At 69.4% G+C, this 56872-nt stretch carries 52 protein-coding genes and 2 tRNA genes (2 of these 54 only partly in view); 26 read left to right on the top strand and 28 right to left on the bottom strand.

What is annotated here, in order from left to right; translation table 11 throughout:
* Window positions 1-718: the 3' portion of a phosphotransferase gene (locus tag ACFVUT_RS23690; RefSeq protein WP_389651021.1), read on the top strand. 275 nt of this gene lie to the left of the window's left edge; the window shows 718 of its 993 coding nt (coding positions 276-993); the start codon falls outside the window, past its left edge; the stop codon is at window positions 716-718.
* A 37-nt stretch (window positions 719-755) separates the two neighbouring features.
* Here the strand turns inward: ACFVUT_RS23690 and ACFVUT_RS23685 are convergent, their stop codons facing one another.
* Window positions 756-2384, bottom strand: coding sequence for a protein kinase (locus ACFVUT_RS23685; protein WP_389650481.1), 1629 nt, complete (start codon window positions 2382-2384; stop codon window positions 756-758).
* A 293-nt stretch (window positions 2385-2677) separates the two neighbouring features.
* Here ACFVUT_RS23685 and ACFVUT_RS23680 point away from each other — a divergent pair, with 293 nt between their 5' ends.
* Complete coding sequence (locus ACFVUT_RS23680) at window positions 2678-4327, top strand: protein kinase (protein WP_389650484.1); 1650 nt, start codon at window positions 2678-2680, stop codon at window positions 4325-4327.
* 254 nt (window positions 4328-4581) lie between these two features.
* Here ACFVUT_RS23680 and ACFVUT_RS23675 read toward each other — a convergent pair whose 3' ends face one another.
* On the bottom strand, window positions 4582-4968 hold the full coding sequence (locus ACFVUT_RS23675) for a hypothetical protein (protein WP_389650487.1): 387 nt from the start codon (window positions 4966-4968) through the stop codon (window positions 4582-4584).
* A 184-nt stretch (window positions 4969-5152) separates the two neighbouring features.
* Here ACFVUT_RS23675 and ACFVUT_RS23670 point away from each other — a divergent pair, with 184 nt between their 5' ends.
* The 5 genes from ACFVUT_RS23670 to ACFVUT_RS23650 all read left to right on the top strand — a co-directional run bounded on the left by ACFVUT_RS23670 (window position 5153) and on the right by ACFVUT_RS23650 (window position 10662).
* Window positions 5153-5326 (top strand): hypothetical protein, encoded by a 174-nt coding sequence (locus ACFVUT_RS23670; protein ID WP_389650490.1) that lies wholly within the window; start codon window positions 5153-5155, stop codon window positions 5324-5326.
* Between the two features lie 121 nt (window positions 5327-5447).
* Complete coding sequence (locus ACFVUT_RS23665) at window positions 5448-6074, top strand: PadR family transcriptional regulator (RefSeq protein ID WP_389650493.1); 627 nt, start codon at window positions 5448-5450, stop codon at window positions 6072-6074.
* 306 nt (window positions 6075-6380) lie between these two features.
* Window positions 6381-7160 (top strand): ABC transporter ATP-binding protein, encoded by a 780-nt coding sequence (locus ACFVUT_RS23660; protein WP_389650496.1) that lies wholly within the window; start codon window positions 6381-6383, stop codon window positions 7158-7160.
* On the top strand, window positions 7157-9994 hold the full coding sequence (locus ACFVUT_RS23655; RefSeq protein ID WP_389650499.1) for an FtsX-like permease family protein: 2838 nt from the start codon (window positions 7157-7159) through the stop codon (window positions 9992-9994). Before ACFVUT_RS23660 ends, ACFVUT_RS23655 begins: the two co-directional genes overlap by 4 nt.
* Before the next feature lie 119 nt (window positions 9995-10113).
* A complete protein-coding gene (locus ACFVUT_RS23650; protein WP_389650502.1) occupies window positions 10114-10662 on the top strand; it encodes a bacterial proteasome activator family protein in 549 nt (182 codons plus the stop codon).
* 331 nt (window positions 10663-10993) lie between these two features.
* On the opposite strand, the gene ACFVUT_RS23645 is transcribed toward ACFVUT_RS23650, so the two are convergent.
* The 7 genes from ACFVUT_RS23645 to pdhA form a co-directional block, all read right to left on the bottom strand.
* Window positions 10994-11980: an NAD(P)H-quinone oxidoreductase gene (locus tag ACFVUT_RS23645; protein WP_389650505.1), complete on the bottom strand. Its 987-nt coding sequence runs from the start codon at window positions 11978-11980 to the stop codon at window positions 10994-10996.
* Between the two features lie 202 nt (window positions 11981-12182).
* Window positions 12183-13319: a potassium channel family protein gene (locus tag ACFVUT_RS23640; protein WP_389650508.1), complete on the bottom strand. Its 1137-nt coding sequence runs from the start codon at window positions 13317-13319 to the stop codon at window positions 12183-12185.
* Window positions 13277-14881 carry a molybdopterin molybdotransferase MoeA gene (locus ACFVUT_RS23635; protein WP_389650511.1) on the bottom strand — a complete coding sequence of 535 codons (1605 nt, stop codon included), beginning with the start codon at window positions 14879-14881 and terminating at the stop codon, window positions 13277-13279. Before ACFVUT_RS23635 ends, ACFVUT_RS23640 begins: the two co-directional genes overlap by 43 nt.
* Window positions 14882-15258: 377 nt before the next feature.
* Window positions 15259-16107 carry an NTP transferase domain-containing protein gene (locus ACFVUT_RS23630; RefSeq protein ID WP_389650514.1) on the bottom strand — a complete coding sequence of 283 codons (849 nt, stop codon included), beginning with the start codon at window positions 16105-16107 and terminating at the stop codon, window positions 15259-15261.
* Window positions 16108-16209: 102 nt separating this feature from the next.
* The gene (locus ACFVUT_RS23625; protein WP_389650516.1) at window positions 16210-17775 is read right to left on the bottom strand and encodes a dihydrolipoamide acetyltransferase family protein; all 1566 of its coding nucleotides are present in this window, start codon (window positions 17773-17775) and stop codon (window positions 16210-16212) included.
* Window positions 17775-18806, bottom strand: a complete 1032-nt coding sequence (locus ACFVUT_RS23620; RefSeq protein ID WP_389650519.1) for an alpha-ketoacid dehydrogenase subunit beta — start codon at window positions 18804-18806, stop codon at window positions 17775-17777. The genes ACFVUT_RS23625 and ACFVUT_RS23620 overlap by 1 nt, the downstream gene beginning before the upstream one ends.
* The gene (gene pdhA / locus ACFVUT_RS23615) at window positions 18803-19966 is read right to left on the bottom strand and encodes a pyruvate dehydrogenase (acetyl-transferring) E1 component subunit alpha (RefSeq protein WP_389650522.1); all 1164 of its coding nucleotides are present in this window, start codon (window positions 19964-19966) and stop codon (window positions 18803-18805) included. The genes ACFVUT_RS23620 and pdhA overlap by 4 nt, the downstream gene beginning before the upstream one ends.
* A gap of 265 nt (window positions 19967-20231) precedes the next feature.
* On the opposite strand from pdhA, the gene ACFVUT_RS23610 reads away from it, so the two are divergent.
* Complete coding sequence (locus ACFVUT_RS23610; protein ID WP_389651024.1) at window positions 20232-20738, top strand: Lrp/AsnC family transcriptional regulator; 507 nt, start codon at window positions 20232-20234, stop codon at window positions 20736-20738.
* 168 nt (window positions 20739-20906) lie between these two features.
* On the opposite strand, the gene ACFVUT_RS23605 is transcribed toward ACFVUT_RS23610, so the two are convergent.
* Entirely contained in the window at window positions 20907-21500 is a 594-nt protein-coding gene (locus tag ACFVUT_RS23605; RefSeq protein ID WP_389650525.1) for a TetR/AcrR family transcriptional regulator, read from the bottom strand.
* Between the two features lie 123 nt (window positions 21501-21623).
* On the opposite strand from ACFVUT_RS23605, the gene paaN reads away from it, so the two are divergent.
* Window positions 21624-23324, top strand: a complete 1701-nt coding sequence (gene paaN / locus ACFVUT_RS23600) for a phenylacetic acid degradation protein PaaN (protein WP_389650528.1) — start codon at window positions 21624-21626, stop codon at window positions 23322-23324.
* A 229-nt stretch (window positions 23325-23553) separates the two neighbouring features.
* Here paaN and ACFVUT_RS23595 read toward each other — a convergent pair whose 3' ends face one another.
* From ACFVUT_RS23595 to ACFVUT_RS23585, 3 genes are all read right to left on the bottom strand, one after another.
* Window positions 23554-24294 carry a TrmH family RNA methyltransferase gene (locus tag ACFVUT_RS23595; RefSeq protein WP_389651027.1) on the bottom strand — a complete coding sequence of 247 codons (741 nt, stop codon included), beginning with the start codon at window positions 24292-24294 and terminating at the stop codon, window positions 23554-23556.
* Between the two features lie 77 nt (window positions 24295-24371).
* Window positions 24372-25718, bottom strand: coding sequence for an HTTM domain-containing protein (locus ACFVUT_RS23590; protein ID WP_389650530.1), 1347 nt, complete (start codon window positions 25716-25718; stop codon window positions 24372-24374).
* The gene (locus tag ACFVUT_RS23585) at window positions 25715-26569 is read right to left on the bottom strand and encodes a DUF5819 family protein (protein WP_389651030.1); all 855 of its coding nucleotides are present in this window, start codon (window positions 26567-26569) and stop codon (window positions 25715-25717) included. Before ACFVUT_RS23585 ends, ACFVUT_RS23590 begins: the two co-directional genes overlap by 4 nt.
* Window positions 26570-26688: 119 nt before the next feature.
* Between ACFVUT_RS23585 and paaA the strand changes: the two genes are divergently transcribed.
* The 6 genes from paaA (at window position 26689) to ACFVUT_RS23555 (ending at window position 31604) form a co-directional block, all read left to right on the top strand.
* Window positions 26689-27693, top strand: coding sequence for a 1,2-phenylacetyl-CoA epoxidase subunit PaaA (gene paaA, locus ACFVUT_RS23580; RefSeq protein WP_389650532.1), 1005 nt, complete (start codon window positions 26689-26691; stop codon window positions 27691-27693).
* Window positions 27690-27980 carry a 1,2-phenylacetyl-CoA epoxidase subunit PaaB gene (gene paaB / locus ACFVUT_RS23575; protein ID WP_093548044.1) on the top strand — a complete coding sequence of 97 codons (291 nt, stop codon included), beginning with the start codon at window positions 27690-27692 and terminating at the stop codon, window positions 27978-27980. Before paaA ends, paaB begins: the two co-directional genes overlap by 4 nt.
* Complete coding sequence (gene paaC / locus ACFVUT_RS23570) at window positions 27977-28678, top strand: 1,2-phenylacetyl-CoA epoxidase subunit PaaC (protein ID WP_389650535.1); 702 nt, start codon at window positions 27977-27979, stop codon at window positions 28676-28678. The genes paaB and paaC overlap by 4 nt, the downstream gene beginning before the upstream one ends.
* The gene (gene paaD, locus ACFVUT_RS23565) at window positions 28672-29178 is read left to right on the top strand and encodes a 1,2-phenylacetyl-CoA epoxidase subunit PaaD (RefSeq protein WP_389650537.1); all 507 of its coding nucleotides are present in this window, start codon (window positions 28672-28674) and stop codon (window positions 29176-29178) included. The genes paaC and paaD overlap by 7 nt, the downstream gene beginning before the upstream one ends.
* Window positions 29179-30237 carry a 2Fe-2S iron-sulfur cluster-binding protein gene (locus ACFVUT_RS23560; RefSeq protein ID WP_389650540.1) on the top strand — a complete coding sequence of 353 codons (1059 nt, stop codon included), beginning with the start codon at window positions 29179-29181 and terminating at the stop codon, window positions 30235-30237.
* Between the two features lie 155 nt (window positions 30238-30392).
* Window positions 30393-31604 carry an acyl-CoA dehydrogenase family protein gene (locus ACFVUT_RS23555; RefSeq protein ID WP_389650543.1) on the top strand — a complete coding sequence of 404 codons (1212 nt, stop codon included), beginning with the start codon at window positions 30393-30395 and terminating at the stop codon, window positions 31602-31604.
* A gap of 115 nt (window positions 31605-31719) precedes the next feature.
* Here the strand turns inward: ACFVUT_RS23555 and ACFVUT_RS23550 are convergent, their stop codons facing one another.
* The 4 genes from ACFVUT_RS23550 to ACFVUT_RS23535 all read right to left on the bottom strand — a co-directional run bounded on the left by ACFVUT_RS23550 (window position 31720) and on the right by ACFVUT_RS23535 (window position 35973).
* Window positions 31720-32064: a rhodanese-like domain-containing protein gene (locus ACFVUT_RS23550; protein ID WP_389650546.1), complete on the bottom strand. Its 345-nt coding sequence runs from the start codon at window positions 32062-32064 to the stop codon at window positions 31720-31722.
* A gap of 46 nt (window positions 32065-32110) precedes the next feature.
* The gene (locus tag ACFVUT_RS23545) at window positions 32111-33097 is read right to left on the bottom strand and encodes a J domain-containing protein (RefSeq protein ID WP_389650549.1); all 987 of its coding nucleotides are present in this window, start codon (window positions 33095-33097) and stop codon (window positions 32111-32113) included.
* 58 nt (window positions 33098-33155) lie between these two features.
* Window positions 33156-34607, bottom strand: coding sequence for a DUF2252 domain-containing protein (locus ACFVUT_RS23540; RefSeq protein ID WP_389650552.1), 1452 nt, complete (start codon window positions 34605-34607; stop codon window positions 33156-33158).
* Between the two features lie 205 nt (window positions 34608-34812).
* The gene (locus tag ACFVUT_RS23535; protein WP_389650554.1) at window positions 34813-35973 is read right to left on the bottom strand and encodes a hypothetical protein; all 1161 of its coding nucleotides are present in this window, start codon (window positions 35971-35973) and stop codon (window positions 34813-34815) included.
* Window positions 35974-36064: 91 nt separating this feature from the next.
* Between ACFVUT_RS23535 and ACFVUT_RS23530 the strand changes: the two genes are divergently transcribed.
* The gene (locus tag ACFVUT_RS23530) at window positions 36065-36532 is read left to right on the top strand and encodes a MarR family winged helix-turn-helix transcriptional regulator (protein ID WP_389650556.1); all 468 of its coding nucleotides are present in this window, start codon (window positions 36065-36067) and stop codon (window positions 36530-36532) included.
* Window positions 36533-36778: 246 nt separating this feature from the next.
* On the opposite strand, the gene ACFVUT_RS23525 is transcribed toward ACFVUT_RS23530, so the two are convergent.
* Window positions 36779-36861: transfer RNA gene (locus ACFVUT_RS23525), tRNA-Leu, on the bottom strand.
* A 315-nt stretch (window positions 36862-37176) separates the two neighbouring features.
* Between ACFVUT_RS23525 and ACFVUT_RS23520 the strand changes: the two genes are divergently transcribed.
* The 6 genes from ACFVUT_RS23520 to pknB all read left to right on the top strand — a co-directional run bounded on the left by ACFVUT_RS23520 (window position 37177) and on the right by pknB (window position 45262).
* Window positions 37177-38070, top strand: coding sequence for an FhaA domain-containing protein (locus ACFVUT_RS23520; protein WP_389650559.1), 894 nt, complete (start codon window positions 37177-37179; stop codon window positions 38068-38070).
* A gap of 10 nt (window positions 38071-38080) precedes the next feature.
* On the top strand, window positions 38081-38596 hold the full coding sequence (locus ACFVUT_RS23515) for an FHA domain-containing protein (RefSeq protein WP_136326722.1): 516 nt from the start codon (window positions 38081-38083) through the stop codon (window positions 38594-38596).
* Between the two features lie 129 nt (window positions 38597-38725).
* Window positions 38726-40219 (top strand): PP2C family protein-serine/threonine phosphatase, encoded by a 1494-nt coding sequence (locus ACFVUT_RS23510; protein WP_389650562.1) that lies wholly within the window; start codon window positions 38726-38728, stop codon window positions 40217-40219.
* Window positions 40220-40242: 23 nt separating this feature from the next.
* On the top strand, window positions 40243-41655 hold the full coding sequence (locus ACFVUT_RS23505; RefSeq protein WP_389650564.1) for an FtsW/RodA/SpoVE family cell cycle protein: 1413 nt from the start codon (window positions 40243-40245) through the stop codon (window positions 41653-41655).
* Window positions 41652-43109: a peptidoglycan D,D-transpeptidase FtsI family protein gene (locus tag ACFVUT_RS23500; RefSeq protein WP_389650567.1), complete on the top strand. Its 1458-nt coding sequence runs from the start codon at window positions 41652-41654 to the stop codon at window positions 43107-43109. Before ACFVUT_RS23505 ends, ACFVUT_RS23500 begins: the two co-directional genes overlap by 4 nt.
* Before the next feature lie 167 nt (window positions 43110-43276).
* Complete coding sequence (pknB, locus tag ACFVUT_RS23495; protein WP_389650570.1) at window positions 43277-45262, top strand: Stk1 family PASTA domain-containing Ser/Thr kinase; 1986 nt, start codon at window positions 43277-43279, stop codon at window positions 45260-45262.
* 208 nt (window positions 45263-45470) lie between these two features.
* On the opposite strand, the gene ACFVUT_RS23490 is transcribed toward pknB, so the two are convergent.
* From ACFVUT_RS23490 to ACFVUT_RS23465, 6 genes are read right to left on the bottom strand one after another with little or no spacing between them, the layout of a single operon-like run.
* Complete coding sequence (locus ACFVUT_RS23490) at window positions 45471-46199, bottom strand: class E sortase (protein ID WP_389650573.1); 729 nt, start codon at window positions 46197-46199, stop codon at window positions 45471-45473.
* A gap of 27 nt (window positions 46200-46226) precedes the next feature.
* Window positions 46227-47651, bottom strand: coding sequence for a class E sortase (locus tag ACFVUT_RS23485; protein ID WP_389650576.1), 1425 nt, complete (start codon window positions 47649-47651; stop codon window positions 46227-46229).
* Window positions 47648-48286: an aminodeoxychorismate/anthranilate synthase component II gene (locus ACFVUT_RS23480; protein ID WP_389650579.1), complete on the bottom strand. Its 639-nt coding sequence runs from the start codon at window positions 48284-48286 to the stop codon at window positions 47648-47650. The genes ACFVUT_RS23485 and ACFVUT_RS23480 overlap by 4 nt, the downstream gene beginning before the upstream one ends.
* Entirely contained in the window at window positions 48283-48465 is a 183-nt protein-coding gene (locus tag ACFVUT_RS23475) for a hypothetical protein (RefSeq protein WP_389650582.1), read from the bottom strand. Before ACFVUT_RS23475 ends, ACFVUT_RS23480 begins: the two co-directional genes overlap by 4 nt.
* Window positions 48466-48521: 56 nt before the next feature.
* Window positions 48522-49253 (bottom strand): class E sortase, encoded by a 732-nt coding sequence (locus ACFVUT_RS23470; RefSeq protein WP_389650586.1) that lies wholly within the window; start codon window positions 49251-49253, stop codon window positions 48522-48524.
* A 26-nt stretch (window positions 49254-49279) separates the two neighbouring features.
* Window positions 49280-50047 carry a DUF881 domain-containing protein gene (locus tag ACFVUT_RS23465; RefSeq protein WP_389650589.1) on the bottom strand — a complete coding sequence of 256 codons (768 nt, stop codon included), beginning with the start codon at window positions 50045-50047 and terminating at the stop codon, window positions 49280-49282.
* A gap of 141 nt (window positions 50048-50188) precedes the next feature.
* Here ACFVUT_RS23465 and crgA point away from each other — a divergent pair, with 141 nt between their 5' ends.
* Window positions 50189-50443, top strand: a complete 255-nt coding sequence (crgA, locus tag ACFVUT_RS23460) for a cell division protein CrgA (RefSeq protein ID WP_389650592.1) — start codon at window positions 50189-50191, stop codon at window positions 50441-50443.
* Window positions 50444-50881: 438 nt separating this feature from the next.
* Here crgA and ACFVUT_RS23455 read toward each other — a convergent pair whose 3' ends face one another.
* Both ACFVUT_RS23455 and ACFVUT_RS23450 read right to left on the bottom strand, forming a co-directional pair.
* On the bottom strand, window positions 50882-51778 hold the full coding sequence (locus ACFVUT_RS23455; protein ID WP_389651033.1) for a rhomboid family intramembrane serine protease: 897 nt from the start codon (window positions 51776-51778) through the stop codon (window positions 50882-50884).
* A gap of 154 nt (window positions 51779-51932) precedes the next feature.
* Window positions 51933-52460, bottom strand: coding sequence for a peptidylprolyl isomerase (locus tag ACFVUT_RS23450; RefSeq protein ID WP_389650595.1), 528 nt, complete (start codon window positions 52458-52460; stop codon window positions 51933-51935).
* A gap of 408 nt (window positions 52461-52868) precedes the next feature.
* Between ACFVUT_RS23450 and ACFVUT_RS23445 the strand changes: the two genes are divergently transcribed.
* Window positions 52869-53603 carry a DUF5324 family protein gene (locus tag ACFVUT_RS23445; RefSeq protein ID WP_389650598.1) on the top strand — a complete coding sequence of 245 codons (735 nt, stop codon included), beginning with the start codon at window positions 52869-52871 and terminating at the stop codon, window positions 53601-53603.
* Window positions 53604-53949: 346 nt separating this feature from the next.
* Here ACFVUT_RS23445 and ACFVUT_RS23440 read toward each other — a convergent pair.
* Window positions 53950-54022 (bottom strand) — tRNA-Ala (locus ACFVUT_RS23440).
* 160 nt (window positions 54023-54182) lie between these two features.
* On the opposite strand from ACFVUT_RS23440, the gene ACFVUT_RS23435 reads away from it, so the two are divergent.
* The gene (locus ACFVUT_RS23435) at window positions 54183-54731 is read left to right on the top strand and encodes a DNA-binding protein (protein WP_389650601.1); all 549 of its coding nucleotides are present in this window, start codon (window positions 54183-54185) and stop codon (window positions 54729-54731) included.
* 220 nt (window positions 54732-54951) lie between these two features.
* A complete protein-coding gene (locus ACFVUT_RS23430; RefSeq protein ID WP_389650604.1) occupies window positions 54952-56277 on the top strand; it encodes a serine/threonine protein kinase in 1326 nt (441 codons plus the stop codon).
* A gap of 50 nt (window positions 56278-56327) precedes the next feature.
* Here the strand turns inward: ACFVUT_RS23430 and ACFVUT_RS23425 are convergent, their stop codons facing one another.
* A protein-coding gene (locus ACFVUT_RS23425; RefSeq protein ID WP_389650607.1) for a hypothetical protein crosses the window boundary here: on the bottom strand, window positions 56328-56872 show its end. Its footprint extends 832 nt past the window's final position; 545 of the gene's 1377 nt are visible here — the last part of the coding sequence; its start codon lies beyond the right edge, outside the window; the stop codon is at window positions 56328-56330.

Here is a 56872-nt window from a genome sequence, read left to right as displayed (position 1 = left end):
CTGGGTCGACGGACTGCACAGGGTCGGCGCCCAGCTCACCACCGCCCAGTCGCGGCGGCTCGGAGCGCTGCTCGGGGCCGTGCACACCGGGCTCGAACAGGTCATGGAGGCGGCCACGGGGCCCACGGGTCCGACGGTCGGCTGCCGCAGCCCCGACCCGGCCGACACCTTCGCGCTCATCGACGACCTGCTGGCAGCCGCGCGCGGACGCCACCCCCGGGACTCCTTCGACGAGCTGGCGGAGCACCGCCTCCTGGAACGGCGCACCCTGCTGGAACAGCACGCCGACCGCAGGCCGCCCACCCCCGACATCCCGGCCACCAGCTGGGTGCACGGCGACTTCCACCCGCTGAACGTCCTCTACCGGGGCACGGACCCGGTCGCGATCCTCGACTGGGACCGGCTGGGGATCCAGCCGCGCGCGGAGGAGGCGGTCCGGGCAGCGGCGATCTTCTTCGTACAGCCGGCCGGAAAGCTGGAGCTGGAGAAGGTGCGGGCGTACGCCGGGGCATACCGGCGGGCGGCCGGGGCGGGGGCGGCGGAACTGGCCGCCGCGGTGCACCGGGTGTGGTGGGAGCGGCTCAACGACTTCTGGATACTGCGCTGGCGGTACTGCCTGCACGACCGAAGGGCCGACCCGCAGTTCCCTGCGGTGTCGGCCCTGGCGGTCTGGTGGACGCGCGAGTACGAGGCGGTGCGCGAGGCGTTCACGGGGTGAGCCCACCCCGTGAACGACGCGCGGACGTGCTGCCGGTCTACGGGGTGGTGCTGCCCGCGGTGGTGCCGGCCACGGTGGTACCCGCAGCGGTTCCGGACGTGCCCGTGCCGCCCTCGGCCGTGCCACCGCCGTTGTCGGACGTACCCGTGCCGCCGTCGGCCGTGCCACCGCCACCGTTGTCGGACGTGCCCGTCCCACCGTCGGCCGTGCCACCGCCGCCGCTGTCGGACGTGCCGGTGCCGCCGTCGTTGCTGCCGCCCGTGGCGGGTGTGGAGGGCTCCGTCGGCGGGGACTCGTACGACTCGCTCGGGGTGGCCGACGGGGAGTACGACTGCTGCGGCGGCGAGTTCTGCTGGCTGCCGGAGGAGTTCCCCGGCGACTGGGTCTCCTGGCTCTGCTCGTCGCTCGGCGAGGACGAACTCTTCGACGGTTCCGGCGAGCTGGAGGTCGAGGCAGGCGGTGTCTTGTGCTGATTGCTGTTGTCGTTGGCCGCGTTGACGGCGATGGCGACACCCGCCCCGATCGCGATCAGTGCGAGCACGATGAACAGCCACAGCTTGCCGCGGCCGCCACCGCCGTGGTGTCCGCCCTCGTAGCCGCCGTCGTCGGGGTTCATCGGCGGCAGGATCGGACCCTGCGAGGTGTCCCCGTGCTGCGGGTGGCCCATCGCCATCGTGCCCCCGGCGACGCCCATGGCCGGAGTGTGCGCGCCCTCGTGCATCGCGACCGGGCCGGTGTTCCACGTACCCGTGTGGCCGCCCTGCATCTGAAGCATCTGCAAGCCGTACTGGACGAGGCCGCGCATCTCCTCGGCGCTCTGGAACCGGTCGTCCGGGTCCTTCGCGAGCGAGCGCATGACCAGCCCGTCCAGCTCCGGCGGCACCGCGCCGAGCACCTCGGACGGCGGGACCGGGATGTCCTGCACATGCTGATACACCACGGAGAGCGGCGTCTCCCCCGTGAACGGGGGCTGCAGTGCCAGGAGTTCGTACAGCAGGCAGCCGGTGGCGTAGAGGTCGGAGCGGTGGTCGACGGCCTTGCCGAGCGCCTGCTCGGGGGAGAGGTACTGCGGCGTGCCCATGACCATGCCGGTCTGCGTCATCGTCGACTGCGCGCCGTGCAACGCACGGGCGATGCCGAAGTCCATCACCTTCACCGCGCCCGAGTGCGTGATGATCACGTTGGCGGGCTTGATGTCACGGTGCACGATGCCGTGCTGGTGCGAGTACGCGAGGGCTTCCAGCACCCCCGAGACGATGATCAGTGCCTGTTCGGGCGGCGGCGCCTCGGCATTGAGCAGAAGGTCGCGGATGGTGCGGCCCTCGACGAGCTCCATCACGATGTACGGGACGGTCTGGCCGCCCACGACATCCTCGCCGGAGTCGTACACGGCGACGATCGCGTGGTGGTTGAGGCCCGCGACCGACTGGGCCTCGCGCGTGAACCGCGCCTTGGAGACCGGGTCCTCGGCAAGGTCGGAACGCAGGAGCTTCACCGCGACCGTACGTCCCAGCCGGACGTCCTCGGCGGCGAAGACCTCCGCCATGCCGCCCCGGCCGAGCCGGTGGGTCATCCGGTAACGGCCGTCACCGACGACACCGCCGATGCCCCAGGAGTCGGTGCCATCCGAGAATCCGCCGCCGTTTGCTTCGGAATCGGGTGCCATCAGTCCTCGCCGTCGTATCTGTACGCGCGTCCGCGGGTTCTCACGGTGTCTAGCTGCATTGCCACGTCACGCTACAGCCTCCGCCCGGCACACCGTCTTCGAGAGGGACCGGTCATCCAATCGGCCGGCGCGCCGTCCGCGCAAATTCCATGCGGTTCCTGTAACGCTTCCGAGACGCTTCTTGTGTGTAGGGTCACGGAACGGGCACCTGGCTTGACGTGTCGTACCCCTCGGGCAGACTTGGCCCGTCAAAGGGATCACGCGTCAGTCGCGCGCCGAGGGGGAAGCAAGTCATGAGCCAGGACGGCGCACACGGCGCTCAGGGTCGCTATGCGGGCGGTTCGATCGCCGGCGGCCGGTACCAGCTGCGCGACCTGCTCGGCGAAGGCGGGATGGCGTCCGTATATCTGGCCTACGACTCCGCGCTGGACCGCCAGGTCGCGATCAAGACGCTGCACACGGAGCTGGGTCGCGAGCAGTCCTTCCGCGAACGGTTCCGGCGCGAGGCACAGGCCGTCGCCAAACTGCAGCACACCAACATCGTCTCGGTCTTCGACACCGGCGAGGACGAGCTCGGTGGCGCGCTGATGCCGTACATCGTCATGGAGTACGTCGAGGGGCAGCCGCTCGGCTCCGTGCTCCAGGCGGACATCCAGAGCTACGGCGCGATGCCGGCCGACAAGGCACTCAAGGTGACGGCCGACGTGCTGGCCGCGCTGGACACCAGCCACGAGATGGGCCTGGTCCACCGCGACATCAAGCCCGGCAACGTGATGGTGACCAAGCGCGGTGTCGTGAAGGTCATGGACTTCGGCATCGCCCGCGCCATGCAGTCGGGCGTCACCTCCATGACGCAGACCGGCATGGTCGTCGGCACCCCGCAGTACCTCTCCCCCGAGCAGGCCCTGGGCCGCGGGGTGGACGCGCGCTCCGACCTGTACTCGGTCGGCATCATGCTCTTCCAGCTGCTGACCGGGCGCATCCCGTTCGACGCGGACTCGCCGCTCGCCATCGCGTACGCGCACGTCCAGGAGGAGCCGATCGCGCCCTCCACCATCAACCGGTCGATCACACCGGCGATGGACGCGCTCGTCGCCCGCGCGCTGAAGAAGAACCCGAACGAGCGCTTCCCCAGCGCCGCGGCGATGCAGGACGAGATCGCACGCGTGCTGCACGCGAGCGGGCAGACGGGCGCCCCGGCGATCGTGTCGGGCGGCGTCCCGTCGAACAGCGGCTCGGGCGTCGGCTCGGCGGTCTTCCCGCCGGTCGACCAGTCCACCCCGGCACCACAGAGCGTCCAGACGCCCTACCAGCCGGGCCCGTACCAGTCCGGCGCACAGCCGGGGCCGTACGGTACGCCGACCCCGGCGCCCGCACCGTCGTACGGCTATCCGCAGCAGGCGCCGACGTACCAGAGCCCGGCCGCGATGTCTCCGATGTCTCCGATGCAGCAGACCCCACCGCCGTACACGATCGCGCCGCAGTCGCACACCGGCTCCGGCGGAGACGGCTCCAAGCGGAACATGCCGGTGATCGTGGGATCGATCGTGGTCGCACTGATCGCCATCGGCGGGCTGATCACGGTCCTCTCACTGAAGGACGACTCGGGTTCGGGCGACAACAACACCGCGAACGAATCGCCGTCCGCGAGCGAACACAAGGATCCGGAGCGGAACCGGACGATGAAGACCGAGGCATGCACGGACGCCTTGGAGGACAACGACGACCCGAACAAGGTCGACGCGCCGAGCTTCATGTACAAGGACATCCTCTCCGCGAAGGCTTGCGCGGACGCGGCGGGCTGGACCATCAAGCAGATCAAGGTCCCGGGGAACGCCTACGCGGAGGACCAGATCATCGACCAGTTCCCCACGCCGGGGACGGCCGTGGCCAAGACCGGCGCCCACTTCGAGCTGCGCATAGCGACCGGCGACCCGGCCTGAGGTGACGGCGGGGCGGACCACGGGCGCACGGAAGACCGGTGGGTGCACGGAGTGACGGCTCGGTGAGACCCGTGCGCGTGCGGGCGGGTTCGTACGCGTGCGGGCGGGTTCGTACGCGTGCGGGCGGGTTCGTACGCGTGCGGGCGGGTTCGTACGCGTGCGGGCGGGTTCGTACGCGTGCGGGCAGCGCCTCCGAACATCCCGTATATCCGAAATGCTGGACATATCGTCACATGTGACGCTGACCTCATGGCTCAAGGACTTCTTCCCGCACGGTCCACGAGGTGCGTGGCCTGTCTCATATTGACGGCGGGCGCGGCGCTGGGAGGCACCACCGGCACAGCGCACGCGGACCGGCGGACCCCCGGCGGGACACCGGGCACGGTCAGTGCCCCGGCGACTCCGCCCACGACCGCGTCGGCCGGACCTTCCGACCCGCCTTCCACCCCCGGTGCCGAACCGTCGGACACGGGGTCGGCCACTCCTTCGGCCGAATCGTCGGCCACGCCGACAGATGCTCCCTCGGGCGGCAGCTCGGCCACTCCCCCGGACGACAGCTCGGCCGCCCCCGCACCCCCGGCGCCCCGTCCGCCGTCCTCCACGGCCTCCGGTTCCCCCTCGGCCTCGCCCTCCTCCAGCACCCCCTCCACTCCCTCCCCCGCGGACGACGAGGCACCTCCCGAAGCGCAGCCTCCGCTCGCCGGGCACGAGGCCGGGGAAGGGCGGCCTCGGCCGGGGCGCGAACTGCCGCCGCAGGAGCTCACACCCGATGACAGCGCGTTCGACGAGCCCGACGCGTGGCCCGCGGCAACCGATCCGGGACCGGTGATCGCCGTGACACCGGAGGCGAGCACGTCCCCCGAGCCCGGCCGACTCGCCCCCCAGGCCCTCGACGGACCGACCCGGGAGCGGGTGCAGCGGGTCTCGCTGGGCGCCGGAATCGCACTGATAGGACTGGGTCTGGGCTTCCTGGCGCTCCGCCTGCGCCGTCCGAACTGACCCAGACCCCGCCACCACCCCGCCACCACCCCGTCCACCGGCCCACACCGCGCACACACCCGCATCCACACCTGGGACAAGGGGCTTGCGTCCGGCAACATACTCGGTATACATACTCAGTATGTCGATCCGTCATGGGCTGCTGGCCCTGCTGGAGCGGGGGCCCAGATACGGCTCCCAACTCCGTACCGAATTCGAGTCGCGCACCGGCTCCACCTGGCCGCTCAACGTCGGCCAGGTCTACACGACGCTGAGCCGGCTGGAGCGCGACGGCCTGGTCGTGCAGGACGGCGAGGACGATCAGGGACACGCCCTCTACGCCATCACCGACGACGGCCGCACCGAACTGCGGAGCTGGTACGAAACGCCGGTCGACCGCAGCAGCCCGCCCCGCGACGAGCTGGCCATCAAGCTCGCCATGGCGGTCGGCGCGCCCGGCGTCGACATCCGGGCCGTCATCCAGTCCCAGCGCCACCACACCGTGAAGGCGATGCAGGACTACACCCGCCTCAAGGCGCAGGCCCTCGCCGACGTCCCGGCCAACCGAGACGAGGTCGCCTGGCTGCTCGTGGTGGAGCAGCTGATCTTCCAGGCGGAGGCCGAAGCCCGCTGGCTGGACCACTGCGAGTCCCGGCTGGTCCGCCTCGCCGAGGCCGCCTCCAGGGAGCCGGAGCCGGAGGTTCGTACGGCCGGCCGCGCCCCGGCCCGCACCCCGGCCCGCGCCTCCCGCCCACGCAGCGGGCGCTGACCAGGGACCGCCCGTCCGCAGACCGCTCATCAGCAGGCACCGGCGCCGATGGCCCACCACCGACTGCCGACCGCTTCGGCCACACCTGCCACCGACCACCTCGGCCGCATCTACCGCCGACCGCCTAGGCCGCATCTACCGCCGACCGCTTAGGCCGCACCGGCCTCGGCGTCAACGACCGCCGCAGCATCAACAGCCGCCCCATTCACCGCGACCGCCACAGTCTCAACGACCACCGCGGCATCAACGACCGCCCCGTCGAGTCGTCGGTCTCACACGATCCGTTCCAAGGGGGAACCTCCCGTCATGTCCTCGCGCGCACCCTCCCGTTCCGCGTCCTCGTCAGGTCCGCCGCTGCCGGTCGACGCTCCGGTGCTCGAACTCCGGGCACTCATCCGGACCCACGGCGTCGGCGTCGCCGAGGTACATGCCCTGCGCGGTATCAACCTCTCCGTGCACGCCGGTGAACTCGTCGCCGTGATGGGCCCCTCCGGCTCCGGCAAGTCCACGCTGCTGACCCTCGCCGGCGGCCTCGACACCCCGTCCGGCGGCCAGGTCGTCATCGAGGGCCAGGACATCGCCGGCCTCGGCCGCAAGGGCGTCGCCGCTCTGCGCCGTCGCAGCGTCGGCTACGTGTTCCAGGACTACAACCTGATACCGGCGCTCACCGCCGCCGAGAACATCGCCCTGCCGCGCGAGCTCGACGGGGTCTCCGTACGCAAGGCCCGCAAGGAGGCGCGGGCGGCGCTGGAGGAACTGGGCCTCCTGGAAACCGCCGACCGGTTCCCGGACGAGATGTCCGGCGGCCAGCAACAACGCGTCGCGATCGCCCGCGCGCTGGTGGGGGACCGGCGCCTGGTGCTCGCCGACGAACCGACCGGAGCACTCGACTCCGAGACCGGCGAGGCCGTGCTCGCGCTCCTGCGCAACCGATGTGACCAGGGTGCGGCCGCCGTGATGGTGACGCATGAGCCGCGGTACGCCGCCTGGGCGGACCGGGTCGTGTTCCTCCGGGACGGTTCGATCGTCGACCAGACGCTCTCCGCGGGCGCCGACTCGCTGCTGGCTGCCGAGGGAGCCAGGTGAGCGTCTTCACGGGCTGGCGCGCCTCCCTCCGCATGGCCAGGCGCGACGCGATGCGCGCCAAGGGCCGCAGCGCTCTGGTCGTCGCGATGATCGCCGTGCCGGTGCTCGGCGTCACGGCACTCGATGTGACGTACCACAGCGTGACGCCGACCACCGCCGAGCGACTGACCAGCGTGATGGGCTCCGCCGACGCGCTGTTCAGCGATGAGACGATGGGCCCGATCAATCAACTCCCCGACGGGGACGCGTACAGAGGCGTCGACGACGTACCGCCCGCGGAAGGCGGCAGCCCGGTCGACGTCAGCACGACGTTCCCCCGAGGTTCGCGGGCGATCAGCATCCAGTCCGTCCCGGTGAGCGTCACCACCCGGTACGGCGTCACGAACACCGATGTCGTCGAGATCCGGACGTCGGACGGACTGGCCCGCGGCAAGATCGACCTCGTCCGCGGCGCCCACCCGCACGGCAAGGGCGAAATGGCCGCCACCGAGCCGTTCCTGAAGGCGACCGGGCTGCACGTCGGGTCGACCACCACCGTGCGCAACTCCGGGCGGACCTACACGATCACCGGTGTGGTCGAGCTGCCCGACGCGCTGAAGACCACCTCGCTCTACGCCGACCCGGGTGCGGTCATCGCACCGTGGCAAGCCCTGGCCGACCACGACGAGAAGGTGCTTCCACCGAACGCCGGATCCACGACATGGCTGGTCAAAGGCCCCGAAGGGGTCGGCATCACATGGCCGCACATCCTGGAGGCCAACAAGGCGGGCATCCTCGTGAAGTCCCGGCAGGTCGTTCTCGACCCGCCGCCGGACTCCGAGGTCCCGCGGTCCGACATGATCCGGGGCTGGACCGGCAGCGGATCCGACGAGGTCAGCATCGCCCTCGTCACGGTGGTCGCCATGGCGGTCCTGGAGATCGTGCTGCTCGCCGGACCGGCCTTCGCGGTCGGTGCCCGACGCTCCCGTCGCCAGCTCGGCCTTCTCGGCACCTGCGGCGGGGACCGGCGCCATGTCAGAGCCGTGGTGCTCGGCGGCGGTCTGGTGCTCGGCGGCATCGGAGCGGTGGCGGGGGTGGTGGCCGGCCTCGGGCTCACCGCGGCTTTCCGGCCCGTGATCGAGAACTGGGCCGGCAACCGGTTCGGCTCGCTCTCGACGCCACCGCTGGAGTTGCTGCTCATTGCCGTGATCGGCCTGGTCACGGGCGTGCTGGCAGCGTTCGCCCCGGCAGTCGTGGCCAGTCGGCAGTCCGTACTGGAGTCGCTCACCGGTCGACGCGGCGTCCGCCGTTCCTCACGGGTGCTGCCCGTCCTCGGGGCGTGTGTGCTGGCGCTCGGCGCCGCGATCGCCCTGTACGGCGGCACCAGTGGAGAGGCGGCGCTGGTCGTCGGCGGCTCGATCGTCGCCGAACTCGGACTGCTCGCCTGTATCCCGGTGATCGTCGGCTTCCTCGGGCGGCTCGGCAGAAGGCTGCCTCTCTCGCCCCGGATGGCACTGCGGGACGCCGCCCGCAACCGCGGTCGCACCGCTCCCGCCGTCGCCGCGGTGATGGCGGCCGTCGCGGGATCGGTGGCCATCGCCACGTACATGTCCAGCCAGGCGGCCGAGCAGGAGTTCAGCCGGGTTCCCTGGCTCACCCAGGGAACCATCGTCATCAACGCCTACGGCGAGAAAGCGGCGAATCGCCTCCCGCTGGCCCGGACAGCGGTGGAGCGGGACATGGCCGTCACCAGCGGGCACGCGGACATCCGGCGCGTCTGGGCAGGCAGCGACTGCAACACCTACGAAGAGGGGCACTGCGGATCACTGGAACTGGTCAGACCGGCGGGCAAGGACCGCAGCTGCCCGCTCACCGGCAAGGGCGCCAAGGAACTCGCCGCGCGGCTCTCCGCCGACGAGCACCGGAATCTGATGCGTTCCCCCGCCTGCCTCACCAAGCTGATGGCGTCGGGCGTCTTCGACGCCGGCGAGAGCAACATCCTCGTCGCGGACGCGGCCCTGCTGGACACGTATGTGAAGCTCCATGACCCCGCAGCCGCCAAGGCACTGGCCGCGGGCACACCGGTACTGCTCAACCCGGTGTACGCGAAGAACGGCGAGATCACCCTCAAGACCGTCCACCAGTACAGCGAGGAGGACAAGGAGTACGGAAAGCCGCACCCGGGCAAGGCGCGGCCCGTCTTCGACAAGCTGAAGGTGTACGTGGCCCCGGCGAAGTACGCCGCCACCCCCGGAATCCGCCTGATCCTTCCGGAGAGCACCGCGGAGCGGCTCGGCCTGCACACCAGAGCGTCCGGAAGCGTCTACACGGTCGCCCATACGCCGACGGCCGCCGAGGAGCAGCGGGTCTCCGGCGCCCTTGAGCAGGCCGGCGGCGGCATGTACGTGCAGTTCGACTACGGCTCCGGCGAAGAGACGGACGTCATACTGCTGATCCTGACCCTGTTCGCCGGCACAGTGACCCTGGGCGCCGCCGCGATCACCACGGGCCTCGCCAAGGCGGACGCGGAAGCCGATCTCAACACACTCAGCGCGGTGGGTGCGTCTCCGGGCGTGCGGCGGAAGCTGTCGGGCTTCCAGTGCGTGGTGGTGGCGCTCATGGGGGTGGGGCTCGGCACCTTGGCAGGCCTCGTGCCCGCAGTGGCGTTGCGCCTCATCGACCTGCGGGAGGCACTGAAGTCGATGCGGATCGATCCCACGCACTCGGCGTACACGCCGATCGTGCTGCCCTGGACGACCATCGGTCTGCTCGTCGTGTGCGTTCCGCTGCTGGCCGGGCTGCTCGCGACGGCGCTCGCACGGTCACGCCCGGGGGCTGTGCGGCGGACCGGATGATGACGCGGGCGGTGCGGTCACTCGACTGACCGGCTGATTCGGTGCCCCCGAGAACGGTGGATCAACCGTTACCGGGGGCACCACCGTGTTGTGCGGCAGGTGTGCGAGACAATGACGCCATGGAGATGCCGAGGAATGAACGGTCGCAGGAGCACCCCCAAGTCCTCGTAGTGGGGCAGGACGGCATGGCGATCGGCGGCGGTGGAACTGACGACGAGTCGCGTGAGGTCCCGGTGACGGAGATGGTCGAACAGCCCGCGAAGGTCATGCGCATCGGCAGCATGATCAAGCAACTCCTGGAGGAGGTCAGGGCAGCTCCTCTCGACGAGGCGAGCCGGGTCCGGCTCAAGGAGATCCACGCCAGCTCCGTGAAGGAGCTGGAGGACGGCCTCGCGCCGGAGCTGGTGGAGGAGCTGGAGCGGCTCTCCTTGCCGTTCACCGACGAGTCGGTGCCCTCCGAAGCGGAACTCCGGATTGCGCAGGCCCAGTTGGTGGGCTGGTTGGAGGGCCTCTTCCACGGCATCCAGACGGCGCTGTTCGCCCAGCAGATGGCGGCGCGGGCCCAGCTGGAGCAGATGCGGCGCGCCCTTCCGCCGGGGAGCGGGCACGAGGACGAGGACGGCGGCGGGGATCCGCACGGGGCCATCCGGTCGGGCCCGTACCTCTAGTCGGGCTCATACCTCCAGTCGGGCCCGTACCTCTGGCCCGTACCCCTCCGGGAAACATCAAGGCCCGGCGTGCAGAGTCAACGACCTGCGTGCCGGGCACCGTTGTACGTGCTGGGCGTCAGGGGTGGAGGCCGGCCCGCAGGCTTCGGCCTGCGGGCCGACGTCCGTGATCGTCGGCCTGCCGGCACTGGCCTGCGGGGCACTGACCTGCCCGCACTGGCCTGCGGGCGCCGACGGACGGACATCGACGGACGGACGCCGTCGGACGGACGCCGTCGGACAGGCACCGGCTGAGGGCAGGCGTCGGCGGGTGCGGACCCTGTGCCGACTGTCAGCGCGCGGGGGTCTGCAGGAGCACCTTTCCGATGTGTCCGCTGGACTCCAGCACCCGATGGGCCTCGGCGGCTTCCGGCATCGGCAGGGTGCGGTCCACGATGGGCCGTACGACTCCGTCGGCGATCAGCGGCCAGACGTGCTCGCGTACGGCAGCGACGATGGCGGCCTTCTCGGTCAGCGGACGGCCACGCAGCGAAGTAGCGGTGACGGCGGCCCGCTTGTTCAGCAGGTCACCCAGGTTCAGCTCGCCCTTGGCGCCGCCCTGGAGGCCGATGACCGCCAGACGGCCGTTGACGGCGAGTGCCTTCACGTTCCGGTCCAGGTACTTCGCACCCATGATGTCGAGGATGACATCCGCACCGGCCCCACCCGTCGCCCTGTGCAGTTCCTCGACGAAGTCCTGCTCACGGTAGTCGATCAGGATGTCGGCCCCGAGCTCCGCGCAGCGCTCCAGCTTCTCCGGTCCGCCCGCGGTCACCGCGACCCGTGCGCCTACGGCCTTCGCGAGCTGAATCGCCATCGTGCCGATGCCGCTGGACCCGCCATGCACCAGCAGCGTCTCGCCGGGGCGCAGGTGGGCCACCATGAATACGTTCGACCAGACGGTGGCCGTCACTTCGGGCAGCGCCGCGGCCAGAACCGGCTCGACTCCGTCCGGCACAGGCAGCAGCTGCCCCGAAGGGACGGCGACCTTCTCCGCGTAACCGCCACCCGCGAGAAGCGCACAGACCTCGTCGCCGACCGACCAGCCGGTGACACCGGGCCCGATCGCAGTGATGCGGCCCGCGCACTCCAGGCCCGGGTACGAAGACGCGCCGGGCGGCGGGTTGTAGAACCCCTGCCTCTGCAACACGTCCGCGCGATTGACCGCGCTGGACACGACATCGACGAGAACCTCGCCCTCGCCGGCCACCGGATCTGGCACCTCGGCCCATACAAGCGCCTCGGGGCCACCGGGTTCGGGAATCGTGATCGCATACATGGCGGCGAGGCTACTCCGTACAACCTTCCGGACGACGCCGTGGCGCCGCCGGGCTTCGCCGGCCGTGGCGAAGGGGAGGCCCGTCGGCGAAAACTGGCCGGAGGGGGCACCGGCGAAGGCGGGCCGACCGGAACCACCGGCGGCTCGCGACGCCGGGCTTGCGTCACCCCCGATCGCGACACCCCGCGTGCGCGTCACCCGTCTATGGGCGCGGCGTACCCGTAGCGGGATGGCTCAATGGCGGCTCATTCGTGGCACGCACGATGGTGATCAAACGGTCCGTCAGCTGAAGGGGACTGGCAGCCGGATCGTCGTACCCGATCAGCCGATGTCCACGCAAGACGCTGACCACGAGATCGTCGGTCTCCCGAACGCTCTTGCCCACCTCGGCCTTTATCACCGGCCGCTCAACGAGATCGAGCCCGCTGCCCTGCTGGATCAGGTCCTCCATCACCGTGCCGGCACTGGGGCTGAGGACGGAGAGGCCGAGCAGCCGACCTGCCGCGCTGGCACTGGTGATCACCGCGTCAGCACCGGACTGCCGGAGCAGAGGAGCGTTCTCCTCCTCGCGCACCGCGGCAACGATCTTCGCGCCACGGTTGAGCTGTCGCGCCGTCAACGCCACCAGCACCGCCGTGTCGTCGCGCTGGGTGGCAATGATGATCTGGCGCGCCTTCTGGAGCTCGGCCCGCAACAGGACCTCGCTGCGCGTCGCATCACCGACCACGCCTACGAAACCCTCGGCATTGGCGATCTCGATCACCTTGGTCGCCGGATCGACGATGACGATCTGTTCCTTCTTCAGGCCGGTGGCCCGCAGGGTCTGGATGGCCGAGCGGCCCTTTGTGCCGAAGCCGACGACAACGGTGTGGTCACGCAAGTTGCTTCTCCAACGCTTCAGCCGAAAGTCCTCCCGAGTCCGTTCCGTCAGGACCTCAAGAGTGGTGCCGACCAGGATGATCAGGAAGAGCACCCGCAGCGGTGTCACGAACACCACATTGGTGAGCCGGGCGCCGTCTCCGTATGGGGTGATGTCGCCATAGCCTGTGGTGGAGAGGGTGACCGTCGCGTAATACACCGAGTCCAGCAGGTCGACTTTGCCGTCGGCGGCGTCGTGATAGCCACTGCGGTCGAGCCAGACGATCAGCACAGTGACGGCAAGCACCAGCAATGCCAACATCAACCGCTTGGCAACCTGTCGCGCCGGTCCTGCGGCGACCCTGCGCGGGAGCAGCACCCGTGTCGGCGCGACATGCTCGTCGGCGCGCCTGGCCATCGCATCGTGGCCGGGAAGTTTCACGTGAAACACCCTTCCGTCCACGGCGTCGCCGAGGCCCACGGTAGATCGAGGATCTCCACCTCGGTGCCGGACCGTACCCCGTCCGGTGGCACGACGGCCAGCGCGTCCGCCGCCGCAATCCCCCGCAGCATCGCCGGACCGTTGTAGTGCAGCGGTACGACGTGCTCGGCCCCGCTTCCGGCTCCCGCGTCACTGCCGGTTCCCGCGTCACTGAAGGCTCCCGCGTCACTGAAGGCTCCGGGATCGCCAAGGCTGTCGCCGACGGTGCCGCCCGCGCTGCCCACGCCGGGCGCACCGCCTGCGCTGCCCGCACCGCCCGCACCGCCTGCGCTGCCTGCGCTGCCTGCGCTGCCTGCTCGATGGACGACGGGCACCAGCCGGGTGTCATGCGGGTGCCCGTGCACCTCGTCACGTACGGCGACCCGGTACGGGGCCTCCGGCGCGTGGCCGGCCAGACCGCGGAGCAGGGGCTCGGCAAGCGTGAGGAGACCGGAGACAGCAGCCAGAGGGTTGCCGGGCAGCCCTACGAGATAGGGGCCCCCATCCGATCCCTCCCGGCTGAGCCTGGCCAGCACCATCGGGTGCCCGGGGCGGACCGCGACGCCGTCGACCAGCAACTCCGCCCCCAGCTCCGCGAGCACCGGGTGCACATGGTCGACAGGTCCCGACGCTGTACCGCCGGTGGTGATGACCAGGTCGGCGTCGGAAGTGGTGAGGGCACGACGGAGAGCGGCCGGGTCGTCGCCGAGGCGCTGCGGGGCGGAGACCTCGGCACCCAGCGCGCGCAGCCAGGGGCCGATCATCGGGCCGAGCGCGTCACGGATCAGTCCGTCATACGGCAGACCGCTGGTCAGCAGTTCGTCACCAAGGACAAGGACATCGACACGGGGGCGGGGGACGGTGACGAGTTCGTCGTACCCAGCAGCGGCGGCCAGACCGAGGACCGCAGGCGTCACCAGGGCTCCGGCGGGCAGGAGCCGATCCCCGGAGCGGCACTCCTGGCCGCGGGGCCTGATGTCCTGTCCCGGAAGTACATTCCGCTTCGCGTGAAGCAGCCCCTTGGCCTCGTCCACGTGAGCGTGTTCACTGCGGATCACGGCATTGGCGTCCGCCGGGATGCGGGCACCGGTGGCGATCCTTACGGCGTCGCCGTCCGGAAGCACGGCGGGGGTGCCGTGTCCGGCGAGGATGCCCAGACCCTGCCCGGAACGCTGCTGCGCGCCCGGATCGGAACCCTTCTCGTCATCGGCTCCTCGGACCTCGCGGATGGTCCACGGGCCGGGTCCGGTGACGACCCAGCCGTCCATGGCGGAGGTGTCGAAGGACGGCAGATCAGTGAGCGCGACCAGCGGCTCGGCGAGCACGTGCCCGAGCGCCTGATCGAGGGGAAGTCGCAGGGCACGGGCAGGAGTGTCACGGCCTGATCGCGCCGCACGGGCGCGCGCCTCCCGCCAAGGCGTCGCGCGCCCGTGCCGGTCACTTCCGTGAGCCCGGTCGGCGCTCTGGCCCGGTGTCGGGGGCATGGGCCGAGATGTGGAGGCGAGTCCTTCGCCGGGGTGAGGACGGTCGGTGGGTTCCCGCTCCGAGGAGCAAGAGCCCATGACGGGAAACTGGCCTTCGGCAGGGGACGGACTCGCGGCGTAAGGCCGGTCCGCGGCACGGCACTGGCCCGCAGCACAGGACCGGTCCGCAGCATGGAGCTGGTCCGCAGCACAGGACTGGCCCGCGGCGCGGAGCTGGTCCGCAGCACGGGACTGATCTGCGGCACGGGACTGGTCCGTGGCCCACGGGCGACGTCCGGAGTGGGGCTCACTCGACGGCTGACGCCCGACCAGGGCAAGAGCCTGTTCAAAGGCCAGGCCCTCCTCGGCGGCCCGCAACTCCTCCGGACTCTGACCTCGATCCGCGGTCGGAGAACTGTCGTTCATCGACGGCACATCAGCCGCGGAAAGCCGGTCGGGCCTGCCGTGATGACCTGTCATTGCGTCTCGTTCTCGTCCGCCCACCGGAGGGCGAGCGCGGCAGCTTTACGGGCGGCCTCGGCCACCGCCTCCGGGCCGTCGCCGTCGCTGCTCGCCTTCGCCGCCGCGTACCCGACCAGGAAGGTCGTCAGTGGCGCGGCGGGCCGGGCGACACCATGAGCTGCGTCACGGGCGAGATCGAGCAGGACGGCGGTGTCGACGTCGAGCTCGATGCCCAGTTCACTCTTGACTGCGGTGATCCATTCGTTCAACACGGTCCCATGCTCTCTGATACGGGCACGGGCCGACGCGATGTCCTCCCAGGTGTCGCAGTCGAAGGAGGCGAAGGGATCAGCCTCCACCCTGGCAAGGTCGAGTTCGTTCGTCAGGAGCCGCAGGGGGAGTCCGGACAGGCCGCCGTGCTCGGCGGCGAGCAGCGCGAGCTCGCGGCGCAGGGGTTCGCCACGGTAGACGGCGACGAGCGGCTGATCGCGGCCGTCCTGATCCGTGCACAGGGCCCCGTCCCGCCGACCGCCACTGGCGGCGGCCAGCAGCGCTCCGACCGTGTTCTCCCCGAGGAACGGGAGATCGGCGGAGAGCACGAGAACCCAGTCCGCGGCGGTGCGCCGTGTGCCGGCGTCGAGCGCCGCCAACGGGCCGCCCCCCTGCGGTTTTTCGCGCGTCCAGGTCACCGCGCGCGTCGTGGGGCGCCGCCCGCCCACCACCACGGTGGTCGAGGCGTCGGCGCAGGCCGTGAGCACCCGGTCGAGCAGCGAACGCCCACCGACCCGGATGCCGGGCTTGTCTGCGCCGCCGAGCCTCTTGGCGGCCCCTCCAGCAAGAACGATGGCGTCGTACGCGGTCATGCATTCGAGTATGCGGGGCACAGCCCCCGTTGATCCTCCCCGGTCGCGAATCCAGTGGATCCACAGGGGGGAGGAAAAACGGGAGCCTGCGGCCGTCTTCGCCTACAACGTGCGCAGCAGCACCGCCGGCTGTTCCACGCAGTCAGCCACATAACGCAGGAATCCGCCCGCCGTACCGCCGTCACAGACCCTGTGGTCGAAGGTCAGCGAGAGCTGGACGACCTGGCGTACGGCCAGCTCGCCCTCATGAACCCACGGCTTGGGCACGATCCGGCCGACCCCCAGCATCGCCGCCTCCGGGTGGTTGATGATCGGGGTCGAACCGTCGACCCCGAACACCCCGTAGTTGTTCAGCGTGAACGTCCCGCCGGTCAGCTCAGCCGGGCTCAGCCTCCCGGCCCGGGCCGCCTCGGTCAGCCGGGTGATCTCGGCCCCGATCGACTCCAGGTTCCGGGCCTGCGCATCCCGGACGACAGGCACGACCAGCCCCCGCTCCGTCTGGGCGGCGAAACCGAGATGGATCTCCGGCAGCCGCACGATCTCCCGCGCCTCCGGATCCACCTGGGAGTTGAGCTCGGGAAACCGGGTCAGCGCAGCGGTACAGATACGTGCCAGCAGTGCGAGCACCGACACCTTGGGCCCGGCGGCCGGGCCACCGGCGCTGTTCATCGCGGACCTGGCCGCCATCAGCTCGGTGGCGTCGGCGTCGACCCAGCACGTGGCATCGGGGATCTCCTGCCGACTGCGCGCCAACTTGTCGGCGACCGCACCCCGCACACCGCGCAGCGGAATCCGCTCCGCGGTCGGACTCGCACCCCTCTGCGCCACCGCCGGCCGCACCGGAGACGACGAAGTCACTACCGAAACGGGCTCCGGCGCCGAGGCCGCGGTCGAGGCCGGCACGGAAGCCGCCGCCCCCTCCGCCAGCGCCCTGATCGCGGATTCGACATCCGCCCGCAGGATCAGCCCGTCGGGCCCTGAACCGACCAGGTGTCGCAGATCGAGATCATGCTGCCGCGCCAGTCTCCGCACCAGCGGGGAGACGACGGCCACCGGGCCCTGCGTGGGGTCCGGACCGATCTCGGACGCCGGAGCCACACCCGTCACCTGCGCGGCAACAGACGTCGCCGTCTCCTCGGGACGGACCCTTCTTCGGCGCGCCACCGGCGCGCCCGTCCCGTACCCGACCAGTACATTGCCGGACGCCTCCGCCTCTCCGACCGCGGAACCCGTCCCACCGGAACCTGTCCCACCAGTACGTGGCCCACCGGAACCACCGCCGGAACCGCCGCGCGCCCCCCCGACCGATACCACCGCCCCGGTACCCACACCCGACCCCGCACCCGCCCCCGAGCCCGAGCCCGAAGCCGAACCCACCCCCGCGCCCGTACCCACCGGACTCGCGGCCTCCAAGGTTCCCTCGGATCCCACCGCCACCGTCAGAAGTGGTGCTCCGACAGGAAGTTCCGTACCCTCCTCGCCGAACCGCGCGGTCACCACGCCCCCGTACGGGCACGGCACCTCCACCATCGCCTTGGCCGTCTCGACCTCGACGACCGGCTGGTCGATGGCGACGACGTCGCCGACCTCCACCAGCCAGCGCACGATCTCCACCTCGGTGAGCCCCTCGCCGAGATCCGGCAGCCTGAATTCGCACACCTGGGGCATCAGCTCTCCGCCTCCCACTGCAAGCGGGCGACCGCGTCGAGCACCCGGTCCACGCCCGGCAGATGGTGCCGCTCCTGCATCGGCGGCGGATAGGGAATGTCGAACCCGGTAACCCGCAGCACCGGCGCCTCCAGATGGTGGAAGCAGCGCTCGGTGACCCGGGCCGCGATCTCGCCGCCCGGACCTCCGAAACCGGAGGACTCATGGACGACGACGGCGCGTCCCGTGCGCCGCACCGAAGCGGAGACGGTCTCGTCATCGAAAGGCACCAGCGAGCGCAGGTCGACGACTTCGAGGTCCCATCCCTCTTCAACGGCTGCTTCCGCAGCCTCCATGCAGACAGGCAGCGACGGCCCGTACGTGATCAGCGTCGCACTGCGCCCCGGCCGTCGGACGACGGCCCGTCCGATGGGCTCCACGGCCACCGGCGCGTCCGGCGACCAGTCCGCCTTGGACCAGTAGAGGCGCTTCGGCTCCAGGAAGACCACAGGATCGTCGGACGCGATCGACGCCCTCAGCAGTCCGTACGCGTCCTCGACCGTGGCCGGGGTGACGACGTGGAGGCCGGGCGTCGCCATGTAGTACACCTCCGAGGAGTCGCTGTGATGCTCGACCCCGCCGATCCCACCGCCGAACGGCACCCGGACCGTGATCGGCAACGGCATGGCGCCGGCTGTCCGGTTCCGCATCTTGGCCACATGGCTGAGCAGCTGCTCGAACGCCGGATAGGCAAAGGCGTCGAACTGCATCTCCACCACGGGCCGCAGCCCGTACATCGCCATGCCGACGGCCGTGCCGAGGATGCCCGCCTCCGCCAGCGGGGTGTCCGTGCAACGGTCCTCGCCGAACTCCTTCGTCAGACCGTCGGTGATCCGGAACACCCCACCGAGCGTGCCGACGTCCTCGCCGAGAACGTGCACCGTCGAGTCCTCGGCCATCGAGTCGCGAAGCGCCCGGCCGAGGGCCTGCGCCATGGTGGCGGGTCTGGCCTTCGCCGTCCGCTCTCCGGCCGGTGCCGCCGCGGTGGTCATCGCCCCTCCTTCACGTCATTGTGTCCGTGCCGGTCCTGCTCGGCCTGCAGCTCGACACGCAACCGGGCCGCCTGCTCCCGCAGTTGCGTGGTCTGTTCCGCGTAGACATGAGCGAAGAGAGCCATCGGGTCCAGCACCGGATCGGCGTTCATGCGCTCGCGCAGAGCCGCGGCCATCCGATCCGCGTCCGCGCGCGCCTCCGCGATCCCGTCGTCGCCGAGCAGACCCCGACCGGTCAGCTCCCGCTCCAGGAGCTGGATCGGGTCATGCGCGCGCCACGCGTCCACTTCACTGTCGCCGCGATAGCGCGTGGCGTCGTCGGCATTCGTATGGGCGTCCATGCGGTACGTCACCGCCTCGACGAGCGTGGGACCGCCACCGCTTCGCGCCCGTGCCACCGCGTCACCGAGGACCTGATGCACGGCGGCCGCGTCATTGCCGTCCACGAGCCGGCCCGGCATCCCGTACCCCACGGCCTTGTGCGCCAGGGACGGAGCGGCGGTCTGCTTCGCCAGCGGTACGGAGATCGCGAAGCCGTTGTTCTGTACGAGGAAGACGACCGGTGCCCGCCAGACGGCCGCGAAATTCAGCGCCTCGTGGAAATCGCCCTCGCTGGTCCCGCCATCACCGACCATGGCCAGCGCCACCACGTCGTCACCCTTGAGACGCGCCGCGTGTGCCAGGCCCACCGCGTGCGGCAGCTGCGTGGCGAGAGGGGTGCAGAGCGGAGCGATGCGGTGCTCACGCGGGTCGTAACCCGTGTGCCGGTCGCCGCGGAGCAGCGTCAGTGCCTCGACCGGATCCAGGCCACGCGCCACGGCGGCCAACGTGTCGCGATAGCTGGGAAAGAGCCAATCCCGCTCCTCCAGCACCAGTGCGGCCGCTATCTCGCAGGCCTCCTGCCCCGTGCTCGACGGGTAGACGGCGAGCCGGCCCTGCTTCGTGAGAGCGGTGGCCTGTGCGTTGTACCGCCGACCGCGCACCAGCTCCGTGTAGAGCCGCAGCAGCAGCTCGGGGTCGGCATCGGCCACGGCGTCCGTACCCAGCACGCGGTACGGCTCAGGGTCCGGGAGCAGCGGCGCAGGATCGGTGAGCGGCTTCCAGGCCGGGGGCGGCGTGGGCCGGTAAGCAGCCGCGCCGGGCAGCTCTTGGACCGTCATGACAAGCACCTCCTGGCATCGAGGGGTTTTCGAGCGGCGTCCCACGACATCGGAGGGTGACCCGATGCCGAGAGGGTTCGAAATACATCGAAATGTCGAGCACGGTTCGAGACGCGAATGTGGTGTGCCTCACCTACCGATTGTTCGGTCGCGGACGCATTTTGGCTACAGGCACCCTCAGCCTGTGGACAAACGGTTCTCCACAGCCTGGGATGGGCACAGGTCGTCCAGGACAGGGAGGCGCGGGCACATGTCAGCTGAACAAATGGCCGACGGGGGCGAGGAACCCGCACGGCAACCGCCCGCGCGCCCCCTCGACGCCATCGACCGCGACATCCTGCGACTGCTCCAGACGGACGGCCGCGCCTCGATACGGTCGGTGGCCGATCGCGTCCATGTGTCCCGGGCCAACGCCTATGCCCGTATCAACCGGCTCATCGACGACGGAGTGATCCGAGGTTTCAGCGCGCGCGTGGACCACGAGCGGGCGGGTCAGGGTGCCTCCGCGTACATCACGCTCAAAATCGTCCAGAACTCCTGGCGCACGGTGCGCGAGCAGCTTGAGGCACTTCCCGGGGCCACACACATCGCGCTGGTCAGCGGCGACTTCGATGTCCTCTTGCTGGTGCACACCCCGGACAACCGGTCGCTGCGCGAACTGGTCCTGACCAAGATCCAGGCCATCCCCGAGGTGCTCTCCACCCGCACGCTTCTGGTGTTCGAGGAAACGGATCTGGCCCCGGGCCCGGCCAGACCCACGGAGCTGGCCTGACGGCCCCAGGCAGAAGAAGACGGCCAGAAGGCGACCAGTGGCACGAACCAACAGCTCGACGGATCGGCCCACCTCCACGCCTCACGGCTCAGCGGCTCAACGGCTGAGCGGCTCAGCGGCTCAACGGCTGAGCGGCTCAGCGGCTCAGCGGCTCAGCGGCTCAGCGGCTCAGCGGCTGGACCGCATCCCCTCGAAAGCCACCGTGACAAGCGTGTCCGCCAGCCGCTCCCCGTCGACACCGCCATCCGGTTGCGGCCGGTACCACTCCACCAGGGAGTTGACCATCCCGAAGAGCAGCCGGGTCACCAGCCGTATGTCCACGTCGGAGCGGAGATCGCCGTCCGCTACCGCCGCCCGCAGCAGATCGGTCACGCGGTGGTCGAAATCGCGCCGCCGCTCCAGGGCCCAGCGCTCGGTCTTCGTGTTGCCCCGCACGCGCAGCAGCAGAGTGACGTAGGGCAGCTCGGCTATCAGCACATCGACGGTGCGGCGGGTCACATACTCGACCTGCTCGATCGCGCGCCCCTGCGCCGCCCCCGGCTCGTCGAGAATCCCGAAGAGCCCGTCCAGCGCCCGGCTGACCGCACGGCGGAGCAGTTCCTCCTTGCCCGCGACATGGTGATAGATGGACGACTTGGAGATGCCCGCCGCTTTGGAAAGGTGTTCCATGGACGTGCCGTCATAGCCGCGCTCGTTGAAGACACGGACGGCGACGGTGAGCAGGGTCTCCGGGGTGTACGTGTCCCGCTTGGCCGTGGTCATGTCCGCGATCCTCCCCTACGAGTTGTCCACAGGTTTGGCGGGCCCCCTTGTCCCGACCGATCGTTCGGTTACTCTAACTCTGTCCGCCCGTCCCTGCCCAGCTCGATGAGGAGTTGGTCCGTCATGGCCGCCGAGCTCTCCCCACACCTGCTGTCCGAGAAGCACCGCCCCACGCTCGACCAGGCCCTCGACGCGATCCGTACGCGCGCCTACTGGTCCCCGCACCCCGAGCATCCGAAGGCGTACGGCGAGGGCGGCGCCCCTGGCAGCCTCAGCATCGCCGAGGGCAAGGCCGCCTTCGACGCCGTCCTGCACACCCGGCTCGACCTCGACCAGCCGGGCACCGACGGCTGGACGGGCACGGAAACCTCTCCGTACGGTCCGGAGCTGGGTGTCGAATATCCGCACGCCGACCTGGACATCCTGCTTCCGGCCATGCGCGCGGGGATGGCCGCCTGGCGTGCGGCAGGCCCGGAGACGAGGGCCCTGGTCTGCCTGGAGATCCTTGCGCGGATCAACGCCAGGACCCATGAGTTCGGCCACGCCGTGATGCACACCAGCGGTCAGGCGTACATGATGGCGTTCCAGGCGGGCGGCCCACACGCCCAGGACCGCGGCCTCGAAGCGGTGGCATATGCGTACAAGGAGCAGATCCGCACTCCGCAGAGCGCCGACTGGTCCAAGCCCCAAGGCAAGCGCGACCCGCTCCGGCTGCACAAGTCGTTCACCGCGGCGCCCCGCGGGATCTCACTCCTGATCGGCTGCAACACGTTCCCCACGTGGAACGGCTATCCAGGGCTCTTCGCCTCCCTGGCCACCGGCAATCCCGTCCTGGTCAAGCCGCACCCGCGCGCCGTGCTTCCGCTCGCGCTCACGGTGCAGCTGGCCCGCGAGGTGCTCGTCGAGGCGGGCTTCGACGCCAACCTGGTCGCCCTGGCCGCCGAACGGCCGGGGGAAGGCATCGCGAAGACCCTCGCCGTGCGCCCCGAGATCAAGATCATCGATTACACCGGCTCCACCGCCTTCGGTGACTGGCTGGAGGCCAACGCGCTCCAAGCCCAGGTCTACACGGAAAAAGCCGGAGTCAACACCATCGTCCTCGACTCCACCGACAACTACCGGGGCATGCTCGCCAACCTGGCGTTCTCCCTCTCCCTGTACAGCGGCCAGATGTGCACCACCCCGCAGAACCTGCTGATCCCCCGGGACGGCATCACAACCGATGCGGGCGACAAGACGTACGACGAAGTCGTCGACGACATCGCTACCGCGGTCAACGGACTGCTGGGCGACGACGCCCGGGCGAACGCACTGCTCGGAGCCCTGGTGAACCCCGACGTGAAGGCCCGCCTGGAGGCTGCTGGGGAGCTGGGCGACGTAGCCCTTCCCTCACGGAACGTGGCCAATCCGGAATTCCCCGACGCCGTGGTCCGTACCCCCACCGTCGTCAAACTGGACGGCGCCAAGCCCGACGACGAGGAGCACTTCCTGACGGAGTGCTTCGGACCGGTCTCCTTCGCGGTGGCGGTCGACTCGACGGCCGACGCCGTGGAACTGCTTCGCCGCACGGTTCGCGACATGGGCGCGATGACGGTAGGCGCGTACACCACCTCATCGGAGGTGGAGAGCGCGGTGGAGGACGTCTGCCTGGAGGAGTCGGCCCAGCTCTCGCTGAACCTGACCGGTGGGGTGTACGTCAACCAGACCGCGGCGTTCTCCGACTTCCACGGCTCCGGCGGCAACCCGGCAGCGAACGCGGCGCTGTGTGACGGAGCTTTCGTGGCAAACCGCTTCCGTGTGGTGGAAGTGCGCCGCCAGGCGTAACCCTCCGCCCCCGCCCCAGGGCCCCTCCAGCCTCTCCGGCGTTCGACGAGGAGAGGGGTCCTGGGCTGGCCCCTCCGGCCAGGCAAAGGAGGGAAGGAATCGGCCCGCGACTGCCCAGGGCCAAGCCCTCCGGCCGGTCAGGCAAGGGGCAGGAGGGGTGACGGGTCTGCGGCAGGCGGCCCAAGCCCATCCCACCCCCACGCCCCCCATCCCCACCTCGCCACGCGTGTCAGAACCCCGGCAGACCCCCGGGTCCGGACCCGACCGACTCCGGAATCTCCGCATCCGGAATCTCCGCATAACGCTGCACCCACGCGTGCATGGCGATCGCAGCAGCGGCCCCCGCGTTGATCGACCGCGTCGATCCGAACTGCGCGATGGAGCACACCATCGCCGCGTGCTTGCGGGCCTCCTCGGTCAGTCCGGGCCCCTCCTGCCCGAAGAGCAGCACACACCGGCGCGGCAGCTCAGTCCGCTCCAGCGGCACCGCTCCCGGCAGATTGTCGATCCCGATGATCGGCAGCCCCTCCGCCGCCGCCCACGCGGTCAGCGAATCCGTGTCGGGGTGGTGACGCACATGCTGGTACCGGTCGGTGACCATCGCACCGCGCCGATTCCAGCGCCGCCGGCCCACAATGTGGATCTCCTTGGCAAGGAAGGCGTTCGCGGTGCGCACCACAGAGCCGATATTGAAGTCGTGGCCCCAGTTCTCGACCGCCACATGGAAGTCGTGCCGCCGCAGGTCCAGATCGGCGACGATCGCCTCGCGCGTCCAGTACCGGTAGACGTCGCCCACATTGCGCCGGTCGCCGTGCGCCAACAACTCGGGGTCGTACCGATCGCCCACCGGCCAGGGAAGCGGATGCGGCCCGACCCCGACCTCCGTCCCGAATCCGTCGTCGTACTGCGTGGGCTCCGCCGCCGTACCGGGCTCTGCCGCCGATGCGGACCCGACGGACGGCTCATGCACGGACGAGTCCTCGATCAACGATCCACTGCCGGTACCGGCGGTACTGCCTGTGCTGCCACTGCTGCCGCTCTCACTACTCACCCGACGAGCGTATGGCCCGCGTCGCCGCTGTGCTGCAGGGCCTCCTCGTCATCGACCGGACGCCGCTGCCCCGGCACCTTGCCCCTGCGCGAGAACAGCAGCTCCCGTCCGAGGGTGACCCGGCCAGCGAGCCACACCAGGAAAACGGTGGGCAGGAAGACGGAGTCAGCGGCGATCATCGCCATCGAGAAGAAAGGCAGCCCGAGCAGCAGGGCGATGCCGGCGTGCTCGCACATCATGGCGACGAGCAGGATGTTCTTGACCCGCCGGTTGAACAGGGCGAACGGGAAGGCGACCTGGACGATGACCGTGCCGTACGTCAGCAGCATCACGATGACCCCGCTGGACGCGAGGACCTCCGACAGGCCGGGCCAGGGCGTGAAGTAGTCGAGGTTGAGCGGGTAGTACAGCGCGGTGCCGTCCTGCCACCGCGATCCCTGGATCTTGTACCACCCCGCCGTCGCGTAGATCAGACAGACTTCGGCCATGATCACGACGAGGGTCGCGTTGTGGGCCAGATTGGCGACGACATCGAGGAGGGTGCGCGCTTCGCTGTTCGGCGCGTAGCGGTTCACAGCCCACCAGGCACCCTGGCCGACCCAGAGGATCCAGAAGAGCACCGGCAACCACCGGGTGCCGCCGAGATCGTCCGTGACGGTGGCCGAGATCAGAACCAGGCCGAGGACCAGCCAGAGAATCGGGCCGGCCGCGTTCCCCCGCACCCGCGCCGAACGTCGAGAGCCCTCGCCTTCCGCGACAGCCTCCGACACCGCATCCGCACCCGAAACCGCGCCCGACATCACATCCGCATCCGTATGCGCGCCCTCGTCCGCCGGACGGCCCGCACAGGCCGAGCGCGCCGCCCGAGCCGCGCGCCGCGCGTCCAAGGACCAGACCTGCCCGCAGCGCGTCAGCACGAGATAGATCGCCATCAGGTGGATGACGTTGTCGCCGCCGTCGCCCAAGAAGATGCTGCGGTTCTGCAGGGAGAGCACACCGGCCATGAAGAGAACCGACACGGCGCGGGTGTGCCAGCCGACCATCAACAGCGCGGCGGAGAGCAGCGCCACCGCGTACACGATCTCGAACCAGACCGTGCTGTCCGACCACATGAGTGTGGTGAAGGCTTGATTGCCCGATATGAGCTGCTGCGCCATGTCCCAGCGCCAGGGGGCGTCAGGCCCGTACAACTCGTGGCGGTGCGGCAGTTCGCGCAATAGGAACAGCAGATAGGTCGCGGAGAAACCGATCCGGATGACGGCGCTCTGGTACGGGCCCAGGGCCGAGGAAGTGATGCGCTGGATACCACGGGCGAGCTTGCGGTCGAAGGTGAACGTACTCACTTGTCCGTCCCCTCGGCGTTCTCGGGAAGGTCTGCGGAGGTTATGGTCCACCACGGCAGCACCCGGTAGGACGGCTTCGTGCCGATCTTCTCGTCGCTCCACGCGGGCGCCGCGATGGACCGCACCTCGGATCGGATCTGGATGCGCTCGACGGTGCCGCCGTAGTCGTGTTCGCGGAGGCGCAGCATCGCGATGCGGCGGATGTAGCGCTCGGAGAGCTCGCCCCGCAGGCCGTTCGCCCGGTCCTCGTTGTCGTGGGAATTGAGATAGAAGTCCCAGCCGCGACGGAGCTCGTTCTGATGGATGTGGCTGGGGATCGGATTGCCGCGTATCGCCTTGCCGTCCTCAGCGGAAAGGCTCATCCAGGCAGTGGTGTGGCGACCGTCGTCGCCGGCTATCTCGGCTCGCACGTGAATGGCCACGTTCTGCTGAAGCGGGTTCGGGGCGAAGAGCTTCCAGTTCTGTTCGAACTCGGGATAGATCCAGTCGTCGACCGCTTCACCATGCTGCTTGGTCAGCGTGTTCGAGGGAGCGACGTGCAGAAACACCATGGCCAGCTGAGCGCAGGCGACCAGCCCGATCACCGACAGCGCGATCGCGGCGACAACCTGGTACGGAAGTGACAGGGCGGCCATGCCGCCGCGTGGCCCCGGCTCCGGCCGGATCCCGGACAGCGCGTCCTCCTGCGGCCCTGCCCCGGGCCGAGTTCCCTGACCGGCTCCGGACGCCTCTTCGTGCCGCCCCGCCTCGGGCCGAGCCCCCTCACCGGCCAGGGACAACGTCTCCTCGTACTGCCCGGGCTCCGGCCCGTTGCCCCCGCTCCCCACGCCCCTGTCGTCGTACGAATCCATCCCGCCCCGTCCCCCGTCGATCCCCGGTGAGTTATCCACAGGGTTGACACCCTACGGGCCACCGACTCACCATTGAAGACATTGAACCGAACGATCGGTCGGTCGGTAGGGAGTCCGGGATGACGGCAGTGACTGCGGACCAGACGGCGCAGGCAGGAGAAGGCAGGTCCGAAGGGCTGGAGGAGGCTCTGCAGGCAGCCTTCGATGCCGCGGTGGCGGCGGACGAGCGCATCGAGCCGCGCGACTGGATGCCCGATGCGTACCGCGCCTCGCTCGTCAGGCAAATGGCCCAGCACGCCCACTCCGAAATCATCGGTATGCAGCCGGAGGCCAACTGGATCTCGCGAGCGCCCTCACTGCGCCGCAAGGCGATCCTGATGGCCAAGGTGCAGGACGAAGCCGGACACGGCCTCTATCTGTACAGCGCCGCGGAGACCTTGGGCACCGGCCGCGAGGAGCTGCTCGACAAGCTCCATGCCGGCCGTCAGAGATATTCGTCGATCTTCAATTACCCGACGCTGACCTGGGCGGATGTCGGCGCGATCGGCTGGCTCGTGGACGGCGCCGCGATCACCAACCAGGTCCCGCTCTGCCGCTGCTCCTACGGCCCGTACGCCCGCGCGATGGTGCGTATCTGCAAGGAGGAGTCCTTCCATCAGCGCCAGGGTTACGAACTGCTGCTCACCCTCAGCCGCGGCACCCCGGCGCAGCACGAGATGGCTCAGGACGCGGTGAACCGCTGGTGGTGGCCGTCCCTGATGATGTTCGGTCCGCCGGACGACGCATCGGCCCACTCGGCCCAGTCGATGGCCTGGAAGATCAAGCGGCACTCCAACGACGAGCTGCGGCAGCGCTTCGTGGACATCTGTGTCCCGCAGGCCGCGGCTCTGGGACTCACCCTCCCGGACCCGGATCTCCGGTGGAACGAGGAGCGGGGACAGCACGACTTCGGGGTGATCGACTGGCAGGAGTTCCAGGAGGTCCTCAAAGGCAACGGCCCGTGCAACGAGCAGCGCCTCAGCCGGCGCCGCCGGGCGCACGAGGAGGGCTCCTGGGTGCGGGACGCGGCGGTTGCCTACGCCGAGAAGCACATACCCACACGAGACGGGGAGGCGACAGCATGAGCAGCTCGACCGAATGGCCGCTGTGGGAGGTGTTCGTGCGTTCGCGCCGCGGTCTGTCCCACACACACGCGGGCAGCCTGCACGCCCCGGACGCCGAAATGGCCCTGCGCAACGCGCGCGATCTGTACACGCGTCGTTCCGAGGGCGTCTCCATCTGGGTCGTCCCGTCCGCACAGGTCACCGCCTCCTCTCCGGACGAGAAGGACTCCTTCTTCGAACCGGCCGGTGACAAGCCGTACCGGCACCCGACGTTCTACGAGATCCCGGAAGGGGTGAAGCACCTGTGACCGCGGCCCTCGCCCTGGGCGACGACGCGCTGGTTCTCTCGCACCGGCTGGGGGAGTGGGCGGGCCACGCCCCCGTGCTGGAAGAGGAAGTGGCCCTGGCCAACATCGCCCTGGACCTGTTGGGGCAGGCCCGGGTGCTGCTCTCCCTCGTCGGCGACGAGGACGAGCTGGCGTACCTGCGAGAAGAGCGCGCTTTCCGCAACGTCCAACTGGTCGAGCAGCCGAACGGCGACTTCGCCCACACCATCGCCCGCCAGCTCTACTTCTCCACCTACCAACGGCTGCTCCACGACCAGCTGGCGGCCGGCGAGAGCCCCTTCGCCGCGCTGGCGGCGAAGGCGGTCAAGGAGGTCGCCTACCACCAGGACCACGCGGAGCAGTGGACGCTTCGGCTCGGCGACGGCACGGCGGAGAGCCATGAGCGGATGCAGCGCGGAGCCGACGCCCTGTGGCGGTTCACCGGCGAGCTCTTCCAGCCCGTCGAGGGCGTGGAAATCGACTGGCAGTCGCTGCACGGCGGCTGGCTGGAGTCCGTCACCGCGGTGCTGGAGCAGGCCACGCTGACCGTGCCCGCCGGCCCGCAGTCCGGAGCGTGGACAGCGGGCGCGGGACGCCAAGGCATCCACACCGAGCCCTTCGGCCGGATGATCGCCGAAATGCAGCACCTGCATCGCAGCCACCCGGGGGCGTCATGGTGACCGAAACACTCCTGGAGCAGGAGCTGCACCGGCTGGCGGGCTCCGTGCCCGATCCCGAACTGCCCGTGCTGACCCTGGACGAGCTGGGGGTGCTCCGCGGCGTTGACGTAAGCGGGCCCGGCAGGGTCACCGTTCGCCTCACCCCGACCTACACCGGCTGCCCGGCGATCGAGGCCATGTCCGCCGACATCGAGCGGGTACTGCACGGCCACGGGATGACGGACGTCTCCGTGATCACCGTGCTCTCGCCGCCCTGGTCCACGGACGACATCACCGCGGAAGGACGCCGCAAACTGGCCGAGTTCGGTATCGCTCCTCCGCGCCCGCACGCCGCCACGGCTCCCGCGGGCGGCCCGGTGCCGCTCACGCTCTCCGTCCGCTGCCCGCACTGCGGCTCGACCGATACGGAGCTGCTGAGCCGGTTCTCCTCCACTGCGTGCAAGGCCCTGCGCCGCTGCGTGACATGCCGCGAACCGTTCGACCACTTCAAGGAGTTGTAGATGTTCCATCCGCTCCGGGTCCGCGCGATCGAACGGCTCACGGACGATTCGGTGGCCGTCACCCTGGCCGTGCCGGCCGAGCTGCGCGCGACCTTCCACCACGAGCCCGGCCAGCACCTCAATGTGCGCTACAGCGTCGACGGCGAGGAGATCCGCCGCTCTTACTCGATCTGTTCGCCGGCCACCGAGGGATCGGCGGATCCGCTGCTGCGGGTGGGGATTCGGCTCGTCGACGGCGGCGCGTTCTCCACGTACGCGCTGAAGGAACTCGCCGTCGGTGACCTGGTCGAGGCGATGCCCCCGATGGGCCGCTTCGTACTCACGCCCCGCCCCGGGCGTTTCGCGGCGATCGTCGGAGGCAGCGGGATCACACCGGTGCTGTCGATCGCGGCGACGCTGCTGGCACGGGAACCCGACGCCGGCTTCTGCCTGATCCGCAGCGACCGGACAGCGGCGTCGACGATGTTCCTGGACGAGGTCGCCGACCTCAAGGACCGTTTTCCGGACCGGTTCCAGTTGGTCACGGTGCTCTCCCGGGAAGAACAGCAGGCAGGCCTCCCGTCCGGCCGGCTGGACGAGGACCGGCTCAGCGAGCTGCTGCCCGCGCTGCTACCAGTGGCGGAGGTGGACGGCTGGTATCTGTGCGGCCCGTTCGGACTGGTCCAGGCGGCCGAACGCTCACTGCACGGCTTGGGCGTCGACCGGATCCGTATCCACCAGGAGATCTTCCATGTGGACGAAAGCCCGAGCACACCCGCCCGCGCGCGGGCCGAAACGCCTGCCCACAGCAGTCTCACCGCGACCTTGGACGGCCGTTCCGGCACTTGGCCGGTAGAGGAGGGCGAATCGCTGCTGGAGACCGTGCTGCGCAGCCGCTCCGACGCGCCGTACGCCTGCAAGGGAGGTGTGTGCGGGACCTGCCGGGCATTCCTGGTCTCGGGAGAGGTGCGCATGGACCGCAACTTCGCACTGGAGCCCGAGGAGACAGGCGCCGGCTATGTGCTGGCGTGCCAGTCGCATCCAGTCACCCCGGAGGTGGAACTCGACTTCGACCGCTGACCGCGCCCCGCTCCACCTGCCCCGCACCCCCTGCGCTCGTTCCCTCCCTGCCCCTCCCGCCCCGCCCCTCCTGTTCCTTTCTCGTAGAACCTGTTCTATCTTGACGGCCCGTCAGATCTGTTCAGGGGAGCAGCGGTTCGCGGGAGGTCAGGGCAGTGGACTTCACCTTCACCGAGGAACAACAGGCAGCCGTCGAGGCGGCGAGAGCGGTCTTCTCGGGGGCTGCGCCCGACGGGGTGCCCAGCCCCGCCCTCGTGCCGGGCGCGGTGGCCGATGACATCGACCGCCCTCTGTGGGGCGGGCTCGCCTCAGGCGACCTGCTGAGTCTGATGCTCTCGCCGGAACACGGCGGGGCCGGGCTCGATCTCGTCGCCCTCTGTCTGGTGCTGCGCGAGTCCGCCAAGGTGCTTGCGCGGGTACCGCTGCTGGAGACGTGCGCGGTCGCGATGGTCCTTCAGCGCTACGGTGACGCGGGGCTGGCCGCCGAGTTGCTGCCCCGGGTCGGCCGGGGCGAGCTGGTCCTCACCGTCGGGGCCAACGGCCGCAGTGGCCACGATCCGGCCGAGCTCGCTGTCACCGCCCGCCGTGAAGGCCCCGCACACGGCGCCGGGGCCGGCGAAGGCTCTGGCACGGGGCCTGTCGGCAGCCCCGGAGACGCAGACGGCGATGCCGACGGCTGGGTGCTCGACGGAGTGCAGTCGGGGGTGCCGTGGGCACAGGCCGCGGACTGGATCGCGATTCCCTCCCACACCGGCGGGGGCGGGGCCGCCGTTGCCCTGATACGGCCCACCGACGACGGCGTCACTCTGTCCGAGCAGGTCTCCACCAACGGTGAGCTGTTCGCCGAGATACATCTGAACGCGGTACGAGTCGGCGGCCGGGCGCTGATCGACACCGCCGGGGCCTGGCAGTGGCTGCGTGCCCTGCTCACCACCGGGACCTGTGCGCTCGCACTGGGTCTGGGCGAGGCCGTGCTCGCCATGACGAGCGAATACACCGGCAGACGCGAACAGTTCGGCTTTCCCGTCGCCACCTTCCAGTCCGTCGCCGTACAGGCCGCGGACCGTTACATCGACCTGCGGGCCATGGAAGTGACGCTGTGGCAGGCAGCCTGGCGGATTTCGACCGGGGCCGGCGGTGCACTGCCCGTGGAGGGCGACGTCGCCGTGGCGAAGATCTGGGCGTCGGACGGCGTCCGCCGGGTCGTGCAGACGGCACAGCATCTGCACGGCGGCTTCGGTGCGGACACCGACTACCCGCTGCACCGCTACCACGCCTGGGCGAAGCAGATCGAACTCTCCCTCGGTGCCGCGGCGGCGCACGAGGAGGCGCTGGGCGACCTCCTGGCCGAGCATCTCCTCAGCTGATAGCGAAGCCGCCGCCGGAGCCGACACCCCCGGCTCCCCGGCACCGATCAGGTCCGCGGCCGGGACCGGCCGGGCGGACACCCGAACGCTCCCGCGGCCGAACGGGCACCCGGGCTCAGAGCACGAATGCCGGGCTGCCGTTGTCGGTGACCATCGGACGTCCGGCACCGTCCCAGGCAAGCATCCCGCCGTCGATGTTCACGGCGTCGATGCCCTGCTGCACCAGGTACTGGGTGACCTGGGCCGAACGGCCACCGACCCGGCACATCACATGCAGGCGCCGCCCCTCCTCGGCAGCCTCGGCCAGCTCACCGAAGCGGCTCACGAAGTCACTCATCGGGATGTGCAGGGCACCTTCGACATGCCCGGCCGCCCATTCGTTGTCCTCGCGGACGTCCAGCACAAAGCCGTCCGACGGCACCGCCGCGGCGTCCACCGAGGGCAGCGAGGCGAAATTCATGGGTCATGCCTTCTCTCGTACGTACGCTCCAGAGTCACCTGGAACGCTACTGCACCAGACCCGCCAGCTCCGTCTCACGCCGAGCGACCTCGCCCAGCAACTGCTCGGCGATCTCGTCGAGCAGCCGATCCGGATCGTCGGGCGCCATCCGCAGCATGGCTCCGATCGCGCTCTCCTCCAGCTCCCGGGCGAGCACCGTCAGGAGTTCCTTGCGCTGAGTCAGCCAGTTCAGCCGGGCGTAGAGCTCCTCGCTCTCGCTGAGCTCCGTCTCCGGTACCACCGGTCCCGCAGCCCACTCCTGCGCCAACTCCGTCAGCAGCGCCTCGTCCCCCCGCCCGTAGGCGGCGTTGACGCGGGTGATGAACTCCTCACGGCGTGCCCGCTCCGTCTCGTCCTGTGCCAGATCCGGGTGGGCCTTCCGGGCCAGCTCCCGGTAGAGCTTGCGTGCCTCCTCGGTCGGCCGCACCCGCTTCGGCGGACGGACGGGCTGCTCGGTCAGCATCGCCGCCGCCTCGGGGGACAGTCCGTCCGAGTCGATCCAGTCGTGGAACAGCTCGTCGACGCCCGGCATCGGCATCACGACCGCCCGCGCCTCCTGCGCCTTGCGGAGGTCCTCGGGATCGCCGGTCATGGCGGCCCGGGCCTCCGCGATCTGCGCGTCGAGCTCATCGAGGCGGGTGTACATGGGCCCGAGCTTCTGGTGGTGCAGCCGGGAGAAGTTCTCGACCTCCACCCGGAAGGTCTCCACCGCTATCTCGAACTCGATCAGCGCCTGCTCCGCCGCCCGCACGGCCTTCGCGAGCCGGGCCTCGGGCCGGGTCTCCCCCGCGGTCCCGCCACCGGCCCCGCCGGCCTCGTCGGCAGGCCCGGCGGCGGCACCGGTCTCCGCGTCGGCACCGGCCGGTCCTCCGTACCGCGCGTCCTGCACACGCTGCTCGGAGTGCTCGTGCGGCCGGTCGCTGTCCGGGCGGTGGTTGTCCTGCCGGTCATCGTCGTTCCGGGTGGTCGGCACCCCGGCGGCTTCGTGGGTCACCCGTCCAGCGTATGGCCACCGTGCGCGCCCCGAGGACACGCGGTCGGCACCGTGGCCCTCACACGCCCGGTTCGGCGGCTATCCGCCCCGAACCGATGGCCCGGACCAGCTGTGCGTGATCCGCCTCCGTGCGGTCCGCGTACGTCACCGCGAACGCCGCCACCGCCTCGTCCAGCTCCTCGCTCTTACCGCAGTAGCCCGCGAGCAGTCGCGGATCGGCGCTGTGCGCGTGGGCCCGGGCCAGGAGTGCGCCGGTCATCCGGCCGTAGTCGTCCACCTGGTCGGCCGCCAGTGCCGCCGGATCCACGCTGCCCTTGCGGTTCCTGAACTGCCGCACCTGGAAAGGGCGCCCGTCCACGGTGGCCCACCCGAGCAGAATGTCGCTGACGACCTGCATGCGCTTCTGCCCGAGCACCACCCTGCGCCCCTCGTGTGCCGCCTCCGGCACATCGAACCCGACAGCCGGGAGGTAGGGCGACAGCACGGACCGCCGCGCCTCCTTCACCTGCAGTACCAAGGGCTCACCACGGTGGTCCAGCAGAAGCACCACGTACGACCGCGTGCCGACGCTGCCCGTGCCGACCACCCGGAACGCCACGTCATGGATCGCGTACCGGGCGAGGAGCGGTACGCGATCCTCCGAGATGGTGGCCAGATAGCCGCCGAGTGACGCCGCCACCGCCGCGGCCTCCCCGTCCGGCACCCGCCTCAGCACCGGCGGCGCGTCCACGAAGCGGCGTCCGCCGTCCCCGTGGACCTCGGTGGACTTGGCCGCGAAGCGGGCGCTGGTGTTCTTACGGGCCTTCTCCGAGACCCGCTCCAGGGTGCCGAGCAGATCCCGCGCGTCCGTGTGCGAGACCAACTCCTCGTCCGCGATGGCGTTCCAGGCGTCGAGCGCGGGCAGCTTGGCCAGCAGCCGCATCGTCCGCCGATAGGCACCCACCGTGTCGTACGCCCCCTGTCGACAGGTGCTCTCGTCCGCCCCGGCCTCGCGCCCGGCGAGCACCAATGAGGTGGCGAGGCGCTTGAGGTCCCATTCCCAGGGGCCGAACACGGTCTCGTCAAAATCGTTCAGATCGATGACCAGGCTGCCCCGCGCATCGCCGTACAACCCGAAATTGGCCGCGTGCGCATCGCCGCAGAGTTGGGCGCCCACCCCGCTGACCGGCGTGCCGACCAGGTCATGGGCCATCAGACCGGCCGAACCGCGCAAGAACGCGAACGGCGTCGCCGCCATCCGCCCGACCCGGATCGGGGCGAGATCGGGCACCCTGCCCCGGTTCGACTCCTCCACCGCCCGCACGGCGTCGGGCCGCCCGGCCGGAAGGTCAAGGACGGAGTGGGAAGCCCTGGGCACCCTCTCCCTCAGCGCCTTTCCCGCCTGCCTGGGCGACGGCGATGCCCCCTTGCCCGCCGCAGCCGCCCGGCGCGCGAATCCCGGCACGACCGGAATGCGCGGATCATCCGTCGCAGCCCGCTGAACCGGCACTGTCGCTTCGATTTCACCCATGCCGCGCAGCCTCCCCCGCCTCGCCCTGCGCATCCGGCCCCATGCCCTGTCGCAGATCAATTGCGACGAAGGTACCGCCGCCCGTCAAAAGGCGTCCTCCCCTGTGGAAAACTCACCTCACGGCCTGTGGACAGCAATTCGTCCAGCTCACATGCCACCCCGTCGCGGTCGCACGCCGCGGTCCTGCCCGGACGCGTTCATCCGGTCAGACTCCGACGGCCTCCTCCAGCTCTTCCTCCAGCGCCTCCTCGCCGTCCGCCCCGGTCCGGGCTTCGGACCTGACGTGCCGCCCATGCCCCTGCGCATCCCCCGTGCCCCCGGTCTCCGGCGCGGCAATGGCACCGGCACCGGCACCGGCCAAAGCCGTCTCCGCGGCGGCCTTCCGCCGCTTCGCCTCGGCCAGCCCCGCCGCACCCATCACCGCGAGGCCCACCACGAACCAGAGCACGAGCACCAGCACATTCCTGCCGAGTGCGTGTCCGGCGAAGTACACGTGGCTGCGTACGCCCTCGACGAAGCCCGCACCGTTCCAGAAGGAATGCAGCGCGCCGAAGAAACCGGGCTGCAGTTCCGGCCGGAAGATGCCGCCGGAGCTGGTGAAGTTGAGCATCACGAAGAGCACCATCACGCCGAGCGTCGTCCACCGCTTGAGGAAGGTGTGCAGCCCGACGCCGATCAGCAGAATGCCCAGCGAATAGAGCCAGGCCATCGCCCAGAGACCGCCGAGACCGTGGTCGACGAGACCGAACAGCGGACCGGCGAAGACCGCTCCGATCAGGCTCACCACCAGGGAGGCGGCAACCGTCAGAGCGGCCCTGATCCGCAGCGCCAGCACCGCGCCGGCACCACCGATCACCGCGACCGACGCATACGAGCCAATACTGACCGCGACCAGCAGGAAGAAGATGCCCTGGCCGGTCGGATCCCCGTCGGCGGTCGGTGCCGTGTCCGTCACCTTCAGCGGATGCCCCTGCCCGGCCGCGACCTCGGTGAAGACCTTCTCGACGACCGTGGCACTGGTGTCGGATGACGCACTGGCCACCAGCAGCTCCGGGTGCTTCCCCGGCAGGTAGGCGCCGTAACTTGCCTGCGTGCTGAGGTGGTTCACCGCCGTCGCGCGATCAGGGACGGTGCGCACACTCAGCGCCCCGTCACCCTTGTCCTGCAGCGTCTGCGCGAGCACCTGCGCGCTCGGCCCCGACCCGACCACATCCACCCGCAGATCGTGCGGCTCAGGGGCGTGGAACGCCCCGAGGTAGGCGAGCCCCATGCCGACGCACATCAGAAGCGGCGTGACGAGATGGCTCAGCACATGACGCAGAGCAGCGGCGTTGGAGCCGGCGGCGGCACTCGGGCCTGACGACATTCGGAACACTCCAATAGTTGGCTTTTACAACTCATAACCCGTTGTACTATACAACTGAAAACTTGAGGATGGCGAAACGGAAGGCGGATCAGTGCCAGAGACCCCCGGAGAACGCGAAGAATCACTGGATGTCATCCAGCGCGAACTGACCGCTTTCGCACGCCGCGCGCGGGCCGCGGCGGCCCGCCTTCACCCGGAGCTGTCACTGGTCTCGTACACGCTGCTGTCGCACATCGACGACCGGCACGGCTGTCGCGCAACGGACCTGGCCGCGCATTACATGCTGGACAAATCGACAGTCAGCCGGCAGATCGGCGCCCTGGAGAAACTGGGACTGGTCGAGCGCCACCCGGACCCCGACGACCACCGCATCCAGGTACTGCACCCCACCGAGGCCGGAACCAAGGCGCTCGCATCGACACAGGCCAGCCGCCGCTCCGCCTACCAGGAACGCCTCGGGGACTGGACGGCGGACGATCTCGCCACCTTCGCGGAGTACCTGGTGCGCTACAACAGGGCGAACACGAGCGCGACCACCTCGCAGGCACCGAAGACCTGACTCGGCCGAGCAGCCGCCGACCCGCCCGGCGCCTCCGACACGACGGCCGGGACCGAACAGAACATCGGCTCACGTAAGTCTCGTAAGCCACAGAGACCTGATAAGCGACACATGACCCGGAAGCCCTCAAGCCTCACATCAGCCCCGCATCGCCGCAAGAATCCCCGAATTCGGTGTTTCACGTGAAACCAGATCCGGGAACGAAGAAGCCCCGCAGACCGTTGGCCTGCGGGGCTTCTCTACTTGTGCGCGAGGGGGGATTTGAACCCCCACGTCCCTAAGGACACTGGCACCTGAAGCCAGCGCGTCTGCCGTTCCGCCACTCGCGCAAGAGTGGTGTTTCCAGACTCTCTCACTGTTCGGTGCGAGCCCCTGGCGACATCCGGAAGATTAGCACGCTGGACAGGGTGGATTCACATCCGTTGTTTCACCGAACGACTGGCGGGAACCGGGAACGCCATACGGCTGCCCCCACTCCTCCTCAGTGCACCCCAGGTGCGGGACACTGTCTGGAGGCCGCCTCTACGATCCGTGTGAGAGGTGACACTCATCCACAGGGCAGACAAGGGGAACCAGCCGATTTCCCGACGCGTGGATACGATCAGTAAGCAGTACAGGGACGACCACAACGGAGGAGGTGCCCCATGGGAGTCATGAAGCGTTTCGAGCAGCGTCTCGAAGGTCTGGTCAACGGCACCTTCGCCAAGGTCTTCAAGTCCGAGGTCCAGCCGGTCGAGATCGCGGGAGCCCTCCAGCGCGAGTGCGACAACAACGCGACGATCTGGAACCGTGAGCGGACCGTCGTCCCCAACGACTTCATCGTCGAACTCAGCACCCCGGACTACGAGCGACTCAGCCCGTACTCGGGCCAGTTGGGCGACGAACTCTCGGGCCTGGTCCGCGACTACGCCAAGCAGCAGCGATACACCTTCATGGGCCCCATCAAGGTCCACCTGGAGAAGGCCGAGGACCTCGACACCGGGCTCTACCGGGTACGCAGCCGCACCCTGGCGTCGAGCTCGTCGCAGCAGCAGGCCCCCCAGGGCCGACAAGGATCGCAGAGCCACCCGGGACAGCACGCCCAGCCCCCGCAGCCGGGCCCCGGAGGACGATCTCCGCAGCCCACCGGCGGCTACGGCTACCCGCCCAGCTCCGCTCCCCCCATGCCTTCCGCACCACCACCGAGCGCCGGCAGGCCCGGGGCGCCCAGCACCGACCGGCACCCGCCGGCCGGCCCGGGCCACCTGCCCAACGCGCAGGTGCGACGCTGGATCGAGATCAACGGCACCCGCCATCAGATCTCCCGCCCGACGCTGGTGCTGGGACGCAGCACCGACGCCGACGTGCGGATCGACGACCCCGGCGTCTCGCGCCGGCACTGTGAGATCCGGACCGGAACGCCCTCGACGATCCAGGATCTCGGATCTACCAACGGCATCGTGGTAGACGGGCAGCACACCACCCGCGCTACGCTCCGCGACGGCTCGCGGATTGTCGTGGGCAGCACCACCATCGTTTACCGGCAAGCCGAAGGGTGAAGCGGGGGCAATGTCAGAGCTGACCCTGACGGTCATGCGGCTAGGTTTCCTGGCTGTTCTGTGGCTGTTCGTGATCGTGGCCGTCCAGGTCATCCGCAGCGACCTGTTCGGCACGCGCGTCACGCAGCGCGGCTCACGCCGCACTGCGGCCGACGCACGGCCGCCACAGGCGCGCCAGAACGCCGCGGCACCGCCGCAGCAACGCCAGCAGCCCGGCCGCCAGCGCCGGGGGGCACCCACGAAGCTGGTCGTCTCCGAGGGCACCCTCACCGGCACCACGGTGGCGCTCCAGGGGCAGACCATCACGCTGGGCCGGGCCCATGACTCAACGATCGTCCTGGACGACGACTACGCGTCCAGCAGGCATGCCAGGATCTACCCCGACCGTGACGGCCAGTGGATCGTCGAGGATCTCGGGTCCACCAACGGCACGTATCTCGACCGGACCCGGCTCACCACCCCGACACCTGTTCCGCTGGGCGCGCCGATCCGGATCGGCAAGACCGTCATCGAGCTGCGGAAGTAGTACGACAATGAGCGAGCGGAGCGAGCGAGCCGCGGCGGCCCGGGCAACGGACCCGGCCCGGCTCCCGAGCGGAGGGTGGGCAGTGTGGCTCGAGACCGGCTGTACCCCGAGCCGACGGGCGAGGTGCGCATGAGTCTTTCCCTGCGCTTCGCCGCCGGATCGCACAAGGGCATGATCCGGGAAGGGAACGAGGACTCCGGTTACGCCGGTCCTCGCCTTCTCGCCATTGCCGACGGGATGGGTGGACAGGCCGCCGGCGAGGTCGCCAGCTCCGAGGTGATCTCCACACTCGTCCAGCTCGACGACGACGTCCCGGGCTCGGACATCCTCACGTCGCTCGGCACCGCGGTCCAGCGGGCCAATGACCAGCTGCGCCTGATGGTCGAGGAGGACCCCCAGCTGGAGGGCATGGGCACCACGCTCACAGCCCTGCTCTGGACGGGCCAGCGCCTCGGCCTCGTCCACGTCGGTGACTCCCGCGCGTACCTGCTGCGCGAAGGCGTGCTCACCCAGATCACCCAGGACCACACCTGGGTGCAGCGGCTGGTCGACGAGGGCCGGATCACCGAGGAGGAGGCCACCACCCACCCGCAGCGCGCGCTCCTGATGCGTGCGCTGGGCAGTGGCGACCACGTCGAACCCGATCTCTCCATTCGTGAGGTCCGGGTCGGCGACCGCTACCTGATCTGCTCCGACGGGCTCTCCGGCGTCGTCTCCCACCAGACGATGGAAGAGACCCTCGCCAGCTACCAGGGCCCCCAGGAGACCATCCAGGAGCTGATCCAGCTCGCCCTGCGCGGCGGCGGCCCGGACAACATCACCTGCATCGTCGCCGACGTTCTCGACGTCGACAGCAACGACACCCTGGCCGGACAGCTCAACGACACCCCGGTCATCGTCGGCGCGGTCGCCGAGAACCAGGCCGCCCAGCTGAACGACGACGGTGCCATGCAGACCCCCGCCGGGCGAGCGGCCGGCCTCGGCCGTCCCGTTCCGCCTCCCGCCGGTGGCTTCGGCCCGCCCGGAAGCGGAGACGGCGGCTACGGCGGCATGCCGCACGGCTCCTTCGACGCGTACACCGACGACGACTTCGCCAAACCCGGCGGCGGCCGCAAGTGGCTCAAGAGGTCCTTCTACATCGTGCTCGCGCTCGCCGTCGTCGGCGGTGGTCTCTACGGCGGTTACCGCTGGACCCAGAACCAGTTCTACGTGGGCGCCAAGAACGAACACGTCGCGCTGTTCCGCGGCATCAGCCAGGACCTGGCGTGGGTCTCGCTCTCGAAGGTCGAGAAGGACCACCCCGAGATCGAACTCAAGTACCTCCCGCCCTACCAGCGCAAGCAGGTCGAGGCGACCATCGCCGAGGGCGACCTCACCGCCGCACGCGAGAAGATCGGCGAACTCTCCGTCCAGGCATCCGCCTGCAAGAAGGACGCCCAGCGACGTGCGGACGAGAAGGCCCGCTCCGACGAGGGCCAAGCCAGCGGCACGGACTCGGACGCCACCAAGACGTCCGGCACCTCCGACACCACCAAGACCAAGCCGACCGCCGCGACTCCCACTCCTGGTCCCAGCCTCTCGGAGGAAGAGAAAAAGCTGGTCCCGCAGTGCGGTAAGCAGTAAAGCCGTAGGGGGCCTTCAGCACCATGAGCGTTGTCACCAATACGACCACGATCGGCGCGATCGACGCGCCGAGCCGCCGCAACACCGAATTGATGATGATGGTCTTCGCCATCGCGATCTCGGTGTTCGCCTACGCCAACGTCGGGCTCGCCATAGACGGCACGCTCCCGTCCGGCATGTTCGGATACGGGGCAGGGCTCATCCTGCTCGGCGGCGTCGCCCACCTCGTGGTGCGGAAGTTCGCGCCGTACGCGGATCCGCTGCTGCTGCCGCTCGCCACACTGCTCAACGGCCTGGGGCTGGTGCTGATCTGGCGGCTGGACCAGTCGCCGAGGCTGATCCAGCGCGCGGAGACGTTGTACGGGTCGTACAGCGCCGACGCCCCCAAACAGCTGCTGTACTCGGCGATCGGTGTCGCCTTCTTCGTCGCCGTGCTGGTGATCCTCAAGGACCACCGCATCCTTCAGCGCTACACCTACATCTCGATGGTCGCGGCGCTGATCCTTCTGATCCTGCCGATGTTCTTCCCGGCGGTGAACGGCGCGAAGATCTGGATCAGCCTCGGCTCGCTCTCGATCCAGCCGGGAGAGTTCGCCAAGATCCTGATCGCCGTGTTCTTCTCCGGCTACCTCATGGTGAAGCGTGACGCACTGGCACTGGCCAGCCGCCGGTTCATGGGGCTGTACCTGCCGCGCGGACGCGATCTCGGTCCGATCATCACGATCTGGGCCCTGTCGATCCTGATCCTGGTCTTCGAGACCGACCTCGGTACGTCGCTGCTGTTCTTCGGCCTCTTCGTGGTGATGCTGTACGTCGCCACCGAGCGGACCAGCTGGATCGTCTTCGGTCTGCTGATGTCCGCGGTCGGCGCCGTCGGTGTGGCGTCCTTCGAGCCTCACGTGCAGGCCCGCGTGAGCGCCTGGCAGGATCCGTTCTCCTGTTACACGGACAATGGGGCCTGCGAGCAGATCTCGAACGCCATCATGTCGTTCGGTTCGGGCGGCACGCTGGGCACGGGCTGGGGACAGGGCCACTCCGACCTGATCGGCTTCGCGGCCAACGCCGACTTCATCCTCTCCACCGTCGGCGAGGAACTGGGGCTGGCCGGAATGATGGCCGTCCTGCTGATCTACGGCCTGATCATCGAGCGGGGCGTCCGCACGGCGCTGGCCGCCCGTGACCCCTTCGGCAAACTGCTCGCCATCGGGCTGTCCGGCGCCTTCGCGATCCAGGTCTTCGTGGTCGCCGGCGGTGTCATGGGGCTCATCCCGCTGAGCGGTATGACCATGCCGTTCCTTGCGTACGGTGGCTCGTCGGTGCTGGCCAACTGGGCGCTGATCGCCATTCTGATCCGGATCAGCGACACCGCCCGGCGCCCCGCCCCGGCCCCCGCCCCGTCCTCCGACGCCGAGATGACCCAGGTGGTCCGACCGTGAACAAGCCCCTCCGCCGGATCGCGATCTTCTGCGGTGTCCTCATCCTCGCCCTGCTCGCACGGACCAACTACCTCCAGTACGTCCGCGCCGACGAGCTGAACAGCCGCGACGAGAACCGCCGCGTCCGCATCGAGCGCTACGCACACGAGCGCGGCAACATCATCGTCGACGGCGACCCGATCACGGGTTCCGTCGAGACCAAGGGCAGCGACTTCAAGTACAAGCGGGTCTGGAAGAACGGCCCCATGTGGGCCCCTGTCACGGGCTACTCCTCACAGGCCTTCGATGCGACACAGCTCGAAAACCTGGAGGACGGCATCCTCACCGGCAACGACGACCGGCTCTTCTTCGACCGGACCCTGTCGATGTTCACGGGTGAGAAGAAGCAGGGCGGCAACGTCGTCACCACCCTCAACGCCGCCGCCCAGAAGGCCGCTTTCAAGGGGCTCGGCGACAAGAAGGGCGCCGTCGCCGCTCTCGACCCGCAGACAGGCGCCATCCTGGCCCTCGTCAGCACCCCCTCGTACGACCCCTCCTCCTTCGCGGGAAACTCCGACGCCGACGCCAAGGCCTGGCAGAAGCTCTCGAAGGACAAGGACAAGCCGATGCTCAACCGGACATTGCGCGAGACCTACCCGCCGGGCTCGACCTTCAAGGTCGTCACCGCCGCGGCCGCACTGGAGAACGGGCTGTACTCCAGCATCGACGAGCCCACCAAGTCGCCGCTGCCCTGGCGTCTCCCGCAGACCTCCCAGGATCTGGACAACGAGGGCAACATCCCGTGCGAGAACGCCTCGCTGCGAGAGGCACTGCGCTGGTCCTGCAACTCCGTCTTCGGCAAGGTCAGCGATGACCTCGGCAACCAGAAGATGATCGACCAGGCCAACAAGTTCGGCTTCAACAAGGAAATCTTCGTCCCGGTGCGGGCCGACGCCAGCGTCTACCCCAAGGACAACCGTCCGCAGAACGCCATGGCCGGCATCGGCCAGGCGTCCAACCGCACCACCCCCCTGCAGATGGCGATGGTCGCTGCCGCCGTCGCCAACGACGGCAAGCTGATGCAGCCGTACATGATCGCCCAGCGCCAGGCGCCGAACCTGGACGTGATCTACACCCACGAGAAGGAGCAGCTCAGCCAGCCGCTCTCGGGTGAGAACGCGCAGAAGCTCCAGGAGATGATGCAGACCGTCGTCGAGAGCGGCACGGGAAAGCGGGCCCAGATCCCAGGCGTCACCGTCGGCGGCAAGACCGGTACGGCCCAGCACGGTCTCAAAAACAGCGAGAAGCCGTACGCCTGGTTCATCTCGTATGCCAAGACCGACAGCGGCTCCCCGGTCGCCGTCGCCGTGGTCGTCGAGGACGGCCAGGCCAACCGCGACGACATCTCCGGTGGCGGTCTGGCCGCCCCGATCGCACAGGCTGTGATGAAGGCAGTCATCGACAGCAAAAGGTGATGCCTGTCACATTGGGCGCCGTACCTGCACATTGGGATACCGGTCAGATATCAGCTCCGGGCTCCGGGCCGATCAGGTAGTGCGAGGCCGGTAGCGTATGCGCGAGCAGCACACCGCCGGACCGCACACCGGTGCGGTCGGGACTGACGGAGAGGGCTGGAACAGTTATGGAAGAGCCGCGTCGCCTCGGCGGCCGGTACGAGCTGGGCTCGGTGCTCGGCCGTGGTGGCATGGCCGAGGTCTACCTCGCACACGACACCCGGCTCGGCCGCACCGTAGCTGTGAAGACACTGCGAGCCGATCTGGCGCGCGATCCGTCTTTCCAGGCCCGGTTCCGCCGTGAGGCCCAGTCCGCCGCCTCGCTGAATCACCCGGCGATCGTCGCTGTCTACGACACCGGCGAGGATTACGTCGACGGGGTCTCCATCCCGTACATCGTCATGGAGTACGTCGATGGGTCGACGCTCAGGGAGCTTCTGCACTCCGGCCGCAAGCTGCTGCCCGAGCGCACCCTGGAGATGACCGTGGGCATCCTCCAGGCGCTGGAGTACTCGCACCGCGCGGGCATCGTCCACCGTGACATCAAGCCGGCGAACGTCATGCTGACGCGCACCGGTCAGGTCAAGGTCATGGACTTCGGTATCGCCCGCGCCATGGGCGACTCCGGTATGACGATGACCCAGACCGCGGCCGTGATCGGCACCGCGCAGTACCTCTCCCCGGAACAGGCCAAGGGCGAGCAGGTCGACGCGCGTTCCGACCTCTACTCGACCGGTTGCCTGCTCTACGAGCTGTTGACGGTCCGGCCGCCGTTCGTCGGGGACTCGCCCGTCGCAGTGGCCTACCAGCACGTACGGGAGGAACCGCAGAAGCCCAGCACCTTCGACCCCGAGATCACGCCCGAGATGGACGCGATCGTGTTGAAGGCCCTGGTCAAGGACCCCGACTACCGCTACCAGTCGGCCGACGAGATGCGTGCCGACATCGAGGCGTGCCTCGACGGCCGGCCGGTCGCCGCCACCGCGGCGATGGGCGCTCCCGGTTACGGCGGCTACGACGCGTACGGCAACGACCAGCCGACCACCGCACTGCGCGCCACGGACCAGAACGGCGCGCCCACGTCGATGCTGCCCCCGGTCAACCCGGACGACGGCGGCTACGGCTACGACGACCGCCCGGACCGGCGCCGCCAGAAGAAGAGCAACACCTCGACGATCCTGCTGGTCGTCGCGGGCATCCTGGTGCTGATCGGGGCGATCCTGATCGGCCGGTCGGTGTTCAGCGACACCAACAGCGACAGCAACGTCGATGTGCCGAACCTGGTCGGCTCGACCGTGGAGGAAGCACAGCGGCTCGCGGACAACGCCGACGTGGTCCTCAAGATCGGCTCGCGCGAGCCCTGCGAGGACCAGGCCAAGGGCAAGATCTGCAGCCAGAGTCCCGCCGACGGCAAGATGGCGGAGAAGGACACGGTCACGGTCGTCGTCTCCACCGGTGCGCCGAAGGTCGATGTCCCGGATGTCGTGGAGAAGACCGAAGCGACCGCGCGCAAGGATCTTGAGGACAAGGGCTTCACGGTGAACGTCACCGCGGTCGAGTCCGACAAGACCCCGGGTACCGTCACCAAGCAGGACCCCGAGGGCGGCTCGAAGGCCGAGAAGAACTCCGAGGTCACGATCACGGTGGCCAAGCAGCAGACCCAGCAGGTGCCGAACGTGGCCGACCGGGACTACGACGCCGCGGTGGCCCAGCTCAACGCTCTGGGCTTCAAGAACGTCTCCAGGACCGACATCGACTCGGACAAGCCGGCCAACCAGGTCATCAGCCAGACTCCGGCCCCGGACTCGTCGCAGCCGCTGGAAACCCAGATCGTGCTGACGGTCTCGAAGGGTCCGCAGCAGACGCAGGCACAGGTTCCCGAGGTCAGGACCAAGAGGGTTTCCGAGGCCCGGCAGTTGCTGGCTCAGGCCGGCTTCACGAACATCCAGTTCGCGAACGGCAACTCTCAGGACGACAACGCCATCGTCACCGGCATCGATCCTCAGCCGGGTACGCAGGCGGATCCGGCGACTCCTGTCACCCTCAGCACCATGGGCGGAAACGGGAACGGGAACGGGAACGTCTTCGGCGGCCCGTCCGGCTCACGCGACTGACGCCGAACGCACCATCCGAGGGCCCCGGCACCGCAACGGTGACCGGGGCCCTTCGCCGTACCCGCCACACCTGCCCTCATAGCTGAGGCAGCGTCATGGCTGAGGCAGCGCGCATGCGGCCGGAGAGACCGCTCCGCAAGGCCCGGAGCCCGGATCGATTGCGCCTTGGGGCCCGGCTCGTCAGGTCGGCCGGTCGGCCACCAGTCGGCTAACGCAGCTCCGCCGGCTTCGTACGGTCGTTGTCCACCTTCTCCGTACGCACCAGTTCGCCCCACACGATGTAGCGGTACTTCGACGTGTAGACCGGTGTGCACGTCGTCAACGTGATGTAGCGGCCGGGCTTCTTCGCCCCCGATCCCTTCGGCACCGGTTTCAACACGTCGACGTTGTACTTCGACGTCTCGGGGAGCTCCCTGAAGACCTTGTAGACGTACCAGGTGTCCTTGGTCTCGAAGACGACCGCGTCACCCGTCTTCACCTTGTCGATGTTGTGGAACTTGGCACCGTGTCCGTCGCGGTGTGCCGCCAGGGTGAAGTTGCCCTGCTCGTCCCAGGGGAGAGCGGACTTCACCGGGTCCGTGTAGTAACCCGCGATGCCGTCGTTGAGGTTCTCGGTGTCGGTGCCCTTCTTGACCAGCACCTCGCCGTTCTTCATCGACGGAACGTGCAGGAAGCCGATGCCGTCCTTGGTGTCCAGCGCGCCCGGTCCACCGGCCCAGCGGTCGCGGACGGTGTGCCCCTGTTTGGTGGCCTCGCGGTCGGCGAGCACGTTGGTCCACCAGAGGGAGTAGGCGACGAAGAGACCCAGCACCAGACCCGCGGTGATCAGCAGCTCGCCGAAGACACTGATCGCGGTCGCGACGGGATGACGCCCGCTGCGCCGCGGCGGGGGCGCGGACTCGCCGACTCGCTCTTCGTGCTCGGTCCTCGCTGTCACCGCACCCGTCCCTGTCGTGATGATGATTCAGCCGACGAGCGCGTCGGGCTTCCCCTTGCTGCGCGGTCGTTCGTCGACCATCTTGCCCCAGACGATCAAACGGTACGTACTCGTGAATTCCGGTGTACAGGTCGTCAATGTGATGTAGCGGCCCGGCTCGGTGAACCCCGAACCGGGAGGCACCGGGCCGATCACCGAGACGTTGGACGGCGACGTCTGCGGAAGGGTCTTCGTCGCCTCGTACGTGTAGTACGCATCCTGTGTCTCGACCACGATCAGGTCACCGGGACGGAGCCGATTGATGTAGCGGAACGGTTCTCCGTGCGTGTTGCGGTGACCCGCCAGCGCGAAGTTTCCCTGTTTGGCCGACGGCATCGCGGTGCGCAGCGTGCCCTCGCTGTAGTGGCCGACCATGCCCCGGTCGAGGACCTTCTCCTTGCTGATGCCCTCGGCGATCGGAGCGACGACGTCCAGTTCGGGGATGTGGATGATGGCGAATCCCTGCCCCGCCTCGAACACACCCGGGTTGCGGTCACCCTTCGCCCAGTCGTCCTGGATCTTGTGCGTCTCCTTGCCGGCGTACTGGTCGGCACGCACATTCGTCCACCACAGCTGGTACGTGACGAACAGCAGCATCAGCACGCCGAGGGAGATGAACAGTTCCCCGACGACCCTGCTGGCGACGACGGCCGGGCTGTCCTTGGCCGCCCGCGCCGCACGCCGTGCCTCGACGCGCGACATCGGCTTCGCCGCCGGCGTCGTCGTCTCCGGCTCCGGCTCCGGCTCCGGTGCGGCACGACGGCGGCCACGCCCCTTGGCAGCGCGCCGACGCTCGGCGCGGCCGCCGGTGCGTGATTCCGGATCGGTCGTCCCAGGTGCCGTGTCCGGTTCCTCGGAGCTCTCCGCAGCGCTCTCCGGCTCCGGCTCCGGCGCCGGTTCGAAGACCGGCTCCGGACCGGACTGCGGTTGCCGGGTCGTCCTCGCCTGCTCGACCAGGCGCCGGGTGTCCGCGGTACGCAGACCGACCGTCTCGTCGTCGAGCGGGAAGGAACGGGGAACAGGCCGCGCCCGGGGCGCGGGGACCGACGGCGCGGGGACCGACGGCGCGGGCCCCTGCTGCCCGTACCAGTCCCGTTCGAAGCCCTCCGGGTCGTACCACTCCGGCGGGGTCTCCTCGGGCCTCTGCGCCCCTTGTGGAGGCTGCGTAGGCCCCTGCGCCGGCGTCGGGGCCGGCCGGTCCGGCGCCCGATGCAGACCTCGCCCCGGCGCCGGCTCGTCCGACGGGCTGTCGCCCGTCCGGAACCACGGCGAGGTGTGCTGCCCCGGCAGCGGGTCGTTCAGCGGATCCGCCAGCCGGTCGACCGCCGCCTCGAACGCGCCTGCGGCCTCGTACGCTCCTTGCTCGTACGGGCCGTCCTGTCCGGCGTCGTGTTCGGGGCGGAGTGCGGTCACGCGACGGCCTTGCCCACCACCGGCGCGAGCCCCGCCGATCTGGCGACGGCTCCCGTGTCGCCGCACTGCGCCAGCCAGTTGGCCAGCATCAGATGGCCGTGCTCGGTCAGTACCGACTCCGGGTGGAACTGCACGCCCTCCACCGGCAGGTCGCGGTGGCGCAACCCCATGATGATGCCGTCGGCGGTGCGCGCCGTGACCTCCAGCTCCGCCGGAACCGTGTCGGGCTCGGCGGCGAGCGAGTGGTAGCGGGTCGCGGTGAAGGGGGACGGCAGACCGGCGAAGACCCCGGTGCCGCCATGGACCACCAGGGAGGTCTTGCCGTGCAGCAGCTCCGGGGCGCGGTCCACCACACCGCCGTAGGCCACCGCCATCGACTGCATCCCGAGGCAGACTCCGAAGACCGGAACGCCGGTGGCCGCGCAGTGGCGCACCATCTCGACGCAGACTCCCGCCTGCTCCGGAGTGCCGGGGCCGGGTGAGAGCAGCACGCCGTCGAAGCCGTCCTGGGCGTGCGAAGTCGTCACCTCGTCGTTGCGCAGCACTTCGCACTCGGCGCCGAGCTGGTAGAGGTACTGGACGAGGTTGAAGACGAAGCTGTCGTAGTTGTCCACGACAAGGATGCGGGCGCTCACTGGCCTGCCCCCGATCCGGTCGAGCTGTCGACGGTCGCGTCGCCGAACGGAAGCAGCGGTTCCGCCCACGGGAAGACGTACTGGAAAAGCCCGTAGACGACAGCCAGCACCAGCACCAGCGAAATGAGCCCACGCACCCACGCGTTGCCCGGCAGGTGCCGCCAGATCCAGCCGTACATGCTGTCCCCTCCATTCGGTACGGGACCAGACTAAAGGGCCGGGGCACCGGCATGGGTCAGCTGTGGAAAGCTGCCGGTCTGCCGTCGGTCACGGGCTGGGTGGCGTCGAGGTGCGCCCAGGCGATCAGCCGGTGGCTGCTTCCCCATTCGGGGTCACAGGTGGTCAGCGTCAGATAGCGGCCGGGCCCGTCGTAGCCGGACGTGCGCGGGACGGGATCGATGACCCCGATGTCGCTCGGCACCGTCCGGTAGGGCTTCTTGTCGATGCGGTACGTGAACCACGTCGTCCCGTCCGTCAGGACCACCGCGTCTCCCGGGCGCAGCCGCGGGAAGTCCTTGAACGGATCCCCGTACGTGCGGCGGTGTCCGGCCAGTGCGAAATTGCCTGTCGCGCCGAGGCGCGCGGTTCCGCTGTAGTGGCCGATCCCCTTCTGCAAGGTCCTGACTTCGGTGTTCTCCAGGACGGGCCATTCCCAGCCCTTGCCGAAGCGGGGTATGTACAGCATCGCGAACGGCTTGCCGTCCCGGTACGCCGCAGGTGCGGGGGCCGACGGCTTCGACGTACGCGGCGTGGGCGCGGGGTCCGCGGGCTCCGGGGACGTGCCCGGCGCGGGTGCGGAGACCGTTCCCTGCGCCCACCGGTCGCGCAGGGTGTCGATCTGGTCCTCGGTCGCGCCGGCGGCCTTCACTCCGGTCCAGAACAGCACGTACACCACGAAGAGCACGATCAGGGCTCCGACGGTGATGCAGAGTTCGCTGAACGTCCTCACGATCAGTCGCACCGACACCGCGTCGGCCTCCCCACAGCTGCTCGCTACTCCACCGGCTCCGCGTAGTGGAGGTCCACTGTGCCGGAGTAGCCGGGAAGAGTCACCGCCCCGTGCTCGTCGACTTTCCAGCCGAGCCCGTACGCCTTGACGTAGAGCAGGTAGTTACTGATCGCCGGGGAGCCGTCGAGCGCCTGCTTGAGCTCGGCGGGGTCGCCGACCGCGGTGATCTTGTACGGCGGGGAGTAGACGCGGCCCTGGAGGATCAGCGTGTTGCCGACGCAGCGCACCGCGCTCGTGGAGATCAGCCGCTGGTCCATGACCTGGATGCCCCGGGCGCCGCCCTGCCAGAGGGCGTTGACGACGGCTTGCAGGTCCTGCTGGTGAATGACCAGGTCGTTGGGTTGCGGGTCGGGGTAGCCGGGGTTGGCGGTGGCGTCGGGCGGCGCGTCGTCGAGCGTGACGGACACGGACCGGCCGGTGATCTTCGTGGTGCCCGCGGTCCGCTCCAGCTCCTTGAGCCGGGCGGCCTCCGACTCGGTGGAGCCGTCGTCGCGGCGGACGAGAGCGTCGATGTCCTCGCGCACGGACGCGTTGGTCTCGTCCAGCTGGGCGTTCTTGCCGCTGCGCTGCTGGATGAGGTCGGAGAGCTTCAGCAGCGAGGAGTCGGTGCGGAGATTGGTGCCCTTGGCCGTGTTGGCGCTGGTGACGAAGATCAGTCCGGCGAGGGCGAAAACGGCAGCGGAGAGCACTCTGGCCGGGTGCCGGATCGTGCGCCGGACCGGCCCTCGGGGAGAGTCGGCAGAATTGCTCAACGTACCCTTATCTCCTTCGGCGCCACGGAAGCACTACGCTAACGGACGCCCGGGGGAGGCAGCATTCCCCCTCGCGCCCCGCCCCGGCGCCAGCCATAGTTCCCTGCGCGGTCACGCAGCGCATCGACAGGAGAGTTCCTCGTGCCGAAGTCACGTATCCGCAAGAAGGCCGACTTCACGCCCCCTCCGGCGAAGCAGGCAACCAACATAAAGCTCACCAGCCGTAGCTGGGTGGCGCCGGTGATGCTGGCGCTCTTCCTGATCGGACTGGCCTGGATCGTCGTCTTCTACGTGACCGACGGCGATCTCCCGGTCTCGTCGCTGGGTAACTGGAACATCGTCGTCGGCTTCGGTTTCATCGCCGGCGGCTTCGGTGTCTCCACGCAGTGGAAGTAGCATCGCGGGGCGCCTGATCCCCCAGCGGGGCCTGATCCCACAACGGGGCCCGGTCCCGCAACCCTTGCCCCAAGTTACCCACAGCGTTATCCACAGGCGGGGGAAAAGGTCAGACGATCTGTGGATAACTCCTTGGCTGTTGACGCCGATGTGACTGCAGTTTCCCCCATCCGGGGACGGCGCGCCCCTTGTCTCTCCTGGGAAAACCCAGCTCAGCGACAAGGGGCACAGTTGTTCCCATGGGATGCACAAGATCTGGGGCTCACTGTGGACAACTGACCGAGAAGACACCCCCGAGGGCGCGGAGGACACTCCGTTCAGGTCAGATCAGCCCAGCACGGCCAGGTCAGGTCAGGTCAGGTCAGGTCAGGTCAGGTCAGGTCAGGTCAGGTCAGCCCAGCACGGTCAGGTCAGTAGACGCGGCGGACAGGTACCCGCTCAGGTCAGCGCGGCCGTTCTGGCCACGACGATCACGACCACGGCCGCCAGGACCAGGGCGCAGGTGCCGTACTGCACCAGCGCGCGCCGCTCACGGGGAGCGTGCACCATGCCGATCGCGATCAGTGTGCCCGCGACCAGACCACCGACGTGCGCCTGCCAGGCGATGCCGCCCCAGGGGTTGAAGGTGATGACCAGGTTCACCGCGAGAAGCACGAAGACCGGGCGCATGTCGTAGTTGAGCCGGCGCATGAGCACAGCGGTGGCACCCAGCAGGCCGAAGATCGCCCCGGAGGCTCCCAGCGAGCCCTGAACGGGTGCGGCGAGCCAGTAGGTGAGGGCGCCGCCCGCCAGGCCGGAGAGCATGTAGAGCGCGAGGTAGCGGGCACGGCCGAGCATGGCCTCCAGCGGCCCGCCGAGCCACCACAGCCCCAGCATGTTGAACAGGATGTGCCACAACTCCTGATGCAGGAACATCGACGTCACCAGCCGGTACCACTGGCCCTCGGCGACACCCTCCAGCGGGCCGCCGAAGGAGGTCGTGGCCCGGCCGAGCAGCACCAGGTCGTTGACCAGCGCCCCGTTCGCCAGAACGGCGATGTACACGGCGATATTGATGCCGAGAAGGATCTTGGTGACGAGCCGGGGGTCGCCCGCGATGGGGGCTCCGGCGACCGTGCGCGGCCGGGCGGCGCCCGGGCCGTGTCCCGTACCGGCTCCCTGGCGGGCGCAGTCCGGGCACTGGAAGCCGACCGAGGCATTGACCATGCACTCGGGGCAGATCGGGCGGTCGCAGCGGGTGCACCGGATGTGCGTCCCGCGGCCGGGGTGGCGGTAGCAGTCGAGCGAGCCGTCCGTCGCGGCGGACCGGTCCTGGTCTCCCGGCGGCTGGTCCATCGGTCCCATCGCTTCCCGGTCCCCTCGGTGCTCGTCGTGGCGGCAGCACGCACAACGCGGCCCTGCTCGTCCGCTATGTAACGAGTACGGACGAGCAGGGCGATTGGTTCCCGGAAGGCGAATCAGAACGTGATCATGTGATGACCAGTGGTGATCAACGGCTCTCGATGGCGACCGACTCGATCACGACGTCCTGCAGCGGGCGGTCGGTGCGAGCGTTGGTCTTGGCCGCCGCGATGGCGTCCACGACCTTCTGGCTGGCAGGGTCGACGACCTCACCGAAGATGGTGTGCTTGCCGGTCAGCCACGCGGTCGGCGACACCGTCAGGAAGAACTGCGAGCCGTTGGTGCCCGGCCCGGCGTTGGCCATGGCCAGCAGGTACGGCTTGGTGAAGGCGAGATCGGGGTGGAACTCGTCGGCGAACTCGTACCCCGGACCACCGGTGCCGTTGCCCAGCGGGTCGCCACCCTGGATCATGAAGCCGCTGATGACGCGGTGGAAGACGGTCCCGTCGTACAGCGGGTCCGTGGACTTGTTGCCGGTTGCGGGATGCACCCACTCACGCTCGCCCTTGGCGAGCTCGACGAAGTTCTTGACCGTCTTGGGCGCGTGGTTCGGCAGGAGCCGGATCTCGATGTCGCCCTGATTGGTCTTCAAGGTGGCGTAAAGCTGCTCGGCCACGATCTGCCTTCCGTAAGTCCTCTGTGACGTCCACCGATCCTCGCACGGACCGTCCGCTCCGACGCCCGGCCGCCACCGCCGACGCACTGCGGTCACCTTCTTGCCCGATACGGCCGCCCGCACATTCGGGCCGATTCGGCCCCGCCCGCCTGCGACTTCCCCGAAAGTCCCGGGTGCCGCTCCCGACGGGAACAAATGCGGCCAAGCGCGTGACGAACCGGCGCAGGCCGGGCCGAACCGTGGCATTGTCGTCGACAAGCCCCCCTTGTACCGCATTATCCGAATACATCACAGATGGTCTTAACAACTCGTATGCCCGCCCCGCATGCCAGGCAGGCGTCCGACAGGCATGATCTCGAAATGGGTGGAAAGGCGGAGTGTCCACCCGCCACCAAGGAGGAGGATCCCGTGACCCGCATCGACAGCGTGCGCGCCGCAACCGACTCGGCGAAGGACAGCGTGCAGCACGCCGCGGAAGTGGTGGCGCCCTACGCCGGCTCGACCAAGGACCAGGCCGCGCATCTCGCGTACGAGGCCCGCGTACGGCTCGCGCCGAAGATGTCGAAGGCAGCCCAGCAGGCCCGCGTCCAGTACGACGCGGTCCTGGCACCGCGTATCGAGCTGGCCCGTGCCCATGTACCCCCCAGGGTCGACGAGGCCGCCCAGCGCGCCTCGCTCCGCACCCGCCGGGCCGCCCGTACCGCCGCCGACTACACCCTGCCGCGCGTCGAGCAGGCGAGGGCCGTCGCCCAGCCCCTGGCCGAGGAGGCCACGGCCCGCAGCGCCGCAGCGCTGGCCGCGCTGCGCAGCCAGGTCACCGCGAAGGAGATCAGGCAGCTGGCCAGAAAGCACGAGCGGCGGGCGAAGGCCGGCCGACTGTTCAAGGGGTTCGCCGTGGTCGGCATCGTGGCGGGCGGCGCCTACGCCGCCTGGAGGTGGTGGGACAAGCAGGCCAACCCGGACTGGCTGGTCGAACCGCCCGCTCCCACCGAGGTCTCCGACCGCGCGCCCCTGTCCTCGGTCGACGGCAGCGGTCCGGGCTCGGTCGACCCGGAAGGCCGGACCAAGCCGACCGACACCGGAACCAAGGGGACGGACGGCCCGGAAGGTGTGGACGGCACCGATCTCGACGACGGCCGCTGATCTGCTCCCGCACGACGGAAACGGGCGCCGGAAGACAATGTGGTCTTCCGGCGCCCGTTTCCGTCGCCTGTGGAACCCAGGAGATTCGAACTCGGCATCGTTACCTTCTTCGATCCGTGACGACGTACCGGCGCAGTCCCCGAACGGGCGGCCAGACGTGCGAGTTGAGGCCGACTCCTGTCCAGGACAACTCCAGGACAACTCCAGGAAACTCCAGGCAGCTCCAGGACAGCTCCAGGAAGGCAGTACAGGCTGTGGACAGCAGCCGCAGCGGTCCCGACGGCACCACAGGACGAAGAAACCCCTCTGAACTACGTTTCCGTAGTTCAGAGGGGTTTCGAAGATGTGGAGCCTAGGAGATTCGAACTCCTGACATCTGCCTTGCAAAGGCAGCGCTCTACCAACTGAGCTAAGGCCCCGAAAAACGGACAGCAGCAGACGCTTCAGACGTCCCGACCACCGCCGCAGACCAGAGTACCGGGTACCCCCTGGAATCTTGCAAAAAGATGGGGACTCCCGGTCGGCGACCACGCTCCGTAAGATGCTCGACGAGGTTCGCAGCAGCGAAGGGGAGTCGCCATGGATGTAGCTCAGCAAGAGGCAACGGCAAGAGCCAGGGAGCTTCAGCGCACTTGGTACGGAGAACCTCTCGGGGCGCTGTTCCGGAGGCTCATCGACGATCTCGGCCTGAACCAGGCCCGGCTCGCCGCGGCCCTCGGGCTGTCCGCGCCCATGCTCTCCCAGCTGATGAGCGGCCAGCGGGCGAAGATCGGCAACCCCGCGGTCGTCCAGCGTGTCCAGGCCCTCCAGGAACTGGCCGGTCAGGTAGCCGACGGCAGCGTCAGTGCGGGGGAGGCGACCAACCGCATGGAGGAGATCAAGAAGTCCCAGGGCGGCTCCGTCCTCACCGGCACCGGCCAGACCTCCCACACCGGCGGCGCTCCTACCGTCCGGCGGGTGGTGCGTGAGATCCAGTCGCTGCTGCGATCGGTCGCGGCCGCCGGTGACATCATCGATGCCGCCGACTCCCTCGCCCCGACCCACCCGGAACTGGCAGAGTTCCTCAAGGTGTACGGCGCAGGGCGCACCGCGGACGCGGTGGCGCACTACGAGGGACACCAGAACTAGGCCCTGTCCGTCACCTCCCGCCTGCCCCGCGACGCCATGAGCGCACTCTCGCCGCCCCGGGCGAAAGCCCACGTACATCCGCCGGCGCACCGAGAGCACGCACCTGACACCGCAGGGCCCGCCCTCCGGGCGGACGACGGGAGTCCGACGACAGGATCCGGGCACTACCCCCGAGAGCCGGGCACGAACCGGAACAGCAACTGGGAGCGGTCGCAGCGCAATGGGTGAGGTCTTCGCCGGTCGGTACGAACTGATCGATCCGATCGGACGTGGTGGGGTCGGCGCCGTCTGGCGCGCCTGGGACCACCGGCGCCGCCGATACGTGGCCGCCAAGGTCCTTCAGCAGAGCGACGCGCACACCCTGCTGCGCTTCGTCCGCGAGCAGGCACTGCGGATCGAGCATCCGCATGTGCTGGCCCCGGCCAGCTGGGCCGCGGACGACGACAAGGTCCTGTTCACCATGGATCTGGTGAGCGGGGGTTCGCTGGCGCATGTCATCGGCGACTACGGACCCCTGCCTCCCCGTTTCGTCTGCACGCTGCTCGACCAGTTGCTCTCCGGTCTGTCGACGGTGCACGCGGAGGGCGTCGTGCACCGGGACATCAAACCCGCCAACATCCTGATGGAGGCCACCGGAACGGGACGGCCGCATCTGCGCCTCTCCGACTTCGGTATCTCGATGCGCAAGGGCGAGCCGCGCCTCACCGAGACCAACTACGTGGTGGGAACACCCGGTTACTTCGCACCCGAGCAGATGATGGGCGCGGAACCCGACTTCCCCGCCGACCTGTTCGCGGTCGGTCTCGTCGCGCTGTACCTGCTGCAGGGGACGAAGCCGGACGCACGGGCCCTCGTCGAGCACTTCGCCTCGTACGGCACTCCCGGTGCCCCGGAAGGGATCCCGGAACCGCTCTGGCAGGTCCTGGCGGGCCTGCTGCAGCCGGATCCCCAGGCCCGGTTCCGTACGGCCACGGGCGCGCGCAAGGCACTGGCCGCCGCGGTCGACATGCTCCCCGGACCCGACGCCGACGATGAGCCCGTGGAGGTCTTCGACCAACTCGGGCCACTGCCCGACGGTTTCGGCCCCACCGGACCGATCACAGCCCCCCGGACGGCCGTTCAGGACGCGCAGCCCGGCCGGACGGACCAGCAGCCCCACCCCCGGCCGCCGGTCCCGATGTCGGAGACGGGCAGCTTCCATCTCCCGCCTCCGCAAGCGCCCATGTCGCCGCACCACCCGGTGCGGCCGGACGCGCCCCTCACTCCGCTTCCGGCGGACACGGCCGCCCCCTTCCCCGCGCCGGACCCCTCGCAGGCCCCCACGGCTGCCGCAGTGCGGTCCGATCCGGCTCTCACCCGTGCGTACACCGTCGGACAGCCGCAGGCCGCCCCGCTCGGAGCGGGCGTTGCCCCGCACCACCAGGCCGCTGTTCCCGCGCCCGTCCCGCAGACGCGTCCGGGACCGCCCCTGAAGGTGGCGGTCCCGGTCCTGCTCCTGGCACTGGTCTGTTTCGCCGTGGGCATCTGGGCACTGACCCAGAGCTGAGCACAGCGGCCCGGTTCCGCAGCCGTACGCGGCGGTGGCCCCGGCCGGCTCTACCAGGACTGCGGCGGCCCTCCGTACGGCGACCGCACGTCACCGGCCGGGCCCCCCGGGACGGGACCGTTCGAACCGGCCGGGGCCGCGGAGGCGGCCACCGCGCGGCGCCGGGCCAGCAGCGTCCACACGCCCAGTCCGAGCACCAGCACCGCACCCGCGCCGATCCCGGTCACACCGACCGTCCGCATGGTGTCGCTCCTGGCCGCCGCCTCCGGGCCGCTCCGGCCGCTCCTCGCCGTGTCCTTGTCGTCCTGCGTGACCGAGAAGATCCCGGCGTCCCCGGTGTAGGGCGTCTTCTGCGCCGTGCCTTCGACCTTGATCCTGAGAGTCAGCGGAATCGCCTTCTCGCCGTACGACTTGGCGACCTTCGGACTGAGGGACACCGACAGGTAGTACCAGCCGGCGAACCGCATGGCACTGTCGCCGGCGTTGTAGTCGTACCGGTTCTCGTACGCCACCGGAGGCAGCGGATCCAGCGATACGGACGTGGGCTTGCCGGAGTACGACAAGGGCGTCGCGGCGTCGACATGGCCGTGCGCCG

Origin of the sequence: Streptomyces sp. NPDC058051 (assembly GCF_042885475.1) — a bacterium.
Lineage (GTDB): Bacteria > Actinomycetota > Actinomycetes > Streptomycetales > Streptomycetaceae > Streptomyces.
Note: the sequence above shows the minus strand (reverse complement) of the source record. Positions and strands in the feature narration are given on the sequence as shown.

Coding starts and splice junctions, on each gene's coding strand:
- ACFVUT_RS23685 (WP_389650481.1), bottom strand. CDS start 2,384: ATGGCACCCGATTCCGAAGCAAACGGCGGCGGATTCTCGGATGGCACC.
- ACFVUT_RS23680 (WP_389650484.1), top strand. CDS start 2,678: ATGAGCCAGGACGGCGCACACGGCGCTCAGGGTCGCTATGCGGGCGGT.
- ACFVUT_RS23665 (WP_389650493.1), top strand. CDS start 5,448: ATGTCGATCCGTCATGGGCTGCTGGCCCTGCTGGAGCGGGGGCCCAGA.
- ACFVUT_RS23660 (WP_389650496.1), top strand. CDS start 6,381: ATGTCCTCGCGCGCACCCTCCCGTTCCGCGTCCTCGTCAGGTCCGCCG.
- ACFVUT_RS23650 (WP_389650502.1), top strand. CDS start 10,114: ATGGAGATGCCGAGGAATGAACGGTCGCAGGAGCACCCCCAAGTCCTC.
- ACFVUT_RS23645 (WP_389650505.1), bottom strand. CDS start 11,980: ATGTATGCGATCACGATTCCCGAACCCGGTGGCCCCGAGGCGCTTGTA.
- ACFVUT_RS23635 (WP_389650511.1), bottom strand. CDS start 14,881: ATGGGCTCTTGCTCCTCGGAGCGGGAACCCACCGACCGTCCTCACCCC.
- ACFVUT_RS23630 (WP_389650514.1), bottom strand. CDS start 16,107: ATGACCGCGTACGACGCCATCGTTCTTGCTGGAGGGGCCGCCAAGAGG.
- ACFVUT_RS23625 (WP_389650516.1), bottom strand. CDS start 17,775: ATGCCCCAGGTGTGCGAATTCAGGCTGCCGGATCTCGGCGAGGGGCTC.
- ACFVUT_RS23620 (WP_389650519.1), bottom strand. CDS start 18,806: ATGACCACCGCGGCGGCACCGGCCGGAGAGCGGACGGCGAAGGCCAGA.
- pdhA (WP_389650522.1), bottom strand. CDS start 19,966: ATGACGGTCCAAGAGCTGCCCGGCGCGGCTGCTTACCGGCCCACGCCG.
- ACFVUT_RS23610 (WP_389651024.1), top strand. CDS start 20,232: ATGGCCGACGGGGGCGAGGAACCCGCACGGCAACCGCCCGCGCGCCCC.
- ACFVUT_RS23605 (WP_389650525.1), bottom strand. CDS start 21,500: ATGACCACGGCCAAGCGGGACACGTACACCCCGGAGACCCTGCTCACC.
- paaN (WP_389650528.1), top strand. CDS start 21,624: ATGGCCGCCGAGCTCTCCCCACACCTGCTGTCCGAGAAGCACCGCCCC.
- ACFVUT_RS23585 (WP_389651030.1), bottom strand. CDS start 26,569: ATGGATTCGTACGACGACAGGGGCGTGGGGAGCGGGGGCAACGGGCCG.
- paaA (WP_389650532.1), top strand. CDS start 26,689: ATGACGGCAGTGACTGCGGACCAGACGGCGCAGGCAGGAGAAGGCAGG.
- paaB (WP_093548044.1), top strand. CDS start 27,690: ATGAGCAGCTCGACCGAATGGCCGCTGTGGGAGGTGTTCGTGCGTTCG.
- paaD (WP_389650537.1), top strand. CDS start 28,672: ATGGTGACCGAAACACTCCTGGAGCAGGAGCTGCACCGGCTGGCGGGC.
- ACFVUT_RS23560 (WP_389650540.1), top strand. CDS start 29,179: ATGTTCCATCCGCTCCGGGTCCGCGCGATCGAACGGCTCACGGACGAT.
- ACFVUT_RS23550 (WP_389650546.1), bottom strand. CDS start 32,064: ATGAATTTCGCCTCGCTGCCCTCGGTGGACGCCGCGGCGGTGCCGTCG.
- ACFVUT_RS23540 (WP_389650552.1), bottom strand. CDS start 34,607: ATGGGTGAAATCGAAGCGACAGTGCCGGTTCAGCGGGCTGCGACGGAT.
- ACFVUT_RS23535 (WP_389650554.1), bottom strand. CDS start 35,973: ATGTCGTCAGGCCCGAGTGCCGCCGCCGGCTCCAACGCCGCTGCTCTG.
- ACFVUT_RS23520 (WP_389650559.1), top strand. CDS start 37,177: ATGGGAGTCATGAAGCGTTTCGAGCAGCGTCTCGAAGGTCTGGTCAAC.
- ACFVUT_RS23515 (WP_136326722.1), top strand. CDS start 38,081: ATGTCAGAGCTGACCCTGACGGTCATGCGGCTAGGTTTCCTGGCTGTT.
- ACFVUT_RS23510 (WP_389650562.1), top strand. CDS start 38,726: ATGAGTCTTTCCCTGCGCTTCGCCGCCGGATCGCACAAGGGCATGATC.
- ACFVUT_RS23505 (WP_389650564.1), top strand. CDS start 40,243: ATGAGCGTTGTCACCAATACGACCACGATCGGCGCGATCGACGCGCCG.
- pknB (WP_389650570.1), top strand. CDS start 43,277: ATGGAAGAGCCGCGTCGCCTCGGCGGCCGGTACGAGCTGGGCTCGGTG.
- ACFVUT_RS23475 (WP_389650582.1), bottom strand. CDS start 48,465: ATGTACGGCTGGATCTGGCGGCACCTGCCGGGCAACGCGTGGGTGCGT.
- ACFVUT_RS23455 (WP_389651033.1), bottom strand. CDS start 51,778: ATGGACCAGCCGCCGGGAGACCAGGACCGGTCCGCCGCGACGGACGGC.
- ACFVUT_RS23435 (WP_389650601.1), top strand. CDS start 54,183: ATGGATGTAGCTCAGCAAGAGGCAACGGCAAGAGCCAGGGAGCTTCAG.
- ACFVUT_RS23430 (WP_389650604.1), top strand. CDS start 54,952: ATGGGTGAGGTCTTCGCCGGTCGGTACGAACTGATCGATCCGATCGGA.